This window comes from Bacillus sp. V2I10 (genome assembly GCF_030817055.1).
GTDB lineage: Bacteria > Bacillota > Bacilli > Bacillales > Bacillaceae > Bacillus_P.
Genome location: NZ_JAUSYV010000001.1, coordinates 2,067,725 through 2,125,395, shown reverse-complemented (window position 1 = coordinate 2,125,395; position 57,671 = coordinate 2,067,725). Strand labels below are relative to the sequence as shown.

The following is a 57,671-nucleotide window of genomic DNA, read 5'->3' as shown; positions in this document are numbered from 1 at the left end:
CCAGGGTATGGCCAAAGTTCAGATGAGCTCTCACACCAGTTTCCTTTTCATCTTCTTTTACGACTGCCGCTTTGACACGAATACCTTCAATAATCATATGCTGAAGTCTTTCATCAATTAGATCATCAAGAACAGAAATTTCAGCAGTCAGCCAATGATAGAAATCAGCATTTCCAATCAGTCCATGCTTAATTACTTCAGCAAAGCCAGAACGAAGCTCATGACCTGGCAATGTTGATAAAAAAGCCAGATCATAAATGACCGCACGGGGCTGATAAAACGCACCGATCATATTCTTTCCTTCTGGATGGTTAATGGCGACTTTTCCTCCGACGGCACTATCGTGTGCAAGCAGAGTAGTCGGAAGCTGAATAAATGGGATGCCTCTCATGTATGTTGCAGCAGCAAAACCAGCCAAGTCACCAATGACTCCCCCGCCGAATGCAAGAATGAGAGATTTCCGGTCAAGTCCAAGTTTAAGAGCGAATGATTGAATATCATAAAAAGATTCAAATGACTTATATTCTTCCCCGCTCGGGACAATGTAGACTTCCGTTTTGTAAGAACTCCTCATTACATTCAGCAGCTGTTCACCATACAGGCTTTGAACAGCTGAATCAGCAATAATCAGTATGCTTGTAGGCTTAATTTCACCTATCAGTTCAACAAGCTTTGTTTCAATGATATTTCTTCCTACTGAAACAGGATATGATCCGGAAGCAGTTTCAATAAGCAAATTCTTCATTAGAACTTCCTCGCATACTCGCGCATTTCCTGAACGTGCTCACGTATCGAATCCATCCGGTCTGAACCGAACTGTTCAAGAACCGCATTCGCAATTTCCCATGCCACAACTGCTTCAGCAACAACACTTGCAGCCGGGACTGCACAGCTGTCAGACCGTTCAATGCTTGCTGAAAAAGGCTCTTTCGTTTCAATATCCACACTTTGAAGCGGTTTATAAAGAGTTGGAATCGGCTTCATGACCCCTCTGACCACAATCGGCATGCCAGTAGACATTCCGCCTTCTAAACCGCCTAAACGATTTGTTTTGCGGGAGTAGCCTGTCTCTTCACTCCAAATAATTTCGTCATGTACTTCACTGCCAAATCTTCTGGCAGCTTCAAAGCCAATACCAAATTCAACACCTTTAAAAGCATTGATGCTCACGATGGCTGCTGCAATTTTCGAATCAAGCTTGCGGTCGTAATGGACGTAGCTTCCTACTCCTGCAGGCATTCCTTCTACAATGACTTCCACAACACCGCCAATAGAATCGCCGTTGCTTTTTGCATCATCAATGGCCTGCATCATTTTCACTGCAGCATTCTCATCCAGGCAGCGCACAGGTGATTCCTCTGTGACCCGCTGTAACTCTTCTATCGAAGAATACTCTGTTTTTTCAGCTTTGATGGATCCTATTTCCACTACATGACCTGCCACTTTAATGCCAAGTTCCGCCAATAATTTCTTTGCTACTGCGCCTACTGCAACTCTGACAGTTGTTTCACGCGCAGAAGATCGCTCAAGAACGTTGCGTATATCACGGTGACCATATTTGATGGCACCGTTTAAATCGGCATGTCCAGGACGCGGACGGCTGATCTGGCGTTTTATATCTTTTTCTTCGCCCTCTTCTAAAGGCTCTATACCCATAATATTCGTCCAATGTTTCCAATCATTATTTTCAACTACAAGTGCGATTGGAGAGCCGAGTGCTTTTCCATGACGGATTCCGCTTGTAATCTGAACCTCGTCCTTCTCAATCTGCATTCTTCTTCCTCTGCCATGTCCCTTTTGTCTGCGCGAAAGATCGAGGTTAATATCCTCTGCAGTAATTGACAGCCCCGCCGGCACTCCTTCAACAATAGCGGTTAACTGCGGTCCATGTGATTCTCCTGCTGTTAAGTATCTCATCTAAAGCTCTCCCTTCAGCGCACTAACGCTTTTAAGTAACACTATACCATATGTATGAAAAATTGAATAGAAAGTTTACAGCTGTATTTTCCTGTAAAAAAAAGTTCCTGCTGATTCAAGGTCGTATTGATGACTGCAGAAAATCTGTTCTGTACTCCCTATAAAAAAGATTCCCCTGTTTTTTAATGCCTTTGAAAACTTGTGATAGAGCAAATTTTTTGCATCTTCTGTAAAATAAATCAGCACATTTCGACAAACGATTAAATCAAATTCTTTTTCAAAAGGGTCTGAGAGCAGATTGTGTTTTTTAAATTGTACCGTCTCAATAATTTCTTTACTAATTTGATAGCCTGCCCCATCCTGAGCAAAAAATTTGCGTTTCATCTCTTCCGGCAGCTCAGAAAGGCTTCTTTCCGGATAAATACCAAGCTTTGCTCTCGCTATGACATTTTCGTCTAAATCTGTTGCCAGGATATTAATAGACCGCAATGGTAAATATTTTGACAGAATCATCGCTATCGTATAAGGCTCTTCACCGGTTGAACAGGCTGCACTCCATATTTTCAGCGGGCGGGATCTGTTTAGCATGGCAGGCAGCAATTCAGTCTCTAAAAGATCCCAGCGCTTTTTATTTCTATAAAACTCTGTTACGTTAATGGTTATTCTGTCCAAAAGCTCATAGAGAAGCTCCTTCTCTCTTTGTATTGCTGAATAATACTCTTTAAAATCCTTAAATCCCCTTTTCAAATAAAGAGAGGTGATTCTTCTTTTCATTTGTGCCTCTTTATAAAGGGCAAGATCTATTCCTGTTAACTTTTTAAACTCTTTCTGAAATTGCATATAATCCATCTTTCTCAACTCTCCTGCAGAAATACCTCTATGTACAGTATATCGGAAATTGATAGATTCTTGTGAGGTACGGATAAAAAAAACTGAAAACTCATAAAGATTCGCGTGAGAAGTTTTAATAGGAGGGAATATTTGGATATGAGAAAAGCCAGCATCTCTGCTGGCTTTAACCGGATTAATAAATCCAAGTATGAATATCTTTGTCGTATTCTACTAATTCTTCTTGTTTGAAGAAAAGGTTAATTTCGCGCTCTGCACTTTCAGGTGAATCGGAACCGTGGATAATGTTTTTTCCGACGAATAAACCATAGTCGCCTCTGATTGTACCCGGCAATGCTTCGGCTGGTTTTGTTTTGCCCATCATCGTGCGTGAGATCTCAATCACATTTTCCCCTTCCCAAACCATAGCGAAAACTGGTCCAGAAGTTATAAAATCAACAAGTTCCCCAAAGAATGGCTTCCCGTTGTGTTCTCCGTAATGCTGCTCTGCAAGTCCAACTGGAATTTGCATTAATTTTGCCCCAACTAAATGTAAGCCCTTACTTTCGAATCTGGAAATAATTTTCCCGATAAGCTGACGCTGAACGCCATCAGGTTTGACCATCATAAATGTTTTTTCCATCTTAATTTCTCCACCCCGCGATTGTTATGTATGGGCTTTCATGCCCCATGGAAATCGTATCATTTTTTTACTCTTTTCGCAATCGTATGGGGCGGAGGAATTTAAAATTTTCTTTTTCCAATATATTTTGCAATATTGGATAAGGCAGATCTAGCTCTATTTTTCGGCAATTGGTTTAAGATGCTGAACCCTTTCTGAAGATACATGTCACTCACTTGGATAGACCGTTCAATTGCATTTGAAGATGAGATGACATCAATAATTTCCGCCATTTCCGCTTGGGGCGTATCACTAGTTACCTTGCTGATTTTCTTTTTCAACTCGGGATTTTCCATTGCATAAAGGACGGGAAGGGTAATGTTGCCCTGGAGCAAGTCTCCGCCAACTGGCTTTCCAAGCTCTTCTTCTGTAGAGGTAAAATCGAGAATATCATCTGTAATTTGAAAGGACATTCCTACATAGTAGCCGAAAAGAAATAATTTTTTATGTATGGATTCGGGAACACCGCCGGCAATCGCTCCAAGCTGACAGCTGGCAGCAATTAATAACGCTGTTTTCCGTTTTATGCGTCTTAAATAAACACGCAGATTCTGGTCAAAATCATACTTGTCTTTTATTTGTTCTATTTCACCAAGCGAAACTTCGACAATCGTTTTTGAGAGAATCTGATGGGCCGCAATATTTTCTAAAGATGTCATAATCTCAAGAGATCTTGCAAATAAATAATCCCCTGTATACATTGCAATGCGGTTATCCCACTTTGCTTTAATTGTCGGTTTCCCGCGTCTGAGCTCGGCATCGTCAATCACATCATCATGCACCAAAGATGCCATATGAATAATTTCTAGAGCGATGGCCACTTTTTTTACTTTATCGATATCATATTCGCCAAACATGGCAGAAAGCAATACAAAAACAGGGCGGATGCGCTTTCCCCCTGCCTGAAGAAGGTGAAGCCCTGCCTCGCTTAGCAGAGGCACTGTTGAGCTTACCGTTTTTTCAAGTTCCTGTTCAATCAGATCAAGATCTGCATTTAAGAACGAATACGCCATTTTAAATTTCATTCAATTCACCTAAATACTCGCATTTTTAAAACATGGCTGTTTCATAATATTGTTGTTATTCGTGCTTGAATATGTCCGAAGTCTTCCATTATGAAGCAGACTTTCAGAATTAAAAAACAACAAAACTAAAATAAGTGCCTAAATCATTATTTGCAGCCGAGATGCATAGCAGCTACGCCGCATGTAAAAGGCTTCACTTCCACATCTTTAAAGCCTGCATCTCTGAACATTTGTGCAAGCTCCCGCATTCCGGGAAAATCCCTTGCTGATTCCTGCAGCCATGAATATTCATTATAGCTTTTAGCAAACAGTTTCCCAAAAACAGGCATCACAAATCGGAAGTAACCATAGTAAAGCTGCTTAAATCCGATCATGGTCGGCTGTGAGGTTTCCAGGCAGACTACTTTTCCGCCCGGCTTTACAACACGGTGCATTTCCTTAAGCACAGTCATATAGTCAGGAACATTCCGAAGTCCAAAACCAATCGTAACATAATCAAACGTGTTGTCTTCAAATGGAAGTTCCATAGCATTGCCGTGAATTAATTCAATATTGGAGTAATTTTTTATTTTCTCTCTGCCAATCTTCAGCATATTGTTGCTGAAATCAAGGCCAATTGCTCTGCCCTTCTCCCCAACAGCATCAGCCATAGCAATTGTCCAGTCAGCTGTACCGCAGCAAACATCCAGGGCAATCGAACCTTGTTTGACATTCATTCTCTTCATTGTTTCCCGGCGCCAGGCAATATGGCGCTGAAAACTGATGACCGAATTCATCTTATCGTAGTTTTTATATATTTTTTCAAATACAGAATGGACTCTTTCTTCTTTCGACTGCTGCATTTCATAAACCTTCTTCCGCGAGCGTAGTGTACCTTATATCCTGATTATACTTGAATGATTGCAATCTTGCTAACAGGACTTTCTGCAGAGAGGACGGCTGCTGAAAACAGCTTTCTAAAAGGTCGGCTGTCTCTTCGAAATAACGGTTGCAGAACTCTTTTAAATACACACCGGTAAATTCGATTGTGCCGATATTTTTCTTCTTTTTCTCCAAATTTCCCATGATGGATAAAGATTCTGCGCTGTATCTGTTTTTCTCGAGCGTCAGCCGTTTGTAAGACAGAAATTTAGTCGACAGCTTAGAGAATAAGCCTGCCTGAAAATAATCAGAAACATGCTGAAAAAGAGCTGTTTCTACTTTTATGATACTTGCAACGAATGAATCAAAATCACTTACAGTCTCTTCGTACAGGCGAATTTTATGTTCGTTAATCTCTTTTATTGCCGTTGCTAACGTTCGAATCATTCCAATGTCCTGCATTTCTGATAATAACGCGTAATACAGACCGCTGAAGTAGTCTCCTGCAAGAACAATTAACTGTCTTTGCATAAACTCTTCCTGCTTTAAATGAACGGAAGTGGATACTTCATCATGAGTATCAAGGGCAATTTGCACAAGCATCGCTGTAATTATGTAGTTCTCTTTTTTTTCATCTGGAAGATCAATCTGATCGAACAAAGCATAGAAGAGGAGCAGTTTATCTTCATCAATAACAGGAGAAGGTATATATTTTGCTAAAAATGGATGAGTGAGCTTTGAGTGTAACGCGTCTTTTATCTTAGCCATTTGTACATAGATGTCTTGCAAATGAATCACCCTTGTCCCCATGTAAATAGATATTTTTTCGAAAAAGCCAGCAACAGCAACAAAAATTTACAGCTGAATACTACTCATTATACCATATCTGCAGCCCTCAGAAAATTATCTTCTGGAGTCGCTTTCTATTTCTCCGTAGCTTGTTTGAATAATGGCTTTCCCTCTTATCTTAATAGCAGATGTGTGTTCAGTAAATTGGGCAATCATTACCTCGCCTTTATCCAGCTTCTCTGAATGATGAAATCTAGTATCCGATCCGCGGGTCAGACCGATGACATTCACTCCATCCTCTACCGCTTTTATCACTAAAAAGTCATTTGTGTTGTCTTTCATATGTTCACCCCCCGAACCCTTATTCTTTAATAAATGATAATACTTCAGCTCTGGCTGCAGGATCGTTCACAAAAACACCTCTGACAGCGGATGTGATCGTTTTGCTTCCCGGCTTTTTGACTCCGCGCATTGTCATGCACATATGTTCAGCTTCTACAACCACCATTACGCCATGCGGTTCTAGAGAATCAACAATGCTCTCTGCAATCGTCGAGGTAATCCTCTCTTGAAGCTGAGGTCTTTTGCAAACTGCTTCCACAGCTCTGGCAAGCTTGCTCAGCCCTGTTACTTTTCCGCCTTTTGGTATGTATGCAATGTGAGCCTTTCCAAAAAACGGAACCAGGTGATGCTCACACATAGAATAAAATGGAATATCCTTGACTAGCACGAGTTCTTCATGGTCTTCTCCGAACACCGTTTTAAAATGTTCTTTTGGATCTTCGTTCAGTCCAGAGAATACTTCGGCATACATTTTAGCAACACGTTTGGGAGTATCAAGAAGCCCTTCGCGATTTGGATCTTCCCCGATCGCCTCAAGTATGAGCCTTACTGCCTCTTCGATCTGCTGTGTATTAATTTGCCCCATAAATATCCTCCTAAAAAACAATATATTTGATACAGATTCTAGCATATGTAAGAGATTAAAAGCAAAGAATGATGTATCTTGTGAAGTATATAAGAGAGAGGATGCAGGCTCATATCTGCAATTTGTGCCAGAACAAAGGAAAAGCCCCTATAAAAGGGGCTATCCATGGCATCATTGTGTATGTAATTTATGCATCATACACGGGTAAGAGCACATTATTTTCCAGCAACAGCGTCTTTAAGAGCTTTACCTGGTTTGAACGCAGGCACTTTGCTTGCTGCGATTTCGATTTCTTCGCCAGTTTGTGGGTTGCGCCCTTTACGAGCCGCGCGCTCACGTACTTCGAAGTTACCAAAACCGATCAATTGTACTTTATCACCGTTTTTAAGTGCATCCAAAAGTGTATCGAAAACAGCATCAACAGCTTTCGTTGCATCTTTTTTTGATAATTCGCTAGCTTCTGCTACCGCGTTGATTAGTTCTGTTTTATTCATGCCTTTCACCTCCTCCCAAAGATTGATTGTTAAGCAATAAAAGCATTCTGTTATTTTCATTTCTTCACAGATTATGCAGAATCTATACATGATAGATAAGCATTTTACTGTTAACACGCTAATCTTATACGATTTACGGCTATAATTCAATGATTTTCCGCATGAATATTGGGTTTCTAGGAAGAATCGACCAATACAGAAAATAATTTCTGATAGTAGATTAACATATCCTTTTTCGCTAAGCAAGGAGAAACCTTTATAAAACCTATATAAATCAATAAGTGAAGGTGCTTTCAGCGAACGTGCATTCCCACCAGGATCTTATTTCACAAAAAAATAATAGAAGAGGCAAATATTATTTTGGAATATGTAAAACTTATTAAAAACACTAATACATATTGAGAAAGAAGTAAACATTAATTTTATTAAAATAAAATTTTGTAAGCTAATTGTCATCGAAATGAAAACTATTTTTAAAGACAAAAAGATGACCACTTTTTTTGTGGTCATCTGTTCTCTTGCCTATTCTACAGGATAATCGCAATTAAACCGCCAGAGCCTTCGTTAATAATGCGTTCGAGCGTTTCTTTCAACTTATATCTTGCATTTTCAGGCATTAATGAAAGTTTTGCCTGAATTCCTTCTCTCACGATGGAACTCAGACTGCGTCCGAAAATATCGGAATTCCAGATCGACAGCGGGTTATCTTCAAAATCCTGCATCAAGTATCGAACCAGTTCTTCACTTTGTTTTTCTGTTCCGATAATTGGAGCAAATTCTGACTCCACATCAACTTTAATCATATGAATCGATGGGGCCACAGCTTTTAACCGGACTCCGAATCTTGCACCCTGCCTGATAATTTCCGGCTCATCAAGGCTCATGTCGCTAAGTGCAGGAGCTGCAATGCCATAGCCTGTTTGTTTTACCATTCTAAGTGCATCAGATACTTGATCATATTCCGCTTTTGCATATGCAAAGTCCTGCATAAGCTGCAGCAAGTGATCTTTCCCGCGGATTTCTACTCCAACAACCTCTTTTAAAATTTGGTCATATAAATCATCAGGCGCATACAGGTCAATTTCAGCGATCCCCTGCCCCATTTCAATCCCTGCAAGGCTTGCCCGGTCAATGAAATCATATTCACTGAAATAACCTACCACACGATCAACATCTCTTAGCCTTTTGATATCCTGGACCGTGTCTTTGACTGCTTCCTGATAGCTTTCCCGCAGCCAGTGATTGTCGCGCAGAACCATTACCCAGCTAGGCAGATTCACATTTACCTCAAGCACCGGGAACTCATACAGCGCTTCACGAAGAACGTTCATGACATCTGTCTCGCGGATACTTTCAACACTCATCGCAAGGACCGGAATGTCATATTTTTCACTGAGCTGTCTCCGGAGTGTTTCTGTTTCAGGATGATAAGGCTGAACCGTATTAATAATCATAATGAAAGGTTTTCCGACTTCCTTTAATTCCTCGATGACCCGTTCTTCAGCTTCAATGTAATCCCTTCTTGGGATTTCGCCAATTGAGCCGTCTGTCGTAATGACGACACCGATAGTTGAATGCTCCTGAATCACCTTGCGTGTGCCGATTTCAGCCGCTTCATGGAAAGGAATCGGCTCCTCATACCACGGAGTATTGATCATTCTTGGTCCATTTTCGTCTTCATACCCTTTTGCTCCAGGTACTGTATAACCAACGCAATCTACCAATCTAATATTGACGTCAAGTCCCTCTTCAACATGTATTGAAACCGCTTGATTCGGAACAAATTTAGGCTCTGTCGTCATGATGGTTTTTCCAGCAGCACTTTGCGGCAGCTCATCCTGTGCCCGTGCCTTATCTGCTTCATTATCAATATTCGGAAGCACGACTTGCTCCATGAACTTTTTGATAAAAGTAGATTTGCCTGTTCTTACTGCTCCCACTACTCCGAGATAGATATCGCCGCCAGTGCGCTCTGCGATATCTTTAAAAATATCTACCTTTTCCAAGTGATCCCCTCCCGATCATAGGCTTCTTGGGTTATTGACCGTCTGCTTCTTCGTGTTTTAGGACACTATATATTTATGACGTTGTCCTATTTATTTATGACAGTGATCTGAAATTTTTTTCATTTCATTTTTCTTATATGATTTTAAAAAATGAAAAACCCTTCTTTCAGAGTTTATTTCTCTTAAGAAGGGTTCATGACTTATTTATCTAAAAAGACAGGTTCATTTTTTTCATTGACTGTATAAGGCAATGAAAATGCAGGTACAAACGGAGAATCCTCAACCAAAAGATTGCGTATGTCTTCACCTTTTGCGGCTGTATTTTTCTTTTCGCTTAATACTTTGTACAAATCAATGCGGTAATCAACGTATACTTCCCCGGTATTATCAATGACAAAAGGCAGTGTTTCGCCGGAATAAGGACTTACAGCATGAGGAGCTTCCTCATAGCCAAGTTTCTTGTAGTCCAGGGTAAACACATTTTCAGCTACAACCTTTTTATAGGGCGGATAGCCGCCGCTCGATGCTTTATACACATTTAATCTCGTTTTTAGATCACGTATTGCTTCTGAGATTCTGAGGTCAATCAGTTTTACCGTTGGGTTTTCCTCCACATCAACAAGCACATACAAATAAATTCCGCCGCTTTCATAGGATGTTCCAGGCGGTTCAGCCATGTATTTCGGCACAAGCTGGGCAAAATCAACCGGGTATTTCTGATAAATAGGCGTTTTCATATCTCTTGTTTTAATCGGAAGCAGTCCTCCGGAATCTTCTTTAAACCGGTCAATCGTGTTTTGAACTCCTGCAATCTGATCTTCATACGGAACCTGATTCCGGCTTAGTTCCTGATCAGGATACAAGCAGCCTGAGAGCAGTGTCATAATTAAAAAAACAGGTAACAAAGAAGCAATCTTTTTCATGAAAATCTTCCTTTATAGTGAAGTTCTTTATTCATTAACAGGCCCGCTGAAAACAACGAAAAAAATCAACAACCCTGCCAGAATCATAAAAAAATAGGCAATTGCGGCAAAAGCAATCTTTAAAAACCCTTTCATTTTAAATCTGCTGAAATAGATTGATATAATCGCAACAAACATAAACCCCATTGAAGCGAGAGCAATCCACATCTTCATCAACGCTGGACTCATTCCCTTACCTCCCCTTATTATCCGAAAAATATTATATCACAAGAAATGCGGAATCGCCTGTTTAGCTCCGACAGAGAGATAAGGATCCGACAGAAAAGTCCGGGTTTGACTTTTTTGCGGAGCCGTTCTGGCCGAGGAGCTGGGCGATGGAGCTGGACATCAAGAAATGCGGAATCGCCTGTTTACTTAGAAAAGCGGAACCGACTGTTCAGCTCCGACAGACAGATAAGGAGCAGACTGGAAAGTCCGGGTTTATCATTTCTGTGCTAAAACTCCGAATCTGGTACAGCCGGAAATGATAATTTAGCCAAATTCGCCTATTTATTAGCCAAAATCTCATTTTATTTAGCCGTTTTCCGATTTTATTTAGTCGATTTTGCATTTATTATAGCTTTACAGTTTTTTGATATTGCCGTTTTGCAGCTTATTAAGCCGCACTGGGCAATATTTAGCTGATATCCTGATTTACTAGCCGAGTTCGGGTTATATCAAGAGCTGATCACCGTAAAAAGATGGATCAGCAACTTAGCCGTTCACTCTGCTTCTCTATGTATGCCACACTTCCAAGAAACACAATGGCTTATCCCTTTTCATAACAAAAAAAAACCGAAGTAAAGAGGGGGCAGCTTTACTTCAGCCATGTTTTTTGCTTAGGACTAATCGGAACCCATTGATTAGAGCAACTCATAATTTACTACGATGCATTTTATGCGAATTTCAGAGCATTTGCATCCTCTAATGCCTATTTTTATGGATAAAGTAAGCCATTTTAAAGGGCAGAGAGGAAACGTAAGTATGTGATTCAATGCTATAGTGTGATTCACGCATTTGCACCTAGTGGTCCGTTTCATGAGTAAGATTGTTATTCTTTCACAAACTCAAGCTATTCTATGCATTTCCCGGCCCTTGTGCCACAAGAGTCAGCTGCGATTTTCACTAATATTCACAAGATCTTCCATTTCGTGTGTTTTCACTCTGGCCATGAGGGAATCAACGGCATCTTTTACTTCTTTATCGTTGAATAAGACATCATACAGAGCTTCTGTAATCGGCATTTTCACTTCATATTTTTGGGCAAGCTGATAGGCTGCCTTAGTCGTTCTGACGCCTTCTACGACCATGCCCATGTTTTCGAGAACATCCTCAAGCTTTTGGCCTTTTCCAAGCAAATTGCCGGCTCTCCAGTTTCTTGAGTGAACGCTTGTACAAGTAACTATTAAGTCTCCTATACCTGTGAGTCCCGAAAACGTTAACGGATTTCCGCCCATTATACTGCCAAGGCGCGCTATTTCCGCAAGGCCTCTCGTAATAAGAGCAGCTTTGGCATTATCTCCGTAACCGAGACCGTCCGTGATTCCTGCTGCAAGTGCAATGATATTTTTCAGAGCTCCGCCAATCTCAACCCCTATGACATCAGGGTTTGTATACACTCTGAAATGCTGATTCATAAATAAATCCTGAATAAGCTCTGCTGCTTCAAGGTTATCAGATGATGATGTTACCGTTGTCGGCTGTCTTAAGCTCACCTCTTCAGCATGGCTTGGCCCTGATAAAACCACTACATCCTGAAGGAGGTTAACAGGCACTTCCTCTTTAATAATTTCAGATATGCGCAGGAGGGAATCCGGCTCAATTCCTTTGCTTACATGGACAATCGTCAATTTATGATCTATCACTTTTATGACATCCTGAAGAACTTCTCTTATTGCTTTAGTCGGAACAGCCAAAACCGCGATATTTACTGAATTCAGTGCTTCAGCTAAATCTGTATAGCCTTTGATAGCATCTGAAAGCTCTACATCAGGCAAATATTTTTGATTCCGGTGTGTTTCATTAATTTGCAAAATCAGCTCTTCGCGATGCCCCCATAGTCTTACTTCGTGATTATTATCTGCGAGTACAATACTGAGCGCTGTTCCCCAGCTGCCTGCACCAAGAACGGCAATTCTTTCCATCCCTATTCACCCCTATTATTTTCTGGCTCTTGCGAAAATCTTAATTGGCGTGCCTTCAAAACCAAATGCATCACGGATTCTGTTTTGCAGGAATCGTTCATATGAAAAATGCATTAATTCTGGTTCGTTAACAAAAATAGCAAATGCCGGCGGCTTAACAGCAACCTGTGTAGCATAATAAATTTTCAATCTCTTGCCTTTATCAGTAGGAGTAGGATTCATCGCTACTGCATCCATGATGACATCATTCAAGACGCTTGTTTCAACACGCAGAGAGTGATTTTCACTGGCCATAATGATTTTTGGCAGCAATGTATGGATACGTCGGGTCGTTTTTGCAGACAGGAAAACGATTGGAGCATAGTCCAGGAATAAGAAATGCTCTCTAATGTTCGTTTCGAAATCTTTCATTGTTTTTTCATCTTTTTCAACTGCATCCCATTTATTCACGACAATCACGACTGCACGCCCTGCTTCATGTGCGTAGCCTGCAATTTTTTTATCCTGCTCGATAATGCCTTCTTCCCCGTCAATGACAACCAGTACGACATCTGAACGATCAATGGCTTTCAGGGCGCGAAGAACACTGTATTTTTCAGTGGACTCGTATACTTTTCCCTTTTTTCTCATGCCGGCAGTATCAATAATAACGAAATCCTGTCCTTCATACCGGTAACTCGTGTCAACTGCGTCCCTTGTTGTACCTGCAATGTTGCTCACGATTACGCGGTCTTCTCCAAGAAGTGCATTCACAAGCGAGGATTTACCGACGTTTGGACGTCCGATTAAGCTGAACTTGATTGTTTCTTCATCATAATCTTCCGTCACAATATTTTTGAAATGCTCTGCAACTGCATCGAGCAAATCTCCAAGTCCCAAACCATGTGATCCTGAAATTGGGAATGGCTCTCCAAATCCAAGCGCATAGAAATCATAGATGCTGGCTCTCATTTCAGGGTTGTCCACTTTGTTTACAGCAAGTACAACCGGCTTTTTGCTGCGGTAGAGAATTTTTGCCACTTCTTCATCTGCAGCGGTCACACCTTCTCGTCCATTTGTCAGAAAAATAATAACATCCGCTTCATCAATCGCAATTTCAGCCTGCTGACGAATTTGAGCTAAAAACGGCTCATCTCCAATATCAATTCCACCTGTATCAATTACGTTAAATTGATAGTTCAGCCATTCTCCTGAACTGTAAATTCTGTCTCTTGTTACTCCTGGTATATCTTCGACGATTGACACACGCTCGCCAACGATTCGATTAAAAATCGTCGATTTCCCGACATTCGGGCGGCCGACGATTGCAATTACCGGTTTAGCCATAGCAATCTTTCCTTTCAACTTGCAGTTTATGTATTTTAATGCGGGCAACATATAAGTTCATATCTTACATTATAAGCTTTCCCTTTTCATGAAAGAAACCCTTCTCTATTTTCGGGAAGGGCTTAACTTTTATATACTAGCAGAGTTTAGCATGTTGTACAACTCAATGCTTTACAATAATGTACAGATCTTCGCCAATTCCGTGAGCTATTCCATCTAAAATCGCTTCTAGATTTTTTGCGTAAAAATCCATTTCTTCTTTTGTTTTGACTACAAAGACGGCTGTCCCGCCTGTTACTTTCTCAGGGCTTGTCGTTACTGCTGCCAGAATATATTTTTCGAGTGATGTGTTCACTTTTCAGACCTGCCTTTTTTATTCGCCTTGGATTCACTTGGCATTCTAATCGCATTTTCAAGCGTAGGAACTTCCCCTATAACCGTTTTAGCAAGCTCAATGTCTCCTCCTTGCGGAAGGACAAATACACCTACTCTTCCATCATCCAAATCACGTTTAGCAAGCGGAACCAAAGATGGCTCACCAGAATCGCGGTGCACACCTAGAGCTGTTGACACATCGTGCAGAATCGCCTGTCTTTGGCCAAGATTTGCAATGGTCGTTCTTGCATTGTAATTTTTCGGAGTCAAAATAAAGCCCATGCCATATTTCAATACAGCTTCCTGCTTTTCAGGTATCCCAATATTCATTATATAAATGTTATCAATATATAAACCTGCGCCTTCAAAATGAGGTTCTTTATATTCAATATGGACGATATCCTTCATTTTGCTGCCGGCCATTAGTTTTTTAGAAACGATCAGACATATTACACCTGCTGCAAGGGCTGCCCAAATGCTAAAAACTAAATACGCAAAGGTAGTCATTAAAGAAGTAAAAATCACAAGGTAATTTCTGCTTTCAAAGGCAACGGCAATTCCCTCAATGTAGGTGTTTCCTCTGGGAACAAGCTCATATCCGTCCAGCTCCGACAGAGTATTCCGTTCCATGTTTCTGACTTCTCTGAATTGCGAAGCAGCAAGCGTGAGAAAGGTAATCGCAGTAAATTCTTCCTCCATTATTGCGGGGATGGCAATTGTACCAAGACCGGCTGCAATAAATCCCAAAGCAACATGAATTATTTTACCATGCAGATAGGTAGGGTACTGCCTGTAATCTGTTCGGAGCATATACAGTCTTGAAATAACCCCAAAAGCAACACCGAATAAAATCGGATAAGTATACTCATTCATATTAAGCCTGCTTCCCCTTTGCTGATTTTTGAGCCTGCTGATTAAATGACGGCATAATTTGTTCTAAATAAGTCCACGCACATACGATAAAATATCCAATCGCAGCCATATTCAAGTAATCAGCTGTTCCGATTGTTAATCCATTATGAAATTTGCTCAGGATCACCCAGAACAATAACTCCCCCTGGCTCATAGAAAGGACAAGTAGTCCTATACGTTCGGGCATACTTTTCCCCAGATAAATTGCTAATATACTGATAACACCAATAATGACAAAGAAACGATCGACTATAAACCATACTGGATCAAAAATTTCGAATAAATGTATGCCTGCATAGGCACTAGTTAACGTCATCACAGAAAAAAAGTGATAAACCCTCCGCTTGCATCCCGAAGCCAAATAATACCCGATGCACAGAACCAGGATAAAGGAAATTCTAACCGAAAAAGAAGAAACCTCTATAAACATTTCTCCAGATGCTATGCACACTAAAATAACCGCTGATATCATTGTTCGCCTTATGGATTTTTGCAGGAAAAAAGCAGCGATAATCCAAGCTCCCCACAAAATCCAATAATAAAAGACATTTTCCACCATTCTCACTCCTATTCTTACCATTATGGGTGGATTCTTTGATCTTTAATCCACTTATTGATTGAAAAGGGCTGTTTATACCCAAGAATTTTTTCCTGGATGATATAATGCTCTATCTCAAAAATTGAATTCATGGAGAATGGATGCTTGAGTCATACTAAAGGAATACAAGGAGGGATATGTAATGGGACGTGACCGTCAGGAAAAAAAGCTGAAAGCAAGCAAAATAGTTGAATCTGACCGAGATCAATCACTTAATTACAAAGGAGCCACTTCTTTAGAGAGCCCTGAAGAATCAAGAGCGCGAAACAAATAGGAAAGCGGATCAGTCCGTTTTTCTCGAAACAAACCAAAAAGGCGCCTAATAAAAAGGCGCCTTTTTTTCAAAACAAAATCCGCACCCTTTAATAGGATGCGGATTCTTATTTTTCTATAATTCGATTGCTGAAGAATTTTGTATCAATGTTTCGCTCATTTAATCTATGATGAGTCAAACCGGATATAATGACAGGTGCATTTTGAAGATGACTGATGCTTACAGCTCCGAGTGCTGTCATGATCATTCTCAAATCATCCTGAACGGTTTTAATTTCTGAAACAAGAGCATCATAGCCGTCTTCAATTAATATTTTCAGAAAGAATCCTGCCATCCCTGCGCTGGATGCGCCGAGGGAAATTGCTTTTGCTATATCCATCGCGTCCTGTATGCCTCCGGAACCAAGAATGGAGATGCCTTTAACAGACGATTTGAGCTCGGCAATTGAAACAGCGGTTGGAATTCCCCAGTCATTGAAATAAGATAACAGTCTGCTTCTTCTTTCGTTTTCAATTTTCGCAAAGTTCGTTCCGCCGAAGCCCCCGACGTCTATAGCTGTCACGCCTGCATCTCTCAGCTTTTCGGCCGCTTCACGGTTCATTCCGAATCCGACTTCTTTTACGATAACCGGAACCTCTGACGCTTCTGCAATGGCAGAAATTCTTTTTAAAGCACCGCTGAAATCCCTGTCTCCTTCAGGCATCACTAATTCCTGAACAACATTTAAATGAATTTGAATGGCATTTGCTTCGATCATATCAATGGCCATTTTTGCCTGATCCGGCGTTGCTTCGCTTCCAAGGTTTGCAAAAAGCAAGCCCTGTTGATTAACCTTCCGTACGACTTCATAAGAAGGCCTTTCTGAAGCATCGCGAATAGCAGCCATTTGCGAACCGACAGCAAGCGGTATTCCGCACTCAGCAGCAGCGGAAGCCAAAGCTTCATTAATTTTGACGGTTTCTGTTCCGCCCCCGCCTGTCATTGCATTGATAAAAATTGGCGAACTTAGAACAAGTTCGCCAATTTCAGTGTGCAGATCAATGTGATGAACAGCAGTATCAGGCAAGCTCTGGTGCAGAAACATGACATCATCAAATCCGTTTTCTCTCAGCTGCCCTGTTTTTAATGCATGTTGAATATGGTCGATCTTACGCTTAGCTCTGCTCACAGTCATCACCGTTTATTTCAATTTATTTAATTTATCGCCAATCATTTCACCTAATTGAAAACCTGAAGACTCTTCTTTAGCCTGATAATTGCGGTAATCTTCTTCATCGGCTTTAGATGGACCTTCTAATTCTCTAATACTCAGGGAAATTCGCTGTTCGTTTTCATTTACATCCAATACCTTCACTTTTACTTCTTCATTCTCTGAAAGCACTTCATGAGGTGTGCCGATGTGCTTATTGGAGATTTGAGAAATGTGAACAAGACCTTCTACACCAGGCAGAATTTCTACAAATGCACCGAAAGAAACTAAACGTTTCACTGTGCCGTCCAAAACATCGCCGGCTTTTACTTTATCAGAAATGTTTTCCCAAGGTCCAGGAAGGGTTTCTTTAATAGATAGTGAGATTCTTTCGTTATCGCGGTCAATCGATAACACTTTCACTTGAACTTTTTGTCCTTCTTCTACAACTTCAGACGGTTTATCGACGTGATTATGTGACAGCTGTGAAATATGAACCAGCCCGTCAATGCCGCCGATATCGACAAAAGCCCCGAAATCAGTCAGACGCTGAACTGTTCCCTCAAGCACTTCGCCTGCTTTAATCATATCTAATCTTTGCTGTTTCTTTTCACCGTGTTCTTTTTCAACTACAGCGCGATGGGATAGGATGACACGATTTTTCTCACGGTCAATCTCAACAACCATCAGTGACAGCGTTTTTCCTTTATAGTCAGAAAAATCTTCAACAAAGTGAGATTCCACTAATGATGCAGGAATGAATCCTCTTACACCAAGGTCAACCACGAGGCCTCCCTTAACAACATCCTTGACTTCCGCATCAAACACTTCTTTTGATTCGAATTTAGTCTGCAGCTGATCCCAGGCAAGATCTGCGTCAATTGCTCTTTTAGAAAGGATTAATGCTTCATCCTCGACTTTTGTCACTTTTAACTGCAATTCTTCATTTTCACTTACAACATCAGAAGCTTTTTCAACGTGCAGACTGGATAGTTCGCTTATAGGAATAATACCCGTATGTTTCACGTTGTCAATTTCAACAATTACCTGTTTGTCTTCCACCTTGGTAACGATCCCTTTCAGAATGTCACCAACTTCCGGTGTTTTTACTTCTACATCATTCATGTCTTCAACCATTCCAATTACCTCCTTGGTCACAACCCACGACTTAGTTGGATATGTATGAAATCACTTTTTTAGAATAAAGTGAAAATACTCTTTTTACTAACTTCTAATAAATGCTACATTTTGTCAAGTAGTAAGACTCTTAAGAACGATGTTTTTCGAGAAGTTCTGCAATTTTTGACATGATCAGCTCAGTTGCCTCTTCAGCCGTTGCTTTTCTTTCTCTTAAAGGATCAAGATTGATAGGTTCACCGAAGAAAACTTTTACTTTTTGAAAAGGCTTATAAGTGCCGATGACCGCACAGGGAACAACTAAAGCATTAGATCTTAGGGCAAAAAAACCTGCTCCAGCAAGACCTTTTCCAAGCTTCCCGTCTTTGCTTCTGGTGCCTTCCGGAAATAACCCCAAAACGCCTCCGTCTTTCAGCACATTTAAACCATTTCTTAAAGCTTCACGGTCACTCATGCCTCTTTTAACAGGGAAGGATCCCACTTTTCTGAGTATACCCCCTAGGACAGGGACTTGAAACAATTCTTCTTTCGCCATAAAATACACTTGCCTTGGAGCTGATATCCCAACTGTAGGAGGATCTAAATTATCAATATGATTCGAACATAAAAGGACCGCGCCTTCTTTAGGAAAATGCTCTTTCCCTTTTACCTCGATCCGGTAAAGCGGAAAGAACACAGATGCTACAGCACCTCTGGCAAATTGATAAAAGTTCATTCTCATCAAAGCCTCTCTTTGACAATTTTTTTGATTTCTTCCACAACACCTGTAATAGACAGTGACGTTGTATCAATTTCAACAGCATCATCTGCTTTTTTAAGAGGAGCAATGACTCGTTCAGAATCCAATTTGTCCCTTCTTGCAATATCAAGCTTCAGCTGCTCTAAATCTGATTCAAAGCCTTTTGATAGATTTTCATCATGACGTCTTTTCGCACGTTCAAGTACAGATGCTCTTAAGAATATCTTAACTTCTGCATCAGGCAGAACATGAGTGCCGATATCTCTTCCGTCCATGACCACTCTGCCGCCGTTTGCCATTTCTTTTTGTCTTTTGACCATTTCTTCTCTGACAGAAGCATGCTTTGCTACTATTGAAACAGAATTTGTGACTTCATGCGTACGAATTACTTCTGTGACATTTTCCCCATTCACATAAACAAGCTGGCCTTTTCCGCTTGGAATTAGGTCTATTTTTGTATTAGACAGGATTTCTTTCAATAGTTCTTCGTTTTCTAAATCCGCATTCTCCTGAATCGCTTTATAAGTAAGAGCTCTGTACATTGCTCCCGTGTCGATATAAACATATGAATAGTCTTCTGCTAAGATTTTTGCAACTGTGCTTTTTCCTGCTGCTGCAGGTCCATCAATTGCAATAGATATATTTCGTTCCATAGGTCCTCCTTGATAGTTTCCTAGATACGTATTCAGGAATCTTCATGCTGCACTTGTTAAAATAAGAAATAAAAATAATGCAGGTCTATTCATCCTGCATAGTTGACTGTTTAAAGGTTTCAAGCCATTCGCTGATTGTCAGCTTATTCACACCTTCATATTGTACCACACGCGAGATGTGGGGCTGCAGATTTGCATTCGTCAGCGCAGCTTGTGCACAAATTAAAAGAATCAATTGAATGATCACAATCTTGATCACAATCCGTTCAAATCGCATCATACCTGTATCCATCTCCACTTTTTATATCTAGTATGATGCAATTAGAATCTTCTTATTCGGCTAAAACTCCCTTTTTCTTTAAAAGCAGCTGCTGGTCAAAGCAAAATTGCAGCACTTTCTTCCGGTCTGCTTCTGATAGATCAAGAAATTGAAGCGTGGCCATGTCTTTCTTTCCGCTTTTTATGATCCTGATCATTTTCGCTTTGATTTTTGCATATTCTGTTGTTCCTTTTTGAAAAGGCAAAGAAAGCCAAGCATGGACCTCTTCATTTTGATTGATCGAGATATGAGGCGGCAGGCTGACTGCAGCACCGCCGGCACTTAAATCAATCGTTGTCGTCACAAACGGCTTAAACATGCCATTTACTGAATGCAGGGCAATATCAATAGCTGTCTCGATCCTGACGTACTCTCTTCTTTGTATTCTTTTCATTTCATGTGCTGCAGGCATTTTAAAGGCAAGCATCGGTATTTTATCTTTGAATCTGCCTAGGACTTCTGTAGGAAAATGATAGACATTTTGATCATTTCCAACGAAGGAGGCATCTAAATGTGTTCCGTTCAGCAAAAAAGATGGTTTTCCTGTCTTTTCATTAAATGGATAATCGGTATATAATACCTGATCCAAAAGATCGACTACTCGGCATTTTAATTTCACAGACTGATCATCTTCTACTTCTAGAAATAAACGATCCCCAATATTCAGCACATGATCACACACTCTCTATTTCTCTCTACTCTAATATTAAATCATGGAATAAAAAAAAGGAAAAGTCTATTTCATCTTTTCCTTTTTTTATTTAGGTTCTTTTCGTTAGATTCATTTTTTTTGAAAAATTGGCTTTTCCATTTTCACACTTTTTTCTTACTAAATTTCCTGATAGATTGGCTCAGAGTTGTCAAGCTTTTCAACTTTTTCTTCCGTTCCATCATTGGCATTTACAAAGATTCTATAAGTATCATTTTCCATTGTTCCTAAGAACTCATAAGTAAGAACTTCTTCACCAAGTTCATTTGTAATGATAGCCAGTCTGTCTTCCTGCACCATTAAATTCGGATTGACAAAGCTTCTTGCTTCTTCTGCACTTATTTTTGCCTGCGGTATTTCGCGTTTTCGGTGTGATGCCAGATAGTCTCTTGCAGAAAAGCCGATTACTTTTCCATCATCAAGAGCCACTTTCATTCTGATTGCATCCGGATAAAGCCTTACATTTTTATAGACTGACACAAATGAGAAAATGCCTATATTTTCAAACTGGGCACTTTCGTATAAAATCAAATCCTCAAACCCCTGATCTTTTAAAAATTTTGACGCATTATTGGAGGCATCATTTAAACTGATCTTAGGGTCTTTTACTTCTCTGTTTTGAAGCAGCCAAATTGGATAGCCGCCTTTTTTTGTAATATCGAGATAGATCTCAGATTTCTTTTTCGGATCGTTTACAGCAACACTGTAGAACTCAAGCGATGAACCTTTTCCATTAGGCGTTACTTTCATGTTTCCGGTTGCACCCGGAACAAACTTTTCTACTATCTTCGGAACTTCTTTTTTGGTAATAACTTGCCCTTTTAAATGGTCAAAGCCTTCTTCCTTCTTTTTTACTGAAGTCAAGGAAGGATCAAAATCTGTTTCTGAATAGGCATTGACATTTTTCTCAACGGTTTTGAATCCATTAATAATGGTGTTATCATCTTTTACATCGCCGGCAGCAAGAGCAAGCTCAACATCCATCCATCTGAGATTATTATCGATAACCATATGCTGTACATTGCGCAATTCTGTTTGTATATCTTCTGATTTGGTATAAAGCTCCTTTAATTTCGCATATTCCTGATCTGATAAAGGCTCTTTATCCAGGTCGCGCACGGCTGTACGGTAGCTGAAATCAGATATACTCGCTAAAAACTCTTCTGTTTTATTAAAAGGGAGCAGGGTCAGCGGCAGCTGCCCAACATCAGAATGAGCTTCTGAAGTAATTCTCCAAACTTCAACTAGTCCTGGTGACAGCGATTTTTTTGAATTCATAGCAAGAGTGGCGCCAATCTTATCGTGCAGCTGATCAACTTGGTAAGTCAAATCATGGAACGCACGCTGATAGTTATTCTCAGCATGAATCAACACTGCATTTTTCTCTTGATGTTCTTTGTAGCCCCAATAAGCCGTTCCAACGACTCCAATTGTTAAAACAGCAATCAAAATTCCTCTGATCATTCCATTCACCTCTTAGTTGCAGAATATGTGCTTCCCTATCTGTTTAATTTGAGGACGTCCCCAAATCCAGCCGCTTGTTGCAGTATTGGGATTAAAATAATAAGTTGCATTTTCTGTTGGATCCCAGCCATTGATGGCATCCATGACCGCTTTTTTAGCCGTTTCATTCGGAGTCAGCCAAATTTGCCCATCTGCTACAGCTGTAAAGGCTCTTGGCTCGAAAATAACACCAGATACAGTATCAGGGAATGTCGGGCTGTCCACCCGGTTTAAAATAACGGACGCGACTGCAACCTGACCGATATATGGTTCCCCGCGCGCTTCACCATAGACAGCATTCGCCATGAGCTGAATATCATTTTGCGAAAAACCCTCAGGCATATTTACAGCGGTTGTTTTAGCTTTAGGCTGTGCTTTAGCTTTAGGCTGTGCCTGCTGCTTTGGCTGCTTTGGCTGCGCCTGCTGTTTCGGCTGTGCCTGCTGCTTTGGCTGTTTCTGTTTTGCCTGCCCCGCTCCTGCACCTTTCTTGCCATAGGAAGCTCTCATTTTAGCCTTGAATTCTTTAGATGGCGCGCTCTGTCTACTTAACGGAACACCGCCATAATGAGTAAAGTCCTTTCCAGAGTTTAGCTGTTTATGGACAAAATCCCGATAATATTTTGTAGACTGGGTGAGTTTTTGTTTTGTTGACTCTCCCACAAGTCCGTCTATTTCCTTTAGACCAAATTCATATTGAAAGTTGCGTACCGCCCAATAAGTGCTCCATCCATATACACCATCAATTGAACCGTTATAATATCCGTTGTACTGCAATCTTGCCTGCAGTTCCACAACATCATCGCCAACAGCGCCTTTTTGAATGACTTGATTCGAAAACGCATGGGCTTCATTTTGATTTAAGATAGTCATTTGAAAAAAGAGGGCAATAATTAGTGCACCTGCCGTCATCCAAATGATACGATTTTTCTGCATGCTGCTGCCTCCTCATGATTATTGGTTTTCCTTACAACGTATTTTTTGTAGTAAATGGCATTTTATACAACCTGATTAAGAAGTTCTCTCCATAAAAAATAAGCAACCCTTTAAAAGGATTGCTTTTTTGCTTATACATGATGCTTTAACATTCTTGCTTTTTTTGCTTTGCGCAGAGCAAACCACCATAAGAAAAACATAAAAGGCACCATATAAAACCGCCAAAGTTCGTGTGAAACCAGGATGTAATCATACAATCCGTGCAAAAGAACCGGCAGCAAGAAAGACAGCAAAATCCATTTCTTTTTTTCGGAAATAAGGGAAAACTTTCCTTTCCCGAGATAATACCCCATAATGACACCAAACAGTGCATGACTTGAAACGGGCAATAACGCTCTTCCAATTGCGAATTCAAGTCCATTTCCGATCAAATACAGAATATTTTCCAGGGTGGCAAATCCAAGAGAAGATGCCACTCCGTAAACGATGCCGTCATAATGCTCATCAAAATGGACATGCGGATATATTGTAACAAATAAAATAAACCATTTAAAAAACTCTTCCAGAAGCCCGCTGGAGATAAAAGCAAGCATCAGCCTTGAGTCAATGATATTTTCTGCTTCAAGAACATATTGAATAAACATAATAGGAAAAACGAGCAATGCCCCAAAAACAAATGACCGGAAAACCATATAGAACGGCTCTGAATCATACTGGTCTTTTAAATAAAAATAGCTTAAAATGGCTAAACCAGGGGCTATGCCGGCAGATATAATTGCAATCATCCACAGGCCTTCTTTCTTCTAAAATCTTCTATTTATTTATGGTATCATGTTATTATAGAATTGAAAATGAATCAGATCAAACAGAGAAAAAGATTTCAAACATTCGGAGGAACTTATGAAACATATATTTGTCATTCATACTGGCGGAACGATTTCTATGAGTGAGGACGAAACAACAGGGGAAGTCAAACAGGGAGAATCAAATCCCCTGCTCCAAAACTTACTGAAATTCAATGATATCGTGATTACGGCAAAGGAATTATTCTACCTGCCTTCTCCACATATTACCCCAAAAGAAATGCTTGAATTAAAAGAAACAATTGAAAAAGTCTGCCAAAAAGATAAAATTGACGGAATCGTGATCACTCACGGTACAGACACTCTTGAGGAAACAGCTTATTTCCTCGACTTAACCTTAAATGTTAATATCCCCGTCGTCATTACAGGTGCTATGAGATCAAGCAATGAACTTGGTTCAGACGGCTTATACAATCTAGTATCCTCCATTCAAGTTGCTGCAAGCAAAGAAGCAGCAGAAATGGGTGTGCTTGTTGTTATGAACGATGAGGTCCACTCGGCAAAAAATGCTACGAAAACCCATACAAGCAATGTAGCGACGTTTCAAAGTCCGCAATACGGCCCAATTGGCATTGTAAATAAAAGAGGCGTTGCCTTTCATCATAAACCTGTTAGCCAAACGTCGCTTGCCGTTGCCTCACTAACGAAACAAGTCTTGCTTTTAAAAGCATATGCAGGCATGGACGAAACAATTTTAAAAGCCATTGAAGAATTAAAACTCGACGGATTGGTCATTGAAGCTCTCGGACAAGGCAACCTTCCACCCAAAATGATGACTTCCTTAAAAAAGTTAATGAGCTTAGGCGTAAAAATTGTGATCGTATCCAGATGCTTCAACGGAATCGTACAGGACGTCTATGCCTATGAAGGCGGAGGAAAAACACTCAAAGACGCCGGCATTATTTTCAGCAACGGCCTAAACGGCCAAAAAGCGAGACTAAAACTGATGATCGCCCTTGAAACAACACAGGATGCAGGAGAATTGCAGGAGATTTTTTCATTTTAAATAAGAAAAGCGGAACCGGAAGTCGCCCCTCTCCCTTCCGTGCAGGAACTCCTAATTTTTAAAGACATCATCCATCAAAAAAATGAGTTCCGTTTGAGGGAAAAAACTGCAGAATATAGATGAAAATGGGTACTAAATTGCACAGCAATTTGTATCCATTTTTTATTATTGTTTACGTCTTGATGCTTTTGAAGCAGAGGGGGTTTACCGGTTTTATGGATTCAACTTACCCAATAAATATGACTGTTTTAAGGTACTAACTGCACTCTATGTGTATCCAGAACCTTTGAGTAATCCTGCTAAAACTTGGGAGTATGCCAGTATAAGGAATCAACCCCCTTCTTTGATCTACAAAATCCAAGAAATGTCTGTTTAAAGAACCAACCACATTCTTTGATTCCATAAATCCGGGAGTATTATAGTGGGGGGGTGTATGATGGATTTCTGGGATTTACTTTTTTATAAGGCTTGCAGTTGTTTTTGGTTTATTCTCAAATAAATATAAAAACGCCCAGATAGAAAAATCGGGCGTTTTACTAGTGGTGTTCACTATATGGCCAGATCGTTTACTTACCAAAAGCCTTGAGAAAAACGATTTTCTTTTCAAAGACAGAAGGCATTACCAACAAAGATGATGCCTTACTACTTCTTTAGTTTAATTTTTCTGCAATGTCTTCAGCGAGAAGGCCGCCATGGAAGCGCCCGTTTTCAATGAAGATTTCATTTGCGTTGTTTCCAGCTGCAATGACGCCGGCAATGTAGATGCCCTTTGCGTTTGTTTCCATTGTCTTCTCGGAAAAAGCGGGTCTGCCGGAAGCTTCGTCAATAGCCACTCCCATTTTGGTTAAAAATGAATGGTCCGGATGATATCCGGTCATGGCAAATACAAAATCATTTTTTATCGTTTTTTCTTCTTTGCAGTTCACTTCATAGGTGACATCTTCTTCTGTTATGCGCTTTAAAGTGGAGTTGAATTCCATTTTAATTGTGCCGGTTTTGACAAGGGCCTCAAATTCCGGCAGGATCCATGGTTTTACACTAGGGGAATAGGTTCCTCCCCTGTAAACGACAGTAACACGTGCGCCTGCATGAACAAGCTCAAGCGCTGCATCCACACTTGAATTTTTTCCGCCTACTACAACTACATCTTTATCGAAATAAGGATGGCCTTCTTTAAAATAGTGGAAGACTTTTGGAAGATCTTCCCCTTCAATGTGCATGTAGTTTGGATGATCGTAATAGCCGGTTGCGGCCACGATAAATTCAGTTTGGTACTCAGCTTTGGACGTCTTGACAATAAATCCTGATCCTTCTCTCAAAACTTCATTTACTTTCTCAAAAGCATTGATTCTTAAGCCAGTCCTCTTCACCACTTCTCTGTAATAAGCAAGCGCCTGAATACGGAATGGCTTCCTGTTTTCAGTAATAAAAGGAATTTTGCCAATTTCAAGTTTTTCACTTGTGCTGAAAAACGTCTGATGAGTCGGGTAGTTATAAATGGAATTTACGATGTTTCCTTTTTCTATAATTAGAGGGTTAATCCCTTTCTCTTTTATAGCAATGGCTGCAGCTAACCCGCAAGGACCACCGCCGATAATAATGACAGTCTCTGACTTCAAAGCGTTCACTCCTGAATAAAACTAAAATCGTCCTAAGAAAAAAATCTCCTATCAGTTATGATAGGAGATTTCTTGAATTCATGCAAATATTTGATTTAGATCCAGCCTCTGAAGCGGGATGCTTCTGCCATTTTGCGGACCCCGACCATGTATGCTGCGAGTCGCATATCTACACGGCGTGTTTGCGCTGCTTCATAAATATTATTGAATGATTTAACCATTACTTTTTCAAGCTTTTCATTGACTTCTTCTTCTGACCAATAATAGCCTTGGTTGTTCTGTACCCATTCAAAATAAGAAACTGTTACGCCACCAGCACTTGCCAGTACATCCGGTACAAGCAAAATGCCGCGGTCAGTCAGAATCTGGGTTGCTACAAGCGTAGTCGGACCATTAGCGGCCTCAACCACGATGCTTGCGCGGATTAAGTGTGCATTCTCTTCTGTGATTTGATTTTCAATCGCAGCAGGTACTAAAATATCACAATCAAGCTCAAGCAGTTCTTTATTTGAAATCGTATCATTAAATAATTTTGTTACTGTTCCGAAGCTGTCGCGGCGGTCAAGCAAGTAGTCAATATCAAGGCCTTCAGGATCATGCAGACCTCCATAAGCATCTGAGATACCAATGATTTTCGCACCTGCATCATGCATGAATTTGGCTAAATAGCTTCCTGCATTCCCAAATCCCTGTACAACAACACGGGCGCCTTTAAGCTCAATCCCTTTTTTCTTGGCAGCTTCATAAATACAAATTGTTACACCCTTTGCAGTAGCCGATTCACGTCCATGTGAACCTCCAAGCACAAGTGGCTTCCCTGTAATGAATCCGGGAGAATTAAATTCATCTATTCTGCTGTACTCATCCATCATCCAAGCCATAATTTGAGAATTCGTGAATACATCCGGAGCAGGAATGTCTTTAGTCGGTCCGACAATCTGACTGATTGCTCTTACGTATCCGCGGCTCAGGCGTTCTAATTCACGGAATGACATATCACGAGGATCACATATGATACCGCCTTTTCCTCCGCCGTAAGGTAAATCAACAATACCGCACTTTAAACTCATCCATATTGACAGCGCTTTAACTTCAGTTTCGGTAACACCCGGATGGAAGCGTATTCCGCCCTTAGTAGGTCCTACTGCATCATTATGCTGGGCGCGGTAGCCAGTAAAAATTTTGACTGAACCGTCATCCATTCTTACAGGTATTTTTACCGTCATCATTCTAAGCGGTTCTTTTAATAATTCATAAACTTCTTCAGGATATCCTAGTTTCTCTAGGGCTTTATGTATCACCGTTTGTGTTGATTTCAACACATCATGCTTTTCTCTTTTATGATCGGTGCTTTTTTCGGCTACCATTCGAGTAAACCTCCTACTGTCTTTTCAATTCTGTGGAAAATGTCCACCTTTCATGACATAGTATACACCTTCAAATGTGTTCTGCAAAGTAGAAAAAGCAGAAATAAAGCAAAAACAAACCCATTTTTGTAAGCGATTTCAATGATGTGGTTCTAATGGATGAAATTGGATAAAACGAACTGTTTGAAGTTAGAAAATAGAGAATATTTTTAACTATTTGAGGACTTAATTTTTATCCTCATCAACCTATTTTAAGCGCTTGTTCAAAGTACAAAGCAAATCTGAAATTCAAATAACAAAACCCGCAGTCATCTAACCTGCGGGCAGCATGGCTATTTTGTATTACTCCAATAGTAATGATGAAGTTTTTCAACTGCACCATCAGGCAATAAGCACTTTCCATATTCATGCAGATAATGAATCGAGATCATTGAAGGATTTCCATATTCAGCAATGATTGAGACTAAGGAATCCACTTCGATTGGCTGATGCTCATCTAGCATGAAGTAAAATCTGTTTAGATGGGAATATACGGCTCCTTCTTTAATTCCTTGCGAGAAAAGTGCATTTGATAACTGGATAATATCTTCAAATTCAGTGAATTCAAAAATAATATCATAGCTTTGATCAAGCTTCACCTGCATCTCGATGTAATCATCTGCATAATCTTCGTCAATCTCTTCTTCCTCATGGTTTTTGGTCACGATAATGACCATACCCTGAGCTTGAAGAGAGTATACTTCAACAGCAATTGGCCCGCTTGCTTCGAAACCAAGCTCTTCACTTGCTTCATCCATCATTTCTCTGAAAAGCTGATGCACTTTCAATGAATCTTTCCATAAGTCTTCCTTCGTAAGTCCTCTGTCCATTAGATCGTCTATTGTTAAGAAGATTTTTATCTTGTTATAGTTCAATCGCTCTAGCCGCATCCCTTACCCTCCTGCCGTCAGAACGCCCTTTTCCTTATCATATGAAATGTAGATGGGATGGTTCGTTGATTTTTAACAAGTTTACACTCTCTTAACCCATTAAGACAAGCAAAAGATTTTGAAGGACTCTTTTACACAGATAAGCGTTCTTTAAGCCATTTGTCCCACTGGTTTTTCGTATCCCCGACGAATAATAATTCATAATTTTTAAGGTGCTCTCTCGGAGTTTTATTAAATCCGCTGCCTCCAAGGCCAATAATTAAATTCCTGTATTTTTGGGACAGCCCCTCAACCGTTTCAACCGTTTTTACAACGTTTTCCTGAAGGGTGCAGGAGTAAAATAAAAACTTCGGATTTACTTCCTCAAGGACAATATCAATGTCCCCATCGGCAATGCTCGTCCCAAGATAAATGACTTCAAATCCTTTTCTTCTTAAATACAGCGTGAATATCAGAAGTCCAAGCTCATGCCATTCCCCTGGTCCGCAAACGGAAACTACTTTCGGGAGCAGTCCGTTCACAGGAAGGGTGTGAAGGATAATCCCGATTCTCGAGCGGAGAAAAGAGGAGGCAAAATGCTCATGTGCCGAAGTAATTTTGCCATTTTCCCACATGTCTCCAATTTTCACGAGAAGCGTTCCTAAAATATCAATAAGAACCTTGTCAATTGAAAAGAGACTGAAAGCCTTATTTAATAGTTCGTGAGCTTGATTTTCATCAAAAGTAAGCAAGGCAAAAAGCAGCTCTTCCGTTAAATCCAGAGCATGGTCGGGGATGTCAGAACTTGCTGAAACAGCTATTGGCTCTTCTGAAGACAAGTTGCTGTTATCAAGCAAATTGACTGCCTGGCTGATTGTAAAGCCTTTATTTACTTTAGTGATCAGCCACTTTAAAATCCTAATATGTTCTTCTGTATATAAACGGTGACCTGAATCATTCCGAACCGGTGCAATCATATTATATCGTCTTTCCCAAGCTCTTAATGTTCCTGGTTGGATTCCAAGCATTTTGGAAACTGCCTTAATGTTGTATTTGCCTTCATGACTAGACATATATAATCCTCCAATAACAAAAATCACTGTCCTCAAAGTATATAGGATTAAACAGCTTGTGTAAACTTTGTACAACAAATGAATAATCCCGCTGTTTGCAGCAGTGACCCTTTATCATTAGATATGTACACTATAATCTCAGGTGAGCTTTTTTCAAAGAGGTTCTTTGAACATTTGCCGTGGCGAGCCCATATAAAACTGTAAAAGCTGCTAATACTAAAGTTTGCCAAAATCCTATTTGAAATAATATATAAAAATTAATAAAAACACAATAACTAATCGTCACCTCGAGCACACTGCCTTCGTTTCTTAAAATTTTATTCGTCAGACTGAATGCTGATTTTATAAGAATAGAGTGCAAGATGAACCCGATTGTAAATAGGATCATAGAAAAAAAAGATTTTGTCGGGTTCAATATCAGCATCATGATAAATTCTGACATCTGAAATGGAAGCTGCACAGGCACCCATGTACATGCTAGATAGGCTGATAAGTACCCAATGATTAGAAACGCGGCATGTTTAAACAAAAAAATCCCTCCCCTACACTTTTATATGTAGGGAAAGGAGCTTTATTCGTCTTCGTGGATATCGAGGACTCTGAATCCTGACTTTTCAATCCTTTCAATAAACCGCTTGATATTGTCCTTTTTTTCAATTTTCATCACAATTCTTCTGACCATGCTTTCGGTTTCATCAAACGTAACAAGGGAAATGATATCTTCATGAAACTGTTTTGCAAGCTCTGTAAGCCTTGCGATTCTGCCCTCTGTTTCAACTGAGGTGAAGGCAATTCTGACCCCTTTTTTATTCATTCCAAATGCACTCTGAAATTGTTCAAGAACGTCATATCTCGTGACAATACCCAAGTATTCCTTTTCTTCTCCGACTACAGCAATAAGCGGAAAATCTTTTAACCTCAGCAGTGTCTTTTCGAAAATTTCATCGCCTTCAAGGAACACATCACGATTGACAGCTATTTCTTCAGCCTTTCTGTTTTTTAAGAACTCCTCTTTCTCAACATTTGACTGAAAAAAATGCTCGTATAGGTTATAGCGTGTAATCATCCCTATGTAGGCCGTCCCCTTTAAGACTGAAATCCCATCTATCTTGTGTTTTTCCAGCTTTTCAAGCACCGTCAGCAGCGAATCATCCGCGGACGCATGAATTGTTCTTGCTTTAGGAATCATTGTACTTTTAACAAACATCGCATCACCCCATTAACGTTTTAGCATACATTCGCTGTTATTCACTAAAATCCTTTCATGCTCACACAATTACTTGCTTTCAAAATAAAGGTTGATATCAAAATCCTTCTTCATCATGTCATAAACCTCGCCTCTTTTTTTCCAGTGATAAGGCTGCGGCCACAGTTCAGAGCTCTTGCGGATAATTTCCGTTCTTAATCCATGATATTCCTTTTCGTACTTTTCTTCTTTTTTCTTATAATAATGAGCTGTTGCATACCCTGCACCAATGGTTAAAATGATAAAAAAGTGAAATGCGCTTCCAACTAATTCACCGAGCATATAGCCAATATTGCTGTCGTTTGGAACGACAATGAATTGATAAAAGTAGAGGAAAAAGGCTATCCCTCCTGTAAGTGTAAACATCTGCCATCTAAAACAATTCTTTTTATATCGCTCATATTTTCTTTTTTTATTCAGCACGCTTTGAAGCATTTGTTTGGTCGCTAAATCGGTAGAATCACTCAGCAGCTGTATTTGTTTTTCCACATGCATCACATCTCCTGGGAAAGGTTCTCTTCTTATTCCAGATTATATGATGTTGTCCATCTTGATATGAAAAGCAAACATGAAAAAAACGCATGCTGTCATTCATGCGTTTACTGTTTAAGCGGTATTTTAAGTACTTGACCTTCATACACACTGTCTCCGCTCAGCTGGTTCCATTGCTTAATTAAAGCCTCGCCAGAGCGGTCACGGTAATATTTCACGGAGATTCTAAACAGATTTTCTTCAGGTCCCACTGTGTGTTCTATTACTTTGTAATCTTCTTTAGGTTCTGGCTCTGGTTCAGTTTTTGGGGGTTCAGACTGTACAGATGCTTCCTTTTTTTCTGGCTGCTGCTCTTTTTCTGCTGCAATTTTGAGAGGCGATTCCTCTGCTTGCTTGTTGACATTTGTTTGGGCTGAGCTTACGGACGCTTGCTCAGATTCATGTGTTTTCTCTTCAGGTTCTTCTAAGGACTGTTCATCTGAAGACTGCTCTTCTTCTTCTTCTTCTTCTTCTTCTTCCTCTTCGTCACCGTATTTTATTAATACATCTTCATAGTCGGAAATATTTTCTCCGTTGACGGTTTTACCCCGGTTGTCGAAATAAGAAATACTGTAGTAAAACACAATTGGAAGCAGAAAAAAGAATAAGGCCAGTAAACTAATAGCGGGATATTTATATTTTGATTTTTTTTTGTCTTTCTTATTATGAATTTCACTTCTGGATGGATAGCTTCCTGTTCTTGATTTGTACTCATCTATACTATTTTGTCTTGAGGCACGTGTCGAAGCTGCTTCTTCTTTTTTACTCATTTTTTTCACCTCCGTTAATGTACTGCAAACGAATTTGAATGGCAAACACCAAATCAATTAAAAAGTGTGCAAAGACTGTCACGAATAAATTTCCTGACCAGTCATACACAAACCCTAACAGCAAACTGATCAGCATCACCATAATAAACAGCAGCCCTTTTGTTAAATAACGAAAATGCAGAATGGCAAAGATGAAGCTTGCCGTCCAAATGCCAAAATGAGTCTGAATGACACCGCGAAATAAGAGCTCCTCTGTAAAAGAGATTAATAGGCATAGAAAGAAAATGTGCGGCAAAGAACGGTGCCTGAACATTTTTTCATTGATGCCGCCATCATCATACCATTCTTTTGGCATTGTCCGCATAATGATCCAATCGCCTATCAGTACAATAACAGCAGTCAATCCGCCAATCAGCAGTATTTCTGTCAGTTCAGGGTGCCATATTGCCTTAAAATCAGACAGTCCGTTAAATAACATCATACTTAAAAAGATCGAAATTGTAAGTAGTAAAATTTGAGTAAAATAGAGCTGCTGAAGCAGCTGTCCATCTGTCATTCTTTTTACAAGTTCATTTTGACGCTTAACCATTTTATCACTCGTTCTGGCCAAATATAGCCTTTAATTCTGCCTTCCACTCAAGGAGCTGCAAATGAGTATGCTTCTCTTCCCTTTCTTCGTACCGTAAAAGATCAAGTCCGCACCTGTCACAGCAAATCTCCTGTGTTTGTAAATTCTTTTCCTCAAAGTATTTAAGAATGCCCTGTCTCCTGCATTCTTTTGAAAGCAGCCATTTCATTACGGCATTTAGTTTTCTTTTTTTGAACTTTCGCCTGTCTTCAATTTTTGCCCATATTAGATTTAACGTTTGTTGTTCATTTCCGGGCAGAGGATAAGGAAGCTTTTCTAAATGATGAAGAATAAACCTTCCCTGAACTTCATTCACACCAGTCCGTTCAAATGCTTCTTCAGCTTCCGTACCTGCAGAGAGGAGATAAAGGGTCTGGTGAAGCTGTTCATATGTTGAAAACTCCGATTCCAGCAGGGACAATGGTATTTCCATATCTCCGCTTCCAATAAGAGATATCGCTACACTTGGAAGTCCGTCTCTTCCAGCTCTCCCTATTTCCTGAACGTATGATTCCATTTGAGCCGGAAAATGAAAATGGATGACATATCTGACATTTCCTTTATTAACACCCATTCCAAATGCATTTGTACAGCAAACTACTTCTAATTGATCATAAACAAACTGCTGCTGTATAAGGGTTCTCTGCTCTTTCTCCATCCCTGCATGATAGCAGGCTGTTTCATGAACGCCCTCCATTTTTAAAAACTGCTCAAGGTTTTCAGTCCATTTTCTGCTTGAGCAGTATATAATCCCAGGCCCTTTCAGCTTTTTAACCAGCTCAGATACTCTTTTCATTTTATCTTCAAGTGAATGACATTCCTCAATCATAATGGCTATATTGCTGCGATTAACTGATTGAATATGCATTTTCACGTTCGTCATCTGCAGAGAACTTTCAATATCCTGAAGTACTTCTGGAGTCGCAGTTGCTGTCAGCGCTATGCACGGTGCCTGGCCAAGTTTCCCTCTTAACTCACCGAGCTTTGAGTAATCAGTTCTGAAATCATGGCCCCATTGTGAAATGCAGTGAGCTTCATCAACAACAAATAAAGATAGGTTAATTTTACTAAGTGCAGACGCAACGGCTTCTGACTGCAGAATTTCTGGAGATGCAAAAATATATTTGTATTGATGCAAGTTAAGCAATGCTTTTTGCCTTTCCATATAGGACAGAGCACCGTTTAAGCCAATAACCCTTTTTTCTCCGCGCATGCGAATTTGCTGGATCTGATCTTCCATAAGTGAAAGAAGCGGGGAAACGATCAGAACCGCTCCTTCTAGAATGTAGGCAGGCAGCTGATAGCACAGCGATTTCCCTCCTCCGGTCGGAAGCAGGGCTATTGCATCATTGCCGGCTAGTATGTCAATGATGATGTTTTCCTGACCAGTTCGAAAGGTATCATGGCCGAAATGGCGCTTTAATGCTTCTTGAACGTTCATGACTTCCCCCTAAAGACGCGTAAAAGCGAGCCTGATCTGAAAATATGAATACCGGTCTTTCAGTGCTTCTTTTACAATTCTCAGCTGATGCGTGTTTAATTCTTCAATCTTCATAGCAATAACCTGCAGACAATCATCCGCTAAAAACATGGATAAATCAAATGAAGAGTCATTCAAAGAAATCTCCACGATATGATCTTCAATCGTGCTTTGTTTTAAATGCCGGATTCTTGCAATGTCCTCCAATGATTTTCCCAGACGGATCAGCTGCAGCGTTTTTGAGGTAGATTCAGTAAGAGGGTGAATTCTTGAAAGGTCTTGTACCATCGAGTACAAAAGCGGATATTGCTGTGTTTTCAGGCTGCATTCTTCAAGCACACGATGAATGAGGTTCCAAAACAAAATTTTTATGTACTCTGCATCTTCTTTAAATTTTTCGCCCAGCTGTTCGTACGTCAAGCCAATGCGCTGATTTGAAGTCAATTGATAAACCCAGATCGCTGCCTCCCAATCTGAAAAACGCTGAAGATGACTGAGCATTTCATGATAAAGAGCATCTGACAGTTCCGTTTTATTCACAGCTGACCTTTTTAAAAATTGCTTTACCCACCGCTGCACTTTTTCATCTTTTGTTACAGGCAAATATATTGTGCTCCCTGCTTTTGAGTGGGACAGAACTTGTGTCATCAGCATGAGTCTCTTCCAGAAAAGAAAACCAATTGAAGCATAGATTGATCCATTCAAGCTTGCGGGAATAGGCTTATTGTCCAGTACTGATTCAAGGAGCGTTTCAGCTTTATTTGTTAATAAATGAGTATCTTTATCTGAATAAATTAAGTACCCTTCTTCTGTGAGAAACTGCACAGCTGCATCAAAATCTTTTCTCTTTAAACCCGGATACATGCCGAATAAATTTGAAAGGTGAAACAGCTTGCTGTCCTGGATAGTCTGTGAGGATTTTTTCCCTTTTAACAAATGGAAAACGGCTGATGATGAGCGTTCCCCGCCAAATTTCTTCAGGCAATCTAAATAAATAATGTCTAAATAATTTTGAGTCATCCACATCACCTTACACTTTTTGACACATTTCGATTCTTGCTTCTATTGTAACAGATTCCATCTGAAAATTGGCGTTTAAAGTTGCCTGAAAAGGGTATCTTATATACTAGAAAGCCTTGTGTGATAAGCATTCTCAATGTACTTTTCTATTGAAAAGTTTCGAAAACAGATTTACAATGTATAAATATAAAGAGGTACGCACCTGATTTTTCAGTCTTAAGCTGACAAATGAATGAATGTACCATATCATAGAGAGTGACCATTTCAGAGGAGGTTTTTTTTATGGCAAAGTATACAATCGTTGACAAAGATACTTGCATTGCTTGCGGTGCATGTGGAGCAGCAGCACCAGACATTTATGATTATGATGATGAGGGTATTGCATTTGTAACCCTTGATGATAACCAGGGAATTGTCGAAGTACCTGATATCTTAGAGGAAGACATGATGGACGCTTATGAAGGCTGTCCGACTGATTCCATTAAAATTGCAGACGAGGCTTTTGACGGCGACGCTTTAAAGTTTGAATAGAAAATAAAAAAACCCTCTGCAATTGCAGAGGTTTTTTTTTAATTAAGCAGCACGTTTATAGTCAGATTGTGCATGAACCCATGTTTTCAGCTTGGCGAAGATCGCCATAAACACGAATCCCATGACAATTCCTTTGATTAAGTTAAAAGGCAGAATTCCTGTTGCAATAAGGGCGCGCAATTCTGGCGCTGCCATTGCCGGGGCATTAAGGAACCAAGTGTATGCCGGTATGAACAGGTAATAATTTAACACACTCATGACTAAGGCCATTACGATTGTGCCGATTGAAAGTCCAATTGCAAGGCCTCTCATTGAATTCATTTTACGGTACATATAGGAAGCAGGCAGGATATATAAAACGCCTGCGACAAAATTAGCCAGCTGGCCAACAGGAACTCCTGTTGCATTCCCCATAATAATGTAATGAAGAATATTTTTGATCGCTTCAACCATAATTCCAGCAGCAGGCCCAAACAGAATAGCTGCAATAATGGCTGGAACATCTCCGAAATCAAGCTCTAAAAAGCTTGAAAATCCAATCGGAAAATTAAATATCATTAATACAAACCCTACACTTGCAAGCATTGCGATTGATACTTGCTTTTTCACCTTACTTTGCTGCATCATTCTCTCTCCTTTTTCGATCCATCCGGAAAGAAAGGAAACGTCCTGTTATTTCCCTGCAAAAATAAAACCCTTTGCGCATCGTACACAAAGGGATAATTTAAGCAAGGTCAAATAAACGTTTAAAATTCGCATTTTAAACGCCAGAACCTCCATCTTCTCCCATCCAGACTATACTGTCGGCTCTGGAATCACACCAGATCCTGCCAAACTGCTAACGGCTCGCGGGCTAGAAACATTTGTTTCATTACCGCCGGTCGGGAATTGCACCCTGCCCCGAAGATAGATCATATTATTTTGTATTCGAGATAATTATACTGTATCCATTTCATTTTGTGAATATAAATGCTTAATCATTCTTTTTCTAATAATAGTCTTTACCCATTTAACGCTTTACTCTTATTGACATAATACTCTTAATATGATAAATTATCTGATATTTAGCAGAAGTGCTTAGGGGGATAAACATGTATCGAATTTTAGTTTCTGATTCAATGAGTGCAGATGGACTTCAGCCGTTGCTCGCAGCAGAAAATGTAGAGGTTGTTCAGAAAAAAGCGTCTGAGGCAGCAGTCGAGCTACATACGTTTCACGCTTTGCTTGTCAGAAGTGCCACTAAAGTGACGGATGAATTAATAGGTAAAATGCCGTCTCTTAAAATAATCGCAAGAGCCGGCGTTGGAATCGATAACATTGATCTTGATGCAGCGACTAAACATGGCGTTGTCGTCATTAATGCACCAGACGGCAATACGATTTCTACAGCTGAGCATACCTTTGCTATGATGACTTCCCTTCTCCGCCATATTCCGCAGGCGAATGTATCGGTTAAGTCTAATGAATGGAATCGTACAGCATTTGTAGGAATTGAGCTTTACGGCAAGACATTGGGTATTGTCGGTCTCGGCAGAATCGGAACAGAAATTGCTAAACGAGCGCAGGCGTTTGGAGTAAATGTACTTGTATTTGACCCATTTTTAACACGTGACCGCGCTGCAAAAATATCAGTAAAAAGTGCGAGTCTTGATGAACTTCTCGAGCAGGCGGATATCATTACGGTTCATACCCCTCTCACTAAAGAAACACGCGGACTTATAGGAGCAAAATCATTGCCTAAGACTAAAAAAGGCGTTTATTTGCTCAACTGTGCACGAGGCGGGATTATCGATGAAGAAGCCATCATCCCCTTTTTAGAGAACGGCCATATTGCAGGAGTAGCGCTGGATGTATTTGAAACAGAACCTCCTGTTAATCACCCGTTATTGCAATATGACAATGTAATTGCAACTCCGCATTTAGGAGCTTCAACGAAGGAAGCGCAGTTAAACGTTGCAGCCCAGGTCGCTCAGGATGTTCTTCACTTTCTGGACGGCAAAATGGTGACTACATCCGTCAACCTGCCGACATTAACAAAAGAAGTATTTGAAAAAATTCAGCCTTTTTACAAGCTTGCCAAGAAAATGGGGAACGTTGTATCACAGTGCATGAAAGAGCCTGTGAATGACATATCTATAAAATATGAAGGATCAGTAGCTGAGCTTGAAACTTCATTTATTACAAAAAGCTTGATTGCAGGGTTCTTAACTCCCCGTGTTGCTTCGAATGTAAATGAAGTAAATGCAGGCATGATTGCAAAAGAACTCGGGATCAGCTTCAGTGAAAAAATCACTTCAAATCAGTCTGGGTATGCAAATTGCATCACTGTAACCATTCATGGAGATCAAACGAATTTTGAAATAAAAGGCACGCACATTCCTCATTACGGTGAACGAATTGTCGGCATTAATTCCTTCAATATCGACTTTTACCCATCAGGACATCTTATTTATATTCAGCACACCGACAAGCCTGGGGTCATTGGACGCGTAGGACGGATTTTAGGTGACCATGAAGTAAATATTGCAACCATGCAAGTAGGACGCAAAAATGCCGGCGGAGAAGCCATCATGATGCTCTCATTCGACCGTTCCTTAGACGAATCCCTGCTGACAACTTTATCTGAAATTGATGATATCGTTTCAATTAGAGCGATTGAATTATGAAATGCGGAACCGAGGGATTAGACAATGGAGCTAGACAAAATAAGTAAAGCTTCATTCATAAAAAAACAGAGAGCAGGCTGCCTGCTCTCTGTTTTTTTATGCTCTTTTCATTGGAATTTCAATTTCAACGGCAGTCCCTTCTCCAACCTTGCTGTGAAAAGAAATTTTACCGTTATGTGATTCAATGATTCTGTAGCTTACGGTCAGTCCCAGTCCTGTTCCTTTCTCTTTTACGGAGTAGAAAGGTTCACCAAGTCTTTTAAGTCTTTCTTCCTCCATGCCCTCACCATCGTCTGCAATAATAACGAGAGCATGTTCCTTGTGCTGGCTGACTTTTATCTCAATGGTTGTAGATCCGGCTTCAATCGAATTCTTGATGACATTAATAAAAACCTGTTTAAGCTGATTAGGCTCACAATCTATATCCGGCAGGCCGATTGCATGCCTGAATTTGATATTGACATTGTACATATTTGCCTGTGATTCTAATAAAGAAATGACATTGCACAAAAGCTGGTTCAAATTTGTCTTTTTAAAATGGATGTTCTGCGGCTTGGCCAGAACAAGGAGCTCGCCGACTATCTCATTGATCCGGTCAAGCTCGCTTTCCATGATTTCATAATACGTTTTATTTACACTGTCATTTTTATTCATAAGCTGAACAAATCCCTTTAGGGAAGTCAGAGGGTTTCTTATTTCATGAGCTACGCTTGCAGCAAGTCCGCCGACAACACTTAATTTTTCAGCCTTTTGCAGACGGTCTTCCGCTTCTTTCATTTGAGTAATATCGCGTCCGATTACGACAAGCGCCTTTCTGCTTTCGTCTTCGTTATACAGTGGAACCTTGATCGTATCAAACGTTTTATAGCTACCATCCGGCAATGAGACAATCTCTTCACTTCTGCTGACGGCTCCGCCCTGCCATGTGATCTCGTCAGACTTTTCGCAATAAAGCAGTGCCTCTTTATAAAAGTCAGTGTACTCAGCAAGCTCTCTGTCTGTTTTTCCTTTATAGTCGACACCCTGCAGCTGAAATAAATTCAAACCAAACGTATTCACTTCAATCCAGCGGCCTTGTCCATCTTTGAAATTCACAAAATCCACCATAGAATTGATAAGAGACAAAAGCTTTTCTTTCTCGCGTTCTAATTCCTTAAACTGTTCATTTTTATTAATCAGGTAATAGATGAAAATACTTGTTGCGACTATAAAAACGACAGCTTTTAATTTTGAAATTAGAATAAACGTATAAATATCGTAGTCAAAAAATGCAACTAGATGATCGGTCCCAAATACCCAGATAATACTGATCAAAATATATATATAAAGAACTTTTTTCATATTCGACATGAGTATCTCCCGCAAAATGATGTATAGACTTTCATTTTACTACTATTATTGACTAAATAGATAGGAGACGATTGAATTTTATCTATTCAGAAAAGAAAGTGAAAATAATTTTTTACACACTAAAAAAGTGCTATTTCAAATGAAATAACACTGTTCACACGATTATTTAAGAGGCACTTCTTTTCGTTCCCCTTTTTGAAACGTCATTAATGAAGAATAGCCGACTTTTTCGGCAAGGGCAATGGCCTGGTCATAATCCGCACCTACGTCACCAGGTATATGAGCGTCAGAAGAAAGGACGATCGGAATGTTTTTCTGGAAACAAAGCGATAGAAGCCTCTCATCCGGATACAGTTCCCCAACAGGTTTTCTTAAGCCGGCTGTACTGATCTCAACACAGGTTTTCGAAGAGGAAAGGGCATCTGTTGCCCGTTCATACTGCTTCATTAAAAATTCTTCATCGCCTGGCACATATTTAAAAATCTTTACTAAATCAAGGTGACCCACAATATCAAATAAGTTAGACTGTGCAAGAGTTACGACCTGATCGAAGTATTTTTCATACACTTCATTCACATCACGCCTGTCCCATTCATGAAGAAATTCTTTTAAGTCAATGCCAAAGTCATCAACCCAGTGGATTGAACCTATTACATAATCAAAATCATATGTATCAATGAATCTTTTCATCTCGGCATGCTTTCCTGGCGTATAGTCCATCTCAATAGACATTTTCACATCAATTCCGTGATTCCAGGCCTCTTTAAAAAGATCAACATAGTCCTTCATATCATAGTATCGTCTCTCTTCAACCCATGGATTGCTTAGTATATCTTTAGTCTGATAAAAATGATAGGCATGCTCTGAGATTCCAAAGTGCTGAATGCCTTTTTTTGCAGCTTCATCTGTGAATTGCTTCAAATATTCAAGTGTCAGGCTGCCTCGTTCTAAATGATTGTGATAGTCTGTGCGCATCGTCTGCCCCCCGCAAGTTTTGTCCATTATAACTTTTTTTGCGCAGTGTGACAATGCATTTTCCGTTTATTCTGAAGAACTGGAATGATTAGAAATTTTTAAGTTCTGATAAGGAAATATCGCTTCCGTTTTTAAACGATTTTCTTTTTTCAGCTGCTGAACAGAAACTTGAAACTCATCTGCAATTGAGAAAAGTGTATCTCCCTTTTTAACTGTGTATGTTTTAAGTTTCGTCTTTTCTTTTACAATTATCCCTTGGCCTATTTCCAGACTGTCTGAAGTAAGCCCGTTCAGCCCTTTTAAAGCTTCAACGGAAAGACCGTATGCCTTTGAAAGCCCCCACAGCGTGTCCCCTTTTTTCACAGTAATAGCAGCTGGGTTTTTCACTTCAGCAGAGGCGGGCTGAGAAAGGACAGGCACTGGTTCAATCTTGTTTGCAGCCACCATTAGAAATGGATCAACAGCATTTTTTTTATCGTAGGTCCACTTTTCCTTATGTACTTCAAAATGAAGATGTGTCCCTCTGGAAACCCCGGTATTTCCGATAATGCCAATTTCCTGCCCTTTCTCCACTTTAGCAGTTTCCGAGACTGACCTTTTGCTTAGATGAGCATAGACCGTTTCATAGCCTTCAGGATGATGAATAAATACAACATGTCCATATGTATCTGAATAATAGGATTTCGTAACATGGCCCTCCTGCACTGACTGAATGGTTGTGCCTTCAGGAGCTGCAATATCAATTCCTTTATGCTTGCCGCTTCTTGTTCCAAATGTATCTGTAATCGTACCCTTTATCGGGCTTGACCATTTTACAGCATTTGCTCTTTCTTCGGCCTTTGCCTGCGTTCCGCTTACGAATAATAGAACAATGCATACTCCGATTAATAATGCGATTGACAATCTTCTTAACAAATCTAACATAGCTTCCCCCTAGATACTTGTTTGTCAAAAAATGACCAATACTAGTATTATGCAGTGATTTCCATTTCATACATGAAGATTGCCTTTACAAAGACCGTCCTTGTTTTGATAAGTGCGGGAAGCAGGATAAATCCTGTATTTTTTCTATAACTTTATATCATAATTAAAATTAGATTTTTTTTATGAAACTGCTTGTTTCTCTTTTTAAGTTTGCTTGCTGCCTCTATTAAGGCGAACCTGCCTTAAGCTTGTTTTGCCCTTCTTTTTAAATGCGAATTATGATTATTCAGCGGAAAATATCAGCTTATTTGCGAAAAGGCTCTTCTTTTCAGCAAAATCGTGAAGTTACCAGGCTCGGCAAAATCCAATAAAATAAAATGAAAAGAAAAAACCGCAGCATACCTGCTGCGGTCTTCACATCTCTTTATTCTTTTAAATCGACTGGATTTGGAGAAAATGGCACAGGCACTGCCTCTGTAACATCCATCTCTCCGACTCTATCTACATTTATTCCTTCAAACTTCACATTCTCATATCCAAACTCTTTAGCTGTCATTAGGATGGCTTCAAGCATCAGAGTATCTGTTTCATTATCATCAATTGTTGATTCATCTGTAAACTCAATTGTTACGTTATGATTTTTTTCTTCAATCTCTTTAATGACCACTGTTTTTTCGATGACAGGCTTAAGCCCGAGCGTTCCATTGCCTTTCATTGCGGACAATGCCTCAGACAGCTTTTCGAATGGGAGCAGGGATGGTGCAAGAAGTTTAGGCGCTTCAAGGCTCTCTTGGTATAGGAAATAAGCTTTTCTTTTGAATTTGTCCAGTTTCATTCCTTCCTGGAAACCATATGCACCAAGCTCTATACCTTTCTCTCCGTTTTTATAGTACTCTGCTTCTTCCACGCCCTGCCAGCGGAAGGACTCTTCAATGCCTTCTGTAAAAAGTTTGTTGTCCGTTTCTGAAGAGGACTGAGCAAAAGAATTTTCGTTCACGTCGATTAAAAGCTTAGAAGTCGTCCCTTCCGCATAATCAAGGTTAGTTCCCGTTAAAGAAGAAGAACTCAAGCCGAGCTGTGCTGGATCAAATGCTGAAAGAGCCGATTGAAATAATTTCAGATAATCTTCACTCTTCTCCATTTTAACGCTGACTGGAATCATGTTTTGAACTTGCTGATCAGGATATGCAAGTGTGACAATTGAAACCTGGTCTTCGGGACGGGCAACAAATGTGGTTTTTTTAGACTGAACGTAAAGGTTAGATTCACTCTTTAAACTTGAGTCCTGTATGGATTGCTCTGCTTGTTCATAACTTGCTTTGTCAGTGCTTGAATCTGATTTGCTTTCGTTTACTCCGAGCTGATTAAGGAAGTATGGCGATATTAATAAGAGTATGATAAGTGCGGCAATGCTTGCGAAAGCAGGTGTCACCCAGGGCTTTCTGTGTTTATATTCTTTTTTCGGCAATCGGGCATAAATTTCAGCAGAAGTCCGTTTATCTTCAATCGCAGGAAGCTTTCTTAGGGCTTTTGCAATTTGTTCTTCATTCCAATTTGATTTGTTCATCCCTTTAAAATCCCCTCCTCCCTCACATTATGGTCAGCCAAATGTTTTTTTAATGCTTTTAATGCTCTGTGCTGTGTGGTCTTCACCTTACTCTCAGTAAAGCCAAGTGCAGCCGCAGTCTCAGCAATGGACAGCCCTTGAAGATAACGGAGAATGATGACAGAGCGCTGGTCTACTGTACAGCTGTCAAGAGAACGGTATATTCCCTGCAATTCTTCATTTTGAGCGGCAATTTCCTCGGGCAAAGGATGAACATCCTGAATTTGCTGCCGGTCCCAGTCAAATGTTTCAAGAATTCTTTGCTTTAATGTTTTTTGCTTTCTGAAAAAGTCGATGGCAACATGCCGTGCTATAGAAAAAATCCACGTTTTTTCACTGCTTCTGCCTTCAAAGCTGTCATAGGATTTTAAAATGCGGATATATACTTCCTGAACGAGGTCTTCAGCCTGCTCACGATTTTTTACCATATAAAATAAGAATTGAAAAATATCTCCATGATATTTTTCATAGATCCTCTGAAAGGCCTCTTCCATGAATGTACCTCCGATCACACCATTAGTCGATTTTCTTTTATAAAAAGTTACATATTATTCACTAATTCCATTAAGAAAAGCGCAAGCGCCCGTTTAGCTCAGGCATGACAGATAAGAATCCGCCAGAAAAGTCGGGTTTTGACTTTTTTTGGCAGATTCGTTCTGACACGCGCTCTAGGCGCCGGAGCCGAACGCAGATATCTTTATTATATAATCCACAGCCTTTTTACTTTTATAAATTCCTGAACGTATAAAAAGGAAGGTGCTCCCTTCCTTCCAGCTATTTTATGACTGTTTAGGCTTCGTAAATACGATTGCGCTTCTTTCGTATTCTACATCTTTAGAGCCAAGCCTCGCATTCGCAACTCTTGCAGCAGCAAAGAAGTAATCTGACAATCTATTCATATATGTTAGCACGTGTTCATTAATCTCCGTCTGCTTCTGCAGGGAAACGATGCAGCGTTCAGCTCTTCTGGCTACTGTTCTTGCTATATGTATCGCCGATGCTGCCTGTGTGCCTCCGGGAAGGATAAAGCGCTGCAGCGGAGGAGCTTCAGCAGAATAATGATCGATTCTTTCTTCTAAAAATGCAATCATTTCAGCTGTTGTTTTATAGGGATGCTTCTGTTTGCCATGTATAACCGCAAGATCGCTGCCGCAATCAAACAGCTCATGCTGGATCTTTTCAAATTCATGATACAAGTCAACCAGTTTTTCTTCATGAAGCCACGTCATGGCAAGACCGACAAATGAATTTACTTCATCAATTGTGCCGTATGCCTCGACTCTTAAGTCATCTTTGTCGACACGGCCGCCAATTATACTTGTTTTCCCTTTGTCGCCAGTTCTCGTATACAGATTCAATTTTAAGCAGCTCCTTTAGGGTTTAAAATAAAAAGAGCGAATCTTATCGCTCTTTTATTTTACCATTTTTCTTATTGCATTGTTATGCCATAATCCTTCTTATTCAAGTAATACTCAAACGTTTTTCGCATAACAGGATAAAGCAGAAGAAAGAAAATTCCATTTCCGATTGCATGTGCGGTATCAAAAGGCAAACCTGCAAGGTAATAAGCTAAGCCATGGTCAGTTAAAACAAACATATTCAGTGATACAACAAACCCGAATAGATAACCCGACAATACAGAAATGGGTGTAAAGATGATCAGACGATTTGATTTCACATATTTGCCTAATAGACCTGATAATAACGCGAGTGTACCCCATGCGAGCATTTGCCAGATTGTCCATGTCCCCATTCCGAGCAGCAAATTGCTCAAGAAGCAGCCTAATACGGCTACAATCATGCCATTTACAGGACCAATTAAGATAGAAGTAATCAGAATAATCGCTGTCATTGGCTGGACGTTCGGAACAAATTGAAAGGCCATTCGCCCTACAACTGATAAAGCAATCAGCAGGGAAAGCAGACTGATTCTTCTAGTTGTCATAACGTGATCCAGGATTACTCATATTTTCTTAAATCGAACTCTACTTTATCTCCATCTTTCAGCTCGATTTCATTAGCACCAGTCATCGCATCTTCGCCATTTACGATTAAGTGCCAGTAGGTTTTATCCTTATCGCTTGCCATCATTCCATCAATTCCGCTGATGAACCCTCCAGCTTCTTCCACTTCAAAATTCGCTTTCATTGCATCCATCAGAGTCTGCCCTTCTTCAAAAGATACTTCTTTTGAATCAACTTTCTCTGCCTTTTCGTTTTTAGTCAGTGTTACAACAGCTTTTGTCTCTTCTGTTTTTTCTCCATTTTCAGCAGCCTGCTCTGATCCCGGAGCTTCCTTCTTCGGCTCCTCTGCTGTATTTCCGCATGCTGCAAGCAGCGCTAAAAAGAAAACGGATAGTAAGCTTAAAAATTTATTCACAACAAATCTCTCCTTCTTCTGTATGTATCTATTTGGTGAATCATGAAACCACAAAACAAAAAAGCCCATCTGCAGATGGGCTTAATAAACGGCATAATAAGATACAGATTGTATGCAAAGAAACATAAATCCTGCCGTTTCTATGCTCAACCCCCGAAGAATACAAACAATGTAAGAGATTCCGGCAGGTCTACTGACTTTTGCTTCATTCTCCACTTGAACCTTCCCATATAATAAACAGCAATAGAGCCATCTAATTATACAGTGGTTTAACCCAAAGTTTCGTTGGCAAATACAGTTGCGGGGACAGTTCAGGCATTGCACCTGATTCCCTATTAAGCGTAAAGCACCTATATCTCAAAATATACAATTTTATTAATTCAGTCTTATTTTACATAAAATGACTCAGGTCTTCAACAGAAATTTCATTAGGTGTTCCTTATGAAACAAGAATTTTCGTCACGTTCTATCAGAAAGACTGCTTTTTCGAGGCAAATAGAAGCTGAAGGCTGTACCTTCATTTACCTTGCTGTGCACATTGATCGTGCCGGAATGGGCATCTACGATGTTTTTTGCAATCGCCAGGCCAAGGCCGGTGCCCGAACGGCCTCTAGTTCTTGCTTTGTCCGCTTTATAAAACCGTTCAAAGACAAAAGGCAGATCCTCTTCTATAATACCTGTACCTGTATCTTTTACGTCTATTTTCATGCCGCCAGCAACGGTTTGAACATGAATTTCAACAGATCCCCCTTCAAGCGTATGTCTGATCGCATTATCAATAAGATTCGTCAAAACCTGCTCAATCTTATCGGGATCCAGAACAAACTCAGGGTCTTCTATTAAAAATGAAGAGGTTAACGTGATTTTTTTGTCCCTTGCAAGTCCCTGGAATTTTCGGTTGATTTTTTCAATAAATTCATAAATCGAGATTCGTTCTAAATTCAGAGAAATGTGACCGGCTTCCATTCTTGCCAGATCCAGTAAATCATTAACAAGTCTTCCCATGCGCAGTGATTCATCGTAGATTACCTGTGCAATCTCCTTTTTCTCTTCCTCAGAGCTTGCAATGTCATCGACTATCGCTTCACTGTATCCCTGCAGCATGGCAATCGGCGTTCTCAGCTCATGACTGACATTGGCAATAAAATCCTTCCGCAGCTTATCTAGCCTTCTCTCTTCTGTCATATCTCTGAGAACAGCAACTGCACCCCGAACATATGACTGGTTATAGAGAGGGCTCATGACCATCACCCAGCTCCTGCCCTGAAGATTGACCTCGACTATGTGTTCTCTCTCTGTGTTGACAACTCTTTGAAATAATTCTTTTGCTTCTGGAGGGATTTCCTCTCCCTCATTGATTTGCATTTTTTGTTCGTAGTACCAGGACTGAAGAAACCGTTCAGCAGGGGGATTAGTCACGAGAATCGTCCCGTCAATATTCAGCGTAATGACTCCGTCTGCCATACTGCTTAAAATACTGGTTAAATGTTCTTTTTCCTGGTTAAGTGCATTGATATTGAATTTCAGCTGCCTGCCCATTTGATTAAACGCGACGGCAAGCTCGCCAATTTCGTCATGACTTAAAATCGGCACCTTCGTATCAAACTTTCCGCGTGTAAGCTCCTGCGTTACTTCCCGCATTTTTCTTAGCGGATAAGTGATTCTTGTTGATAGAAAGAATGCGAATATCGTTGTTAATACAATGGCAATACCTGCCGCAAGCAGAATATATTTAGTCGTATGCTTTGTTGTTTCGTGAACAGCAAGCAGCGACTGCGACATAAACACTGCCCCGTTTTCCCCATTTTTCAGCTCATAGGGTACGCCGACGACCAGCACTTCCTCGTTATTATCCGAACTGATCTGCTGCTCTTTTGAGAGTTCGGTGAGCTTGCTGACATTTTTTTGATTTGCAAATACTTTAGACAGCTCGCTGTCATTCCGAATATCCTCCATTTCAAAAACAGGGGTACTGTCAAATTTCTTTGGTGAAAACCAGTATTTGTTCTGATCTTCGACGATGATGATGCTTGTAAGTTCATCGGCCAGTTCCCATGAGATTGACCTCGCCAGTTCCTGATCTTCATGATTTTCAAGTATAACCGAGATTTTGTTGGCTAATTGTGTAAGCTCCCGTTTGGCCTCGTCCACATGATAATTTTCAATGAATTCTAGAAGAAGCACAGTCAGAATTAATAAGACAAATGAAACGAGCAATAAAATGGTAAACCACAGTTTACCGACTACGCTTTTCCAAAACATCATTCACTGCCTACCTCAAATTTGTATCCAACTCCCCAAACAGTCACGATCATGGCAGCTGCATCAGGTGATACCTTGCTCAGTTTTTCTCTCAGGCGTTTTACATGTGTATCTACTGTACGCAGATCACCAAAGAACTCGTATTGCCATACTTCTTTTAATAATTTCTCGCGGTCGTATACTTTGTCAGGCGTTTTCGCGAGGAAATAAAGCAGCTCATATTCTTTTGGAGTTAAACTGACCTCTTTGCCGTCTGCAAGCACCCGGTGTGCATCGTGATCAATAGAGAGATGCGGGAACACGATAACATTCTTAGCTTTCGTTTCTGTTTTCAGGAATGATGTTGTCGATGAGCGTCTAAGAAGTGCTTTCACTCGCAGAACGACTTCTCTTGGACTGAAAGGCTTTACGATGTAATCATCTGTTCCGACTTCAAAGCCCTGAACCCTGTTTACCTCTTCACCTTTTGCCGTAAGCATAATGATAGGAGTGGCTTTTTTCAGGCGCAGTTGTCTGCAAACTTCAATCCCATCGAGTCCGGGCATCATTAAATCAAGCAGGATTAAGTCATATTCTGTAGACAGTGCCATTTCAAGAGCATCACTGCCGTTGTCAGCTTCTTCAATTTGATAGTTTTCTCTCTCTAAATACATTTTCAAAAGTCTTCTGATTCTGTCTTCATCGTCAACGACCAAGATTTTATAGTTCATGTTGTTTTCCATCTTGCTTCTCCTCCTTCAAGTACTCATATACCATTATCTTACCAAAAAACCTTCACTTTATATGAGTGAAGGCTCTCTTGATAAGAAAAGTGCAAGTGCCCGTTTAGCTCCGGCAGACAGATAAGAATCCGGCAGAAAAGTCCAAGTTTGACTTTTCCTCTGGAATAGTTCTGGCCGATGTGGCGGGCGATGGAACTGTACACCACTGCAAAAACTTTATACTTTCTTTTCTCTTAAAGAAAAACTCTTATTAACTAGGCATAAGAATGCAGACCGGCAATCACCAGATTGACAAAAATCAGATTAAACATGATGATGGCAAAGCCAATAACGGCAAGCCATGCTGATTTTTCTCCCTGCCATCCTTTTGAAAGACGCAAATGCAGGTAGGCTGCATAGAAAAGCCAGGTAATTAATGCCCATACTTCTTTAGGGTCCCAGCCCCAAAAGCGTGTCCAGGCGATTTGAGCCCAGATCATCGCAAAAATGAGCGCTCCCAGAGTGAATACCGGAAATCCAATTGTAACGGATCGATATCCGATTTCATCTACTAAATCCAGATTTACGTTTTTGGTGAGAGGCTGAAGGAAAGCTGAGATTCGCTTTCTCAAGATTAACCGGATCGCTCCGTATAATAATAATCCGGTGCCAATTGACCAAATGACAGTATTCAGCTTTCTCGCAGAAATAAGAGCGGGAACTTCAACAAGAGCTTCCATTTTGCCTTCTGTTAAAAGTTCGCCTTTATGAGGGCCTACCAGAGCAGGCATATTATAGATCATTTCTGCATTTTGCTCATTTTTATCTGTCCATTTATAAACGGCTTCATAATCCATCATTCTGAAGGTGCTTGTTATTGCAATGAATGCAATCGTAGCTACAAGTGTATACATGACAACTTCAAGCCAGAATGTTTTCTTGGAATTTTTCGTTTGATCCACTGTCCGGATCAAATAAATCACACCTGCTATAAAGCTGATGGAAAGAATCGCCTGTCCAAGAGCCGCTGTTGTCACGTGAATGTGCAGCCAGCTGCTTTGAAGCGCTGGGATAAGCGGTGAGATATCTGACGGAAACATGCTTGCATAAGCGATAAGCAGCAATGCGACCGGCAGAGTAAAAAGCCCTAAAATAGACACTTTATAAATAAAGTAGAGTACTATAAATGCAAGAACAAGCATCATGCCAAAGAATGTTGTAAATTCAAAAAGATTGCTGACCGGTGCATGACCGGATGCGATCCATCTCGTAATGAAATAGCCAACTTGTGCTGCAAAAGCAAGAATCGTGATTGCAATACCTGCAGTCGCCCATTTACTTGGCTTTTTGTATTCTTTTCTCTTATCACGGATGGCTCCGCCAAAAAGAAATGTCGCAGCCAGATATAAAATGAATGCTGCAAATAGCAAATTACTGCTTAAAGCCGCCACTCCTTTTCCTCCTCTATGACTTGTCTTATTTCTCGTCTGACTGATCCTTCGGCTTTTCAATCAATGTGCCTTCCAGCACTGAATCAATCTCATTTCTAATGCCGTACCAATTCTTATTTGTATGCCCGGCAAGAAGAATTCCTTCTCCGCTTCGTCTTATCCAGATGCGTCGATGATTCCAATACATACCTTGGGTGACACCTATCATGAAAATGGCTCCGCCAAGTCCAAGAAACCAAAGAGTATTGTCTTTGCGAACAGTAAGAGCTGAGAGATTCTTTGTTTCCACGCCTTCAAACTTCATTTTCAGCTGGTTGTCTTCATTTGGTTCGATTGTCTGCTGAATGGCAACGAAGCTTGTTTCGCCCTTAGGTTTATCAGGAGAAATCATTTTAAATACAAAAGCAGGATTATCCGGTATTCTCGTTTTCGTAGCAGGCTCTCCCTCACTGTTAAAATAAAAATCAGGAAGGTAGCTTGCTACTTCTACTTTATAGCCATTACCCAAATCAAATTCTTTTTGAGGATCCAGCAGATCAATTGTCAGCTGTCCAAAGTTTTCCTCCGTCTCTTTGTCTACTAAACTAAATGTCATTTTATTCAATTCATTTAATTTATAATCCACTTGATACAAAGCGTATGAATCATGCTTAAGCGGCTGATTTACTTTGATTTGCTCATCTTTTACTTTTTTTAGCTCTGGCTCTTCCCCGATGACCGCTTCACCTTGTCTCTCGTACAAAGTAACGTTCGTCTGGTAATTTTTTACGACGTTGCCGTCCCCAACTCTAGTAAGAGCATCCTGAAACACTTCATCTTCGCTGTCTTTTTTGTATGTTTCCATCACAAACTTGTCACTGCGGAGAAAATACTTGCCTTCAGTACCCGGAATGACATTCGTTTCCCCTTCGCGGATCCAAATGACATCATCCACATACATTCCCGGTACAAACCTCAGCATAGCTCCAAACAAAAAGATGATCAGACCGATATGATTGACATACGGTCCCCATCTTGAAAAACGATTTTTCTCTGCAAGGAGATTTCCGTTTTCTTCTCGAACATGATAGCGTTTTCTCTTCAGTCTGTCTTTAATAATTTCAAGCAGTTCCTCCGCCTTGTTGACTGAAGGTGTTTCGCTGAATAATCGCTGTCTTCGCATAAAGCTTTCATGGCGTGTGACACCTTGTTTTTTCAGCGCACGATAGAGCGGTACAAAGCGGTCTAAGCTTGCAATGACCAATGAAGCGGCAAGCGCTCCAATTAAAACCATGTACCACCATGAGCTGAATAATTCATGAAACCCCATTTGGAAATAAAGCTGACCGATCACCCCGTACTCCTCGCGGTAAAATTCCTCGGGAGTTACATTTGGCGGAATGTACATGACCTGCGGAAGGATTGTGCCGATTGCTGATGCAATTAAGATCAGTACGATAATCCAGATTCCGACCTTTACAGATGAAAAGAAGTTCCAGATCTTATCGACCGGCGTTTTCTTATAAGTCTGTGAGCGTCTTGCACTGCCATCATATTTCATATCCAATAGTTTTTCAGAAACAGCTTGATTGCTGTCCTTTTCCTCAACAGGACGACCGCAGGATTCACAAAGAATCGTTCCGTGCGGATTACTGTGTCCGCACTTGCATTTCACTTCATTCATGATGAAAACTCCCCGTTTACGGCTTGATTGATTCCATATAGTCCCTGACCATCCGCTCATTCATCTGGCCAGTGATAATTTCTGCTACTTTTCCATTTTTATCTATCAGAAATGTAGTCGGAAGAGGGACAACACCGTATGCTTCTAAAACTTGCCGGTCCTTATCCAGGACGACAGGAAAAGATAAATTATATGTATCCGTAAAGTTCTGTACGGCAATCTTTGATTCTGCGATGTTGACGGCAAGCACTTCTACACCTTGTTCTTTATAATAATCATACTGATTTTGCATGTAGGGCATTTCGCGTTTGCACGGTTCGCACCATGTTCCCCAGAAATTCAGGAAAACGCCCTTTCCCTTATAATCAGAAAGCTGATGCTTGTCCCCGTTAATGTCTGTTAAGACAAAATCAGGGGCGTCGCTTCCAACCTTCACTTTTTCCTTGCTTTGGAAAAAGTTTGTGTATAACGTATATCCAAGTGCTGCAACCAGCACAAAAAGGATGATCGATCTCATGAGCAACCGTCTTTTTTTCATAAAAAACTCTCCCATATCCTCATACATTTCAACTCATTATATCACTGTTTATTTCAAACGTTTTCTTAATAATTTGAAGTTTATGTGAAAATTAAAGGGCTTACTTTCCAAACTTGGCAAGTGATCTAAGCTGTTTGACCTCATGCGGAGATAATTCACGCGCATCTCCTGTTTTTAATCCTTTTAAGTCAAGGAACGCATACGTTTCGCGCTTTAGTTTCAAGACAGGATGCCCAATTGCCTCAAACATGCGGCGGACTTGACGGTTTCTGCCTTCATGGATCGTCAGTTCAATGATGCTCGTCTGCTTCTTTTTATCCAATGAAACAAATTTGACTTTTGCCGGGGCTGTTTTGCCATCTTCAAGCATAATTCCCTTTTCGAGAGCCTTCAGGTTTTCACGGAGCGGAATTCCTTTTACTTTGGCTACATACGTTTTCTCTACTTCACTGCTTGGATGCATGAGCAGATTGGCAAATTCACCGTCGTTCGTCATGATTAAAATTCCGGATGTATCATAATCAAGCCGTCCTACAGGATAAATACGTTCTTTGATCTGGGGAAAAAAGTCCGTAACTGTTTTTCTTCCTTTATCATCAATGGCAGCTGAAATGACGCCGCGCGGTTTATAAAGAATAAAATAGACTGGTTCTTCCTTTTCAACAGGGACACCTGCTACTTCAACACGGTCATTTCCGGAAACTTTAACGCCAAGCTCTCTTACGACTTTCCCGTTAACTGTCACTTTTCCTTCTAATATAAGCTCCTCTGCTTTTCTTCTTGATGCAAGACCTGCATGAGCTATCACTTTTTGTAAACGTTCCATTTCTTTCACCTCGTTAACATCTTACTTCTTATCATTTTTTTATACAAGTTCTCATCAAATGAACCCCTTTAAAAAATGCATGAAGCCTTATTATCTCACAAAAACAGGAACAATGAGACAAAAATATTTCAGCAGATAAAAAGAGGCTCCGCATTTACCGGAAGCCCCTTCAAATCTATTAAAAAAGCATCATGACAATGATGATTGATGCAATGATTCCCATAAGATCAGCAAGCAAACCTACTTTAAGCGCATCCCCCATCTTTTTAACCCCTACAGCTCCAAAATAAACAGTCAAAATATACAAGGTTGTATCTGTGCTTCCCTGCATGACTGCTGCAAGCCTCCCAATAAAAGAGTCAGGTCCGTAGGCAGCAATTAAATCTGTTGTCATGCCAAGTGCTGCTGTTCCAGAAATGGGCCTGATAAATGCCAGGGGAACAATCTCGCTTGGAACGCCGATTGCATCCAATGCCGGTTTCATCATGCCTACAAAAAATTCAAGGGCACCTGAAGCTCTGAAAATCGTAATCGCAACGAGCATGCCCACTAAATAAGGAATAATTGAAAACGCAATATCTATTCCTTCTTTGCCGCCCTCAACAAAAGTTTCATACGTCGGCACTTTTTTATACGTCCCATATAATAGAATAAACCCGATGATCAGCGGGATCATCCATAAAGAGATTAGACTGATCATTCCCATCCTATTTTCTCTCCTTCCGCATTCTTCTATGATAGAAATAGCGGTCAATCAGAATGGCGCCTATGGCTGAAATTATCGTTGCAAGCAAAGTCGGGCCAACAATATCAGTTGGAGATTTTGAACCGTATGTCATTCTTACAGCAATCACCGTCGTTGGAATTAAGGTAATACTCGACGTGTTGACAGTAAGAAATGTGATCATGGATCTGCTTGCAGCAGGTTTGTCTCCATTTAATTTTTTCATCTGCTCCATCGCTTTAATTCCAAGCGGGGTTGCTGCATTCCCCAGTCCAAAAAGATTAGCAATCATATTTGACAGAATGTAGCCCATTGCAGGATGATCTGCGGGAATCTCAGGAAAAAGCCTTTTTACAAATGGTTTAAACAGCTGGGTAAGCTTTTCAAGCAAACCCGCCTTTTCAGCAACCTTCATGAGCCCCAGCCAGAATACAAGGACGCTGATCAGTCCGATGCTGATGGTTACAGCATCTTTCGCGCCTTTGAAAACGGCAGCATTCACTTGTTCCATCGTTCCATTAATCATGGCGAAGACAATGCCGATGACAGTCAGCCCAACCCAAATAATATTAATCATAATCGCTGAAGCCTGCCCCAATGAAAAATAGCTTGCGGAGTTTCTCAAAAAGCGTCGCATCTGGTTTATTTGTTAAACCATTATCATAATAAACCGGAACCTCATCCACTCTTTCGTCTTCAACAATAATTGTGATTTTACCGACAACGTTCGGCACATCCTCCGGGTCATCCCAGTTTTTTTCCGGTTTGAGCAAAGAAACATTGATTCTGAGTTTATCTTCCTCTTCTTCAGTAAGAGGATAGAACACATCTCTTTTTATAAAAAGCTTATTTTTATAGATTTTATCTTTAATCTTTATTTTTTTTAACGTGCCTGAATCTTTTATCTTAAACAGACTATATTTGCTGAATGCCATATTAAACATTCCAATATGATCATTCCAGTCATCTGACGCATCAATTGTGACGGCTACTAGATTCATGCCATCTTTTTGAGCAGTAGAAACGAGGGTGCGTTTTGCCCTTTTTGTATACCCTGTTTTCCCTCCGGTGCTGTACTCATATAAACTTGTCAGCAGCTTATTCTTATTTCTCCATACACGGTCCCATTGTTCATTCGGATTTGGAGCCCGATGAACCTTAGTTCCGGAAATTTTCTGATAGATTGGATTTTCCATTGCGTACCTTGTAAGGATTGCCATGTCATAGGCAGAGGAATAGTGATTTTCGTGATCATCCAGACCATGCGGATTGGCAAACTCCGTATTCATCATGCCGATTTCAGCAGCTTTTTGATTCATTAAATGAACAAACCCTTCAATACTTCCTCCAACATGCTCAGCAATGGCTACTGCCGCATCATTGCCTGAACGGAGCATAAGACCATATACAAGATCTTCAAGTTTAATTTTTTCGCCTTCTTGCAAGTAGACCGCAGAACCCTCTGTATGTATCGCACGATTGCTTACAGTTGCCTTCTCGTCCATCTTTCCGGATTCAATCGCAAGAATCGCTGTCATAATCTTTGTAATGCTGGCAATTCTTCGTTTGGTATGGGCGTCTTTCTCAAATAGGACTCTTCCGGATTCCTGTTCAATTAAAATCGCACTTCTTGCGCTCACGTCCATTTCAGCAGAAGAATGGCGCGGTACTGATATCAGCAAGAAGAAGATGAGTACGATCGCTGTTATCTGTTTCCATTGCCGCATAACACCCACGTCCTTTTATTGTTTTGTACAAGTTTATGCGGATGGACAAAGGTTATGAACGTTAAATTTGAAAAACAGCGTGCCTAAAACTCCGAAGCAGCCTGAAATGACAATAAAAAAAACAGCTGTCCTGAAAGTACAGAACAGCTGCTTTTATTATTTTGACTGTATCATTTTCGTACGGTAATCTGTCTCGTAGTATTCAAGTTCCTCGCGGATTTCCTGAAAACCGCTTTCGAGAGAGGCAATCATGGCCTTAAGTGTATCCGGAGCAGGGTGGCGGTATTTAATCGCATTTTTGCCTGTATAGGCAGATCTGCTGTCTTCATACCATACATCATTTTTCGGATTATAAAATTCTTCAATGCACTGATGATAGATTTTATAGAGCGCTTTTTCCGCTGCCGGCTTTCTGAATGGCTCATTTTGAAGAACGATGCGGCATGCTTCAAGTCCCTCTTCACAATAAACAGAAAGTCTTCTCAAGTTTCGGAAAAGGTCCTCATAGTACGTTTCATCCCCGGCTGTTTCATCCAAAAATGATGAAATTGTCGATTGATTTAAAAACGTATTCAGCTGCTTGACGACGTTTCCTAAAAATAATTCAACTTGTTCTGTTTGTGCTTTTACGATCATATTTCCCATTAAAACACATCCTTTCAAATTCTTAAGCTATTCTTTATGTATGGGTGTTTTTAGCTTTTGAACAACTTCAGGCAATTTCAGTGTTTGATTCCGGTTGATATCCGGGATCCATTCAATTGCCGCACGAAGGTCAATTCCCTGCAGATACATAAGGAATTCTTCTTCTGTGTTTATATAGAGCCTTTTGCGCTCTATAAGTGCTTCGTTTTGAATGATGCATATCAGCGCCATTACGTCTTTGATGCACAGGTCGGTCCCTTCAAAGAGAAAAGCATTTCGCTCTCTGAATACGTCTTCGAAATACCGCACATACAACACATAAAACGTTTTTTCAGCCTTTTTTGACACAATTGTGACTTCAGAGCGGTTAAAAAAATCTTCGGATGTATTCGGCATCTCTTTTTCTAATTCATACCCTCTGCAGTTTTTTATAATCACATGATTGCACCCCTATGCGTTTTTCATTCAAAAAAAGGAACAAAGATATTCCTTTGTCCCGTTCTCCTCTATTTTATCATAGGTGATGGTGTATTTGTGTAAATTATTTGATTTCTTCAAAAGTTTGATTGAAATTCTCAAAAAAGAGATCGGCCTCTTCATTAAAGGAATCATCATCGTCTTTTTCAGGGAGCGGAGGGAGTTCTTTTATCGTTTTTAATCCGAAGTATTCAAGAAACTCCTTCGTCGTTCCATATAAAATTGCTCTGCCAGTTCCTTCAGCCCGGCCCACCTCTTTCACAAGCACTTTAGAAGCCAGTGTTTGCAGCGGGCGCTCAGATTTTACGCCGCGAATCTCTTCTATTTCAGCTCTTGTAATTGGCTGGCGGTATGCCACAATCGCCAGAATTTCAAGAGCGGCCTGAGATAAAGCCGTGTGATTCGGTGTCTC

The 57,671-nt window shown here is 40.3% G+C and carries 64 protein-coding genes and 2 riboswitches (2 of these 66 running past the window's edge); of the genes, 5 read left to right on the top strand and 59 right to left on the bottom strand.

From position 1 onward, the window contains the following. The 13 genes from aroB to QFZ72_RS10745 all read right to left on the bottom strand — a co-directional run. Positions 1-745, bottom strand: partial view of a 3-dehydroquinate synthase gene (gene aroB / locus QFZ72_RS10805; RefSeq protein WP_307432950.1) — the 5' portion only. Its footprint begins 344 nt before the window's first position; the window shows 745 of its 1,089 coding nt (coding positions 1-745); it begins with the start codon at positions 743-745; the stop codon falls past the left edge of the window. Then, positions 745-1,917: a chorismate synthase gene (aroC, locus tag QFZ72_RS10800; RefSeq protein WP_307432947.1), complete on the bottom strand. Its 1,173-nt coding sequence runs from the start codon at positions 1,915-1,917 to the stop codon at positions 745-747. Before aroC ends, aroB begins: the two co-directional genes overlap by 1 nt. 75 nt (positions 1,918-1,992) lie before the next feature. Beyond that, positions 1,993-2,766 carry a CheR family methyltransferase gene (locus tag QFZ72_RS10795; protein ID WP_307432944.1) on the bottom strand — a complete coding sequence of 258 codons (774 nt, stop codon included), beginning with the start codon at positions 2,764-2,766 and terminating at the stop codon, positions 1,993-1,995. Between the two features lie 175 nt (positions 2,767-2,941). Then, complete coding sequence (gene ndk / locus QFZ72_RS10790; RefSeq protein WP_307432940.1) at positions 2,942-3,388, bottom strand: nucleoside-diphosphate kinase; 447 nt, start codon at positions 3,386-3,388, stop codon at positions 2,942-2,944. A gap of 101 nt (positions 3,389-3,489) precedes the next feature. Continuing rightward, positions 3,490-4,452, bottom strand: a complete 963-nt coding sequence (gene hepT, locus QFZ72_RS10785; RefSeq protein ID WP_307432938.1) for a heptaprenyl diphosphate synthase component II — start codon at positions 4,450-4,452, stop codon at positions 3,490-3,492. A gap of 146 nt (positions 4,453-4,598) precedes the next feature. Next, positions 4,599-5,294, bottom strand: a complete 696-nt coding sequence (locus QFZ72_RS10780) for a demethylmenaquinone methyltransferase (protein ID WP_307432936.1) — start codon at positions 5,292-5,294, stop codon at positions 4,599-4,601. A gap of 1 nt (position 5,295) precedes the next feature. Then, positions 5,296-6,102: a heptaprenyl diphosphate synthase component 1 gene (locus tag QFZ72_RS10775; RefSeq protein WP_307439708.1), complete on the bottom strand. Its 807-nt coding sequence runs from the start codon at positions 6,100-6,102 to the stop codon at positions 5,296-5,298. Positions 6,103-6,216: 114 nt separating this feature from the next. Continuing rightward, positions 6,217-6,444, bottom strand: a complete 228-nt coding sequence (gene mtrB, locus QFZ72_RS10770) for a trp RNA-binding attenuation protein MtrB (RefSeq protein ID WP_133310347.1) — start codon at positions 6,442-6,444, stop codon at positions 6,217-6,219. Positions 6,445-6,463: 19 nt separating this feature from the next. Next, positions 6,464-7,030 carry a GTP cyclohydrolase I FolE gene (gene folE / locus QFZ72_RS10765; protein ID WP_307432931.1) on the bottom strand — a complete coding sequence of 189 codons (567 nt, stop codon included), beginning with the start codon at positions 7,028-7,030 and terminating at the stop codon, positions 6,464-6,466. 215 nt (positions 7,031-7,245) lie between these two features. Next, a complete protein-coding gene (gene hbs / locus QFZ72_RS10760; protein ID WP_029280242.1) occupies positions 7,246-7,524 on the bottom strand; it encodes a non-specific DNA-binding protein Hbs in 279 nt (92 codons plus the stop codon). A gap of 527 nt (positions 7,525-8,051) precedes the next feature. After that, on the bottom strand, positions 8,052-9,530 hold the full coding sequence (gene spoIVA, locus QFZ72_RS10755; RefSeq protein WP_307432924.1) for a stage IV sporulation protein A: 1,479 nt from the start codon (positions 9,528-9,530) through the stop codon (positions 8,052-8,054). 200 nt (positions 9,531-9,730) lie between these two features. Then, on the bottom strand, positions 9,731-10,453 hold the full coding sequence (locus QFZ72_RS10750) for a hypothetical protein (protein ID WP_307432921.1): 723 nt from the start codon (positions 10,451-10,453) through the stop codon (positions 9,731-9,733). A gap of 27 nt (positions 10,454-10,480) precedes the next feature. Then, positions 10,481-10,681 (bottom strand): DUF2768 domain-containing protein, encoded by a 201-nt coding sequence (locus tag QFZ72_RS10745; protein ID WP_070878173.1) that lies wholly within the window; start codon positions 10,679-10,681, stop codon positions 10,481-10,483. A gap of 146 nt (positions 10,682-10,827) precedes the next feature. Between QFZ72_RS10745 and QFZ72_RS10740 the strand changes: the two genes are divergently transcribed. Continuing rightward, complete coding sequence (locus tag QFZ72_RS10740) at positions 10,828-10,980, top strand: hypothetical protein (protein WP_307432917.1); 153 nt, start codon at positions 10,828-10,830, stop codon at positions 10,978-10,980. 621 nt (positions 10,981-11,601) lie between these two features. Here QFZ72_RS10740 and QFZ72_RS10735 read toward each other — a convergent pair. From QFZ72_RS10735 to QFZ72_RS10715, 5 genes are all read right to left on the bottom strand, one after another. Then, positions 11,602-12,636 (bottom strand): NAD(P)H-dependent glycerol-3-phosphate dehydrogenase, encoded by a 1,035-nt coding sequence (locus tag QFZ72_RS10735; RefSeq protein WP_307432915.1) that lies wholly within the window; start codon positions 12,634-12,636, stop codon positions 11,602-11,604. Positions 12,637-12,651: 15 nt separating this feature from the next. Next, the gene (gene der, locus QFZ72_RS10730; RefSeq protein WP_252201338.1) at positions 12,652-13,962 is read right to left on the bottom strand and encodes a ribosome biogenesis GTPase Der; all 1,311 of its coding nucleotides are present in this window, start codon (positions 13,960-13,962) and stop codon (positions 12,652-12,654) included. A gap of 163 nt (positions 13,963-14,125) precedes the next feature. Continuing rightward, positions 14,126-14,317, bottom strand: a complete 192-nt coding sequence (locus QFZ72_RS10725; protein ID WP_223436315.1) for a capping complex subunit for YIEGIA — start codon at positions 14,315-14,317, stop codon at positions 14,126-14,128. Next, the gene (locus QFZ72_RS10720; protein ID WP_307432905.1) at positions 14,314-15,210 is read right to left on the bottom strand and encodes a YIEGIA family protein; all 897 of its coding nucleotides are present in this window, start codon (positions 15,208-15,210) and stop codon (positions 14,314-14,316) included. Before QFZ72_RS10720 ends, QFZ72_RS10725 begins: the two co-directional genes overlap by 4 nt. A 1-nt stretch (position 15,211) precedes the next feature. After that, a complete protein-coding gene (locus QFZ72_RS10715) occupies positions 15,212-15,805 on the bottom strand; it encodes a YphA family membrane protein (RefSeq protein ID WP_307432902.1) in 594 nt (197 codons plus the stop codon). A gap of 184 nt (positions 15,806-15,989) precedes the next feature. Between QFZ72_RS10715 and QFZ72_RS10710 the strand changes: the two genes are divergently transcribed. Next, positions 15,990-16,121: a YpzI family protein gene (locus QFZ72_RS10710; protein ID WP_307432898.1), complete on the top strand. Its 132-nt coding sequence runs from the start codon at positions 15,990-15,992 to the stop codon at positions 16,119-16,121. 106 nt (positions 16,122-16,227) lie between these two features. On the opposite strand, the gene fni is transcribed toward QFZ72_RS10710, so the two are convergent. The 9 genes from fni to prsW all read right to left on the bottom strand — a co-directional run bounded on the left by fni (position 16,228) and on the right by prsW (position 24,088). After that, positions 16,228-17,289 carry a type 2 isopentenyl-diphosphate Delta-isomerase gene (gene fni / locus QFZ72_RS10705; protein ID WP_307432895.1) on the bottom strand — a complete coding sequence of 354 codons (1,062 nt, stop codon included), beginning with the start codon at positions 17,287-17,289 and terminating at the stop codon, positions 16,228-16,230. A 12-nt stretch (positions 17,290-17,301) separates the two neighbouring features. Then, positions 17,302-18,447, bottom strand: a complete 1,146-nt coding sequence (gene rpsA / locus QFZ72_RS10700) for a 30S ribosomal protein S1 (protein ID WP_307432892.1) — start codon at positions 18,445-18,447, stop codon at positions 17,302-17,304. Positions 18,448-18,577: 130 nt separating this feature from the next. After that, entirely contained in the window at positions 18,578-19,162 is a 585-nt protein-coding gene (locus QFZ72_RS10695; RefSeq protein WP_307439706.1) for a lysophospholipid acyltransferase family protein, read from the bottom strand. Between the two features lie 5 nt (positions 19,163-19,167). Continuing rightward, entirely contained in the window at positions 19,168-19,839 is a 672-nt protein-coding gene (gene cmk, locus QFZ72_RS10690; RefSeq protein WP_307432889.1) for a (d)CMP kinase, read from the bottom strand. A gap of 85 nt (positions 19,840-19,924) precedes the next feature. Beyond that, positions 19,925-20,119, bottom strand: coding sequence for a DUF5359 family protein (locus QFZ72_RS10685; RefSeq protein ID WP_252201344.1), 195 nt, complete (start codon positions 20,117-20,119; stop codon positions 19,925-19,927). Positions 20,120-20,171: 52 nt separating this feature from the next. Next, entirely contained in the window at positions 20,172-20,840 is a 669-nt protein-coding gene (locus tag QFZ72_RS10680) for a flagellar brake protein (protein WP_307432884.1), read from the bottom strand. Between the two features lie 147 nt (positions 20,841-20,987). After that, positions 20,988-22,331 carry a germination protein YpeB gene (ypeB, locus tag QFZ72_RS10675; protein ID WP_307432881.1) on the bottom strand — a complete coding sequence of 448 codons (1,344 nt, stop codon included), beginning with the start codon at positions 22,329-22,331 and terminating at the stop codon, positions 20,988-20,990. 12 nt (positions 22,332-22,343) lie between these two features. Beyond that, positions 22,344-23,240 (bottom strand): spore cortex-lytic enzyme, encoded by an 897-nt coding sequence (gene sleB, locus QFZ72_RS10670; RefSeq protein WP_307439703.1) that lies wholly within the window; start codon positions 23,238-23,240, stop codon positions 22,344-22,346. A gap of 194 nt (positions 23,241-23,434) precedes the next feature. Continuing rightward, positions 23,435-24,088 carry a glutamic-type intramembrane protease PrsW gene (gene prsW, locus QFZ72_RS10665; protein ID WP_307432878.1) on the bottom strand — a complete coding sequence of 218 codons (654 nt, stop codon included), beginning with the start codon at positions 24,086-24,088 and terminating at the stop codon, positions 23,435-23,437. Positions 24,089-24,203: 115 nt separating this feature from the next. On the opposite strand from prsW, the gene QFZ72_RS10660 reads away from it, so the two are divergent. Further along, positions 24,204-25,172 (top strand): asparaginase, encoded by a 969-nt coding sequence (locus QFZ72_RS10660; protein WP_307432875.1) that lies wholly within the window; start codon positions 24,204-24,206, stop codon positions 25,170-25,172. 650 nt (positions 25,173-25,822) lie between these two features. Here the strand turns inward: QFZ72_RS10660 and QFZ72_RS10655 are convergent. The 11 genes from QFZ72_RS10655 to QFZ72_RS10605 form a co-directional block, all read right to left on the bottom strand. After that, positions 25,823-26,791, bottom strand: a complete 969-nt coding sequence (locus QFZ72_RS10655) for a YpdA family putative bacillithiol disulfide reductase (RefSeq protein WP_307432871.1) — start codon at positions 26,789-26,791, stop codon at positions 25,823-25,825. A gap of 95 nt (positions 26,792-26,886) precedes the next feature. After that, a complete protein-coding gene (locus tag QFZ72_RS10650; protein WP_307432868.1) occupies positions 26,887-28,158 on the bottom strand; it encodes a Glu/Leu/Phe/Val family dehydrogenase in 1,272 nt (423 codons plus the stop codon). A gap of 332 nt (positions 28,159-28,490) precedes the next feature. Then, positions 28,491-29,087, bottom strand: coding sequence for a genetic competence negative regulator (locus QFZ72_RS10645; RefSeq protein WP_307432866.1), 597 nt, complete (start codon positions 29,085-29,087; stop codon positions 28,491-28,493). Positions 29,088-29,218: 131 nt separating this feature from the next. Then, on the bottom strand, positions 29,219-30,139 hold the full coding sequence (locus tag QFZ72_RS10640; protein WP_307432864.1) for a MerR family transcriptional regulator: 921 nt from the start codon (positions 30,137-30,139) through the stop codon (positions 29,219-29,221). 130 nt (positions 30,140-30,269) lie between these two features. After that, a complete protein-coding gene (locus tag QFZ72_RS10635; RefSeq protein ID WP_307432861.1) occupies positions 30,270-30,668 on the bottom strand; it encodes a hypothetical protein in 399 nt (132 codons plus the stop codon). A gap of 42 nt (positions 30,669-30,710) precedes the next feature. Continuing rightward, on the bottom strand, positions 30,711-31,346 hold the full coding sequence (locus tag QFZ72_RS10630; protein WP_307432858.1) for a CBS domain-containing protein: 636 nt from the start codon (positions 31,344-31,346) through the stop codon (positions 30,711-30,713). A gap of 69 nt (positions 31,347-31,415) precedes the next feature. Continuing rightward, positions 31,416-31,874, bottom strand: a complete 459-nt coding sequence (locus QFZ72_RS10625) for a DUF2663 family protein (RefSeq protein WP_307432855.1) — start codon at positions 31,872-31,874, stop codon at positions 31,416-31,418. A gap of 110 nt (positions 31,875-31,984) precedes the next feature. Next, a complete protein-coding gene (locus tag QFZ72_RS10620) occupies positions 31,985-32,686 on the bottom strand; it encodes a LysM peptidoglycan-binding domain-containing protein (RefSeq protein ID WP_307432852.1) in 702 nt (233 codons plus the stop codon). Next, entirely contained in the window at positions 32,679-33,275 is a 597-nt protein-coding gene (locus tag QFZ72_RS10615; protein ID WP_307432849.1) for a CPBP family intramembrane glutamic endopeptidase, read from the bottom strand. Before QFZ72_RS10615 ends, QFZ72_RS10620 begins: the two co-directional genes overlap by 8 nt. Before the next feature lie 4 nt (positions 33,276-33,279). Further along, a complete protein-coding gene (locus QFZ72_RS10610) occupies positions 33,280-34,755 on the bottom strand; it encodes a RecQ family ATP-dependent DNA helicase (RefSeq protein ID WP_307432847.1) in 1,476 nt (491 codons plus the stop codon). Positions 34,756-34,764: 9 nt separating this feature from the next. After that, positions 34,765-35,814 (bottom strand): YpbB family protein, encoded by a 1,050-nt coding sequence (locus tag QFZ72_RS10605; protein ID WP_307432844.1) that lies wholly within the window; start codon positions 35,812-35,814, stop codon positions 34,765-34,767. A gap of 282 nt (positions 35,815-36,096) precedes the next feature. On the opposite strand from QFZ72_RS10605, the gene QFZ72_RS10600 reads away from it, so the two are divergent. After that, positions 36,097-36,345, top strand: coding sequence for a ferredoxin (locus QFZ72_RS10600; protein ID WP_307432841.1), 249 nt, complete (start codon positions 36,097-36,099; stop codon positions 36,343-36,345). A 42-nt stretch (positions 36,346-36,387) separates the two neighbouring features. Here QFZ72_RS10600 and QFZ72_RS10595 read toward each other — a convergent pair whose 3' ends face one another. After that, on the bottom strand, positions 36,388-36,972 hold the full coding sequence (locus QFZ72_RS10595) for an ECF transporter S component (protein WP_307432838.1): 585 nt from the start codon (positions 36,970-36,972) through the stop codon (positions 36,388-36,390). A 147-nt stretch (positions 36,973-37,119) separates the two neighbouring features. Then, a riboswitch (FMN riboswitch) is annotated at positions 37,120-37,257 on the bottom strand. A gap of 179 nt (positions 37,258-37,436) precedes the next feature. Between QFZ72_RS10595 and serA the strand changes: the two genes are divergently transcribed. Continuing rightward, on the top strand, positions 37,437-39,011 hold the full coding sequence (gene serA / locus QFZ72_RS10590; RefSeq protein ID WP_307432835.1) for a phosphoglycerate dehydrogenase: 1,575 nt from the start codon (positions 37,437-37,439) through the stop codon (positions 39,009-39,011). Between the two features lie 96 nt (positions 39,012-39,107). Here the strand turns inward: serA and QFZ72_RS10585 are convergent, their stop codons facing one another. The 20 genes from QFZ72_RS10585 to scpB all read right to left on the bottom strand — a co-directional run. After that, entirely contained in the window at positions 39,108-40,361 is a 1,254-nt protein-coding gene (locus tag QFZ72_RS10585) for an ATP-binding protein (protein ID WP_307432832.1), read from the bottom strand. Between the two features lie 162 nt (positions 40,362-40,523). Next, positions 40,524-41,336 carry a histidinol-phosphatase gene (locus tag QFZ72_RS10580; protein ID WP_307432829.1) on the bottom strand — a complete coding sequence of 271 codons (813 nt, stop codon included), beginning with the start codon at positions 41,334-41,336 and terminating at the stop codon, positions 40,524-40,526. A gap of 66 nt (positions 41,337-41,402) precedes the next feature. Further along, entirely contained in the window at positions 41,403-42,260 is an 858-nt protein-coding gene (locus QFZ72_RS10575) for a M23 family metallopeptidase (protein WP_307432827.1), read from the bottom strand. Between the two features lie 424 nt (positions 42,261-42,684). Beyond that, the gene (locus QFZ72_RS10570) at positions 42,685-43,827 is read right to left on the bottom strand and encodes a hypothetical protein (protein WP_307432824.1); all 1,143 of its coding nucleotides are present in this window, start codon (positions 43,825-43,827) and stop codon (positions 42,685-42,687) included. Then, positions 43,824-44,360: an RNA polymerase sigma factor SigX gene (gene sigX / locus QFZ72_RS10565; RefSeq protein ID WP_307432821.1), complete on the bottom strand. Its 537-nt coding sequence runs from the start codon at positions 44,358-44,360 to the stop codon at positions 43,824-43,826. The genes QFZ72_RS10570 and sigX overlap by 4 nt, the downstream gene beginning before the upstream one ends. A gap of 285 nt (positions 44,361-44,645) precedes the next feature. Continuing rightward, the gene (locus QFZ72_RS10560) at positions 44,646-45,224 is read right to left on the bottom strand and encodes a cob(I)yrinic acid a,c-diamide adenosyltransferase (protein WP_307432819.1); all 579 of its coding nucleotides are present in this window, start codon (positions 45,222-45,224) and stop codon (positions 44,646-44,648) included. A gap of 71 nt (positions 45,225-45,295) precedes the next feature. Further along, positions 45,296-45,811 (bottom strand): ECF transporter S component, encoded by a 516-nt coding sequence (locus tag QFZ72_RS10555; protein WP_307432816.1) that lies wholly within the window; start codon positions 45,809-45,811, stop codon positions 45,296-45,298. A 14-nt stretch (positions 45,812-45,825) separates the two neighbouring features. After that, positions 45,826-46,245, bottom strand: a complete 420-nt coding sequence (locus tag QFZ72_RS10550) for a DUF4430 domain-containing protein (RefSeq protein WP_307432813.1) — start codon at positions 46,243-46,245, stop codon at positions 45,826-45,828. A gap of 166 nt (positions 46,246-46,411) precedes the next feature. Then, positions 46,412-46,614, bottom strand: a riboswitch (cobalamin riboswitch). Between the two features lie 90 nt (positions 46,615-46,704). Beyond that, positions 46,705-48,510 carry an ATP-binding protein gene (locus QFZ72_RS10545; RefSeq protein ID WP_307432811.1) on the bottom strand — a complete coding sequence of 602 codons (1,806 nt, stop codon included), beginning with the start codon at positions 48,508-48,510 and terminating at the stop codon, positions 46,705-46,707. Beyond that, on the bottom strand, positions 48,507-49,229 hold the full coding sequence (locus QFZ72_RS10540; protein ID WP_307432808.1) for a response regulator transcription factor: 723 nt from the start codon (positions 49,227-49,229) through the stop codon (positions 48,507-48,509). Before QFZ72_RS10540 ends, QFZ72_RS10545 begins: the two co-directional genes overlap by 4 nt. 254 nt (positions 49,230-49,483) lie before the next feature. Continuing rightward, a complete protein-coding gene (gene ccsB / locus QFZ72_RS10535) occupies positions 49,484-50,659 on the bottom strand; it encodes a c-type cytochrome biogenesis protein CcsB (protein ID WP_307432806.1) in 1,176 nt (391 codons plus the stop codon). A gap of 25 nt (positions 50,660-50,684) precedes the next feature. Next, positions 50,685-52,322 (bottom strand): cytochrome c biogenesis protein ResB, encoded by a 1,638-nt coding sequence (resB, locus tag QFZ72_RS10530; RefSeq protein ID WP_307432803.1) that lies wholly within the window; start codon positions 52,320-52,322, stop codon positions 50,685-50,687. Between the two features lie 16 nt (positions 52,323-52,338). After that, entirely contained in the window at positions 52,339-52,860 is a 522-nt protein-coding gene (gene resA / locus QFZ72_RS10525) for a thiol-disulfide oxidoreductase ResA (protein WP_307432800.1), read from the bottom strand. Positions 52,861-52,960: 100 nt separating this feature from the next. Next, on the bottom strand, positions 52,961-53,686 hold the full coding sequence (gene rluB / locus QFZ72_RS10520) for a 23S rRNA pseudouridine(2605) synthase RluB (RefSeq protein WP_307432797.1): 726 nt from the start codon (positions 53,684-53,686) through the stop codon (positions 52,961-52,963). 178 nt (positions 53,687-53,864) lie between these two features. Then, positions 53,865-54,392 carry a spore maturation protein gene (locus QFZ72_RS10515; protein WP_307432795.1) on the bottom strand — a complete coding sequence of 176 codons (528 nt, stop codon included), beginning with the start codon at positions 54,390-54,392 and terminating at the stop codon, positions 53,865-53,867. Position 54,393: 1 nt separating this feature from the next. Then, positions 54,394-54,987, bottom strand: coding sequence for a nucleoside recognition domain-containing protein (locus QFZ72_RS10510; protein WP_307432793.1), 594 nt, complete (start codon positions 54,985-54,987; stop codon positions 54,394-54,396). Then, positions 54,980-56,137: a D-alanyl-D-alanine carboxypeptidase family protein gene (locus tag QFZ72_RS10505; RefSeq protein ID WP_307432790.1), complete on the bottom strand. Its 1,158-nt coding sequence runs from the start codon at positions 56,135-56,137 to the stop codon at positions 54,980-54,982. The genes QFZ72_RS10510 and QFZ72_RS10505 overlap by 8 nt, the downstream gene beginning before the upstream one ends. A gap of 156 nt (positions 56,138-56,293) precedes the next feature. Further along, positions 56,294-56,782, bottom strand: a complete 489-nt coding sequence (locus tag QFZ72_RS10500; protein ID WP_307432787.1) for a YpuI family protein — start codon at positions 56,780-56,782, stop codon at positions 56,294-56,296. A gap of 27 nt (positions 56,783-56,809) precedes the next feature. Next, positions 56,810-57,220 (bottom strand): hypothetical protein, encoded by a 411-nt coding sequence (locus QFZ72_RS10495; protein WP_307432785.1) that lies wholly within the window; start codon positions 57,218-57,220, stop codon positions 56,810-56,812. Positions 57,221-57,323: 103 nt separating this feature from the next. After that, positions 57,324-57,671, bottom strand: the 3' portion of a protein-coding gene (scpB, locus tag QFZ72_RS10490; protein ID WP_307432782.1) for an SMC-Scp complex subunit ScpB. The gene runs 237 nt beyond the window's last position; only the last 348 of its 585 coding nucleotides appear in the window; its start codon lies beyond the right edge, outside the window; the stop codon is at positions 57,324-57,326.

Excerpts from the sequence above, each read along its gene's own strand:
- aroC (WP_307432947.1), bottom strand. The coding sequence starts at position 1,917 with ATGAGATACTTAACAGCAGGAGAATCACATGGACCGCAGTTAACCGCT.
- QFZ72_RS10795 (WP_307432944.1), bottom strand. The coding sequence starts at position 2,766 with ATGGATTATATGCAATTTCAGAAAGAGTTTAAAAAGTTAACAGGAATA.
- ndk (WP_307432940.1), bottom strand. The coding sequence starts at position 3,388 with ATGGAAAAAACATTTATGATGGTCAAACCTGATGGCGTTCAGCGTCAG.
- hepT (WP_307432938.1), bottom strand. The coding sequence starts at position 4,452 with ATGAAATTTAAAATGGCGTATTCGTTCTTAAATGCAGATCTTGATCTG.
- QFZ72_RS10780 (WP_307432936.1), bottom strand. The coding sequence starts at position 5,294 with ATGCAGCAGTCGAAAGAAGAAAGAGTCCATTCTGTATTTGAAAAAATA.
- mtrB (WP_133310347.1), bottom strand. The coding sequence starts at position 6,444 with ATGAAAGACAACACAAATGACTTTTTAGTGATAAAAGCGGTAGAGGAT.
- folE (WP_307432931.1), bottom strand. The coding sequence starts at position 7,030 with ATGGGGCAAATTAATACACAGCAGATCGAAGAGGCAGTAAGGCTCATA.
- hbs (WP_029280242.1), bottom strand. The coding sequence starts at position 7,524 with ATGAATAAAACAGAACTAATCAACGCGGTAGCAGAAGCTAGCGAATTA.
- QFZ72_RS10750 (WP_307432921.1), bottom strand. The coding sequence starts at position 10,453 with ATGAAAAAGATTGCTTCTTTGTTACCTGTTTTTTTAATTATGACACTG.
- QFZ72_RS10745 (WP_070878173.1), bottom strand. The coding sequence starts at position 10,681 with ATGAGTCCAGCGTTGATGAAGATGTGGATTGCTCTCGCTTCAATGGGG.
- QFZ72_RS10740 (WP_307432917.1), top strand. The coding sequence starts at position 10,828 with ATGGAGCTGGACATCAAGAAATGCGGAATCGCCTGTTTACTTAGAAAA.
- QFZ72_RS10735 (WP_307432915.1), bottom strand. The coding sequence starts at position 12,636 with ATGGAAAGAATTGCCGTTCTTGGTGCAGGCAGCTGGGGAACAGCGCTC.
- der (WP_252201338.1), bottom strand. The coding sequence starts at position 13,962 with ATGGCTAAACCGGTAATTGCAATCGTCGGCCGCCCGAATGTCGGGAAA.
- QFZ72_RS10720 (WP_307432905.1), bottom strand. The coding sequence starts at position 15,210 with ATGAATGAGTATACTTATCCGATTTTATTCGGTGTTGCTTTTGGGGTT.
- QFZ72_RS10710 (WP_307432898.1), top strand. The coding sequence starts at position 15,990 with ATGGGACGTGACCGTCAGGAAAAAAAGCTGAAAGCAAGCAAAATAGTT.
- rpsA (WP_307432892.1), bottom strand. The coding sequence starts at position 18,447 with ATGGTTGAAGACATGAATGATGTAGAAGTAAAAACACCGGAAGTTGGT.
- QFZ72_RS10695 (WP_307439706.1), bottom strand. The coding sequence starts at position 19,162 with ATGAACTTTTATCAATTTGCCAGAGGTGCTGTAGCATCTGTGTTCTTT.
- cmk (WP_307432889.1), bottom strand. The coding sequence starts at position 19,839 with ATGGAACGAAATATATCTATTGCAATTGATGGACCTGCAGCAGCAGGA.
- QFZ72_RS10685 (WP_252201344.1), bottom strand. The coding sequence starts at position 20,119 with ATGATGCGATTTGAACGGATTGTGATCAAGATTGTGATCATTCAATTG.
- ypeB (WP_307432881.1), bottom strand. The coding sequence starts at position 22,331 with ATGATCAGAGGAATTTTGATTGCTGTTTTAACAATTGGAGTCGTTGGA.
- sleB (WP_307439703.1), bottom strand. The coding sequence starts at position 23,240 with ATGACTATCTTAAATCAAAATGAAGCCCATGCGTTTTCGAATCAAGTC.
- prsW (WP_307432878.1), bottom strand. The coding sequence starts at position 24,088 with ATGATTGCAATTATATCTGCCGGCATAGCCCCTGGTTTAGCCATTTTA.
- QFZ72_RS10660 (WP_307432875.1), top strand. The coding sequence starts at position 24,204 with ATGAAACATATATTTGTCATTCATACTGGCGGAACGATTTCTATGAGT.
- QFZ72_RS10650 (WP_307432868.1), bottom strand. The coding sequence starts at position 28,158 with ATGGTAGCCGAAAAAAGCACCGATCATAAAAGAGAAAAGCATGATGTG.
- QFZ72_RS10645 (WP_307432866.1), bottom strand. The coding sequence starts at position 29,087 with ATGCGGCTAGAGCGATTGAACTATAACAAGATAAAAATCTTCTTAACA.
- QFZ72_RS10640 (WP_307432864.1), bottom strand. The coding sequence starts at position 30,139 with ATGTCTAGTCATGAAGGCAAATACAACATTAAGGCAGTTTCCAAAATG.
- QFZ72_RS10630 (WP_307432858.1), bottom strand. The coding sequence starts at position 31,346 with ATGTTTGTTAAAAGTACAATGATTCCTAAAGCAAGAACAATTCATGCG.
- QFZ72_RS10620 (WP_307432852.1), bottom strand. The coding sequence starts at position 32,686 with ATGAGTAAAAAAGAAGAAGCAGCTTCGACACGTGCCTCAAGACAAAAT.
- QFZ72_RS10615 (WP_307432849.1), bottom strand. The coding sequence starts at position 33,275 with ATGGTTAAGCGTCAAAATGAACTTGTAAAAAGAATGACAGATGGACAG.
- QFZ72_RS10610 (WP_307432847.1), bottom strand. The coding sequence starts at position 34,755 with ATGAACGTTCAAGAAGCATTAAAGCGCCATTTCGGCCATGATACCTTT.
- QFZ72_RS10605 (WP_307432844.1), bottom strand. The coding sequence starts at position 35,814 with ATGACTCAAAATTATTTAGACATTATTTATTTAGATTGCCTGAAGAAA.
- QFZ72_RS10600 (WP_307432841.1), top strand. The coding sequence starts at position 36,097 with ATGGCAAAGTATACAATCGTTGACAAAGATACTTGCATTGCTTGCGGT.
- QFZ72_RS10595 (WP_307432838.1), bottom strand. The coding sequence starts at position 36,972 with ATGATGCAGCAAAGTAAGGTGAAAAAGCAAGTATCAATCGCAATGCTT.
- serA (WP_307432835.1), top strand. The coding sequence starts at position 37,437 with ATGTATCGAATTTTAGTTTCTGATTCAATGAGTGCAGATGGACTTCAG.
- QFZ72_RS10585 (WP_307432832.1), bottom strand. The coding sequence starts at position 40,361 with ATGTCGAATATGAAAAAAGTTCTTTATATATATATTTTGATCAGTATT.
- QFZ72_RS10580 (WP_307432829.1), bottom strand. The coding sequence starts at position 41,336 with ATGCGCACAGACTATCACAATCATTTAGAACGAGGCAGCCTGACACTT.
- QFZ72_RS10575 (WP_307432827.1), bottom strand. The coding sequence starts at position 42,260 with ATGTTAGATTTGTTAAGAAGATTGTCAATCGCATTATTAATCGGAGTA.
- QFZ72_RS10570 (WP_307432824.1), bottom strand. The coding sequence starts at position 43,827 with ATGAACAAATCAAATTGGAATGAAGAACAAATTGCAAAAGCCCTAAGA.
- sigX (WP_307432821.1), bottom strand. The coding sequence starts at position 44,360 with ATGGAAGAGGCCTTTCAGAGGATCTATGAAAAATATCATGGAGATATT.
- QFZ72_RS10555 (WP_307432816.1), bottom strand. The coding sequence starts at position 45,811 with ATGACAACTAGAAGAATCAGTCTGCTTTCCCTGCTGATTGCTTTATCA.
- QFZ72_RS10545 (WP_307432811.1), bottom strand. The coding sequence starts at position 48,510 with ATGATGTTTTGGAAAAGCGTAGTCGGTAAACTGTGGTTTACCATTTTA.
- QFZ72_RS10540 (WP_307432808.1), bottom strand. The coding sequence starts at position 49,229 with ATGGAAAACAACATGAACTATAAAATCTTGGTCGTTGACGATGAAGAC.
- resB (WP_307432803.1), bottom strand. The coding sequence starts at position 52,322 with ATGAATGAAGTGAAATGCAAGTGCGGACACAGTAATCCGCACGGAACG.
- resA (WP_307432800.1), bottom strand. The coding sequence starts at position 52,860 with ATGAAAAAAAGACGGTTGCTCATGAGATCGATCATCCTTTTTGTGCTG.
- rluB (WP_307432797.1), bottom strand. The coding sequence starts at position 53,686 with ATGGAACGTTTACAAAAAGTGATAGCTCATGCAGGTCTTGCATCAAGA.
- QFZ72_RS10515 (WP_307432795.1), bottom strand. The coding sequence starts at position 54,392 with ATGGGAATGATCAGTCTAATCTCTTTATGGATGATCCCGCTGATCATC.
- QFZ72_RS10510 (WP_307432793.1), bottom strand. The coding sequence starts at position 54,987 with ATGATTAATATTATTTGGGTTGGGCTGACTGTCATCGGCATTGTCTTC.
- QFZ72_RS10505 (WP_307432790.1), bottom strand. The coding sequence starts at position 56,137 with ATGCGGCAATGGAAACAGATAACAGCGATCGTACTCATCTTCTTCTTG.
- QFZ72_RS10500 (WP_307432787.1), bottom strand. The coding sequence starts at position 56,782 with ATGGGAAATATGATCGTAAAAGCACAAACAGAACAAGTTGAATTATTT.